Origin of the sequence: Mesorhizobium sp. WSM4884, from assembly GCF_029625675.1 — a bacterium.
Taxonomy (GTDB): domain Bacteria; phylum Pseudomonadota; class Alphaproteobacteria; order Rhizobiales; family Rhizobiaceae; genus Mesorhizobium.
Genome location: NZ_JARTVO010000008.1, coordinates 267,659 through 317,548, shown reverse-complemented (window position 1 = coordinate 317,548; position 49,890 = coordinate 267,659). Strand labels below are relative to the sequence as shown.

At 64.9% G+C, this 49,890-nt stretch carries 47 protein-coding genes (1 of these 47 running past the window's edge); 26 read left to right on the top strand and 21 right to left on the bottom strand.

What is annotated here, in order from left to right:
* Positions 1-452: 452 nt before the first annotated feature.
* Both galE and P9236_RS15940 read left to right on the top strand, forming a co-directional pair.
* A complete protein-coding gene (gene galE, locus P9236_RS15945; RefSeq protein WP_278075582.1) occupies positions 453-1,448 on the top strand; it encodes a UDP-glucose 4-epimerase GalE in 996 nt (331 codons plus the stop codon).
* A gap of 214 nt (positions 1,449-1,662) precedes the next feature.
* Positions 1,663-2,919 carry a D-amino acid dehydrogenase gene (locus P9236_RS15940; protein WP_278075581.1) on the top strand — a complete coding sequence of 419 codons (1,257 nt, stop codon included), beginning with the start codon at positions 1,663-1,665 and terminating at the stop codon, positions 2,917-2,919.
* A gap of 133 nt (positions 2,920-3,052) precedes the next feature.
* On the opposite strand, the gene P9236_RS15935 is transcribed toward P9236_RS15940, so the two are convergent.
* The 7 genes from P9236_RS15935 to P9236_RS15905 all read right to left on the bottom strand — a co-directional run bounded on the left by P9236_RS15935 (position 3,053) and on the right by P9236_RS15905 (position 10,210).
* Positions 3,053-4,423, bottom strand: coding sequence for an FGGY-family carbohydrate kinase (locus tag P9236_RS15935; RefSeq protein ID WP_278075580.1), 1,371 nt, complete (start codon positions 4,421-4,423; stop codon positions 3,053-3,055).
* The gene (gene rhaM / locus P9236_RS15930; protein ID WP_278075596.1) at positions 4,420-4,734 is read right to left on the bottom strand and encodes an L-rhamnose mutarotase; all 315 of its coding nucleotides are present in this window, start codon (positions 4,732-4,734) and stop codon (positions 4,420-4,422) included. Before rhaM ends, P9236_RS15935 begins: the two co-directional genes overlap by 4 nt.
* Positions 4,734-5,735 carry an ABC transporter permease gene (locus tag P9236_RS15925; protein WP_278075579.1) on the bottom strand — a complete coding sequence of 334 codons (1,002 nt, stop codon included), beginning with the start codon at positions 5,733-5,735 and terminating at the stop codon, positions 4,734-4,736. Before P9236_RS15925 ends, rhaM begins: the two co-directional genes overlap by 1 nt.
* A complete protein-coding gene (locus P9236_RS15920; RefSeq protein WP_278075578.1) occupies positions 5,732-6,709 on the bottom strand; it encodes an ABC transporter permease in 978 nt (325 codons plus the stop codon). Before P9236_RS15920 ends, P9236_RS15925 begins: the two co-directional genes overlap by 4 nt.
* Complete coding sequence (locus tag P9236_RS15915) at positions 6,706-8,265, bottom strand: sugar ABC transporter ATP-binding protein (RefSeq protein WP_278075577.1); 1,560 nt, start codon at positions 8,263-8,265, stop codon at positions 6,706-6,708. Before P9236_RS15915 ends, P9236_RS15920 begins: the two co-directional genes overlap by 4 nt.
* A gap of 84 nt (positions 8,266-8,349) precedes the next feature.
* Positions 8,350-9,345 carry a rhamnose ABC transporter substrate-binding protein gene (rhaS, locus tag P9236_RS15910; RefSeq protein WP_278075576.1) on the bottom strand — a complete coding sequence of 332 codons (996 nt, stop codon included), beginning with the start codon at positions 9,343-9,345 and terminating at the stop codon, positions 8,350-8,352.
* 55 nt (positions 9,346-9,400) lie between these two features.
* Complete coding sequence (locus P9236_RS15905; protein WP_278075575.1) at positions 9,401-10,210, bottom strand: DeoR/GlpR family DNA-binding transcription regulator; 810 nt, start codon at positions 10,208-10,210, stop codon at positions 9,401-9,403.
* Positions 10,211-10,397: 187 nt separating this feature from the next.
* On the opposite strand from P9236_RS15905, the gene P9236_RS15900 reads away from it, so the two are divergent.
* The 3 genes from P9236_RS15900 to ggt all read left to right on the top strand — a co-directional run bounded on the left by P9236_RS15900 (position 10,398) and on the right by ggt (position 15,726).
* Positions 10,398-12,500 (top strand): bifunctional rhamnulose-1-phosphate aldolase/short-chain dehydrogenase, encoded by a 2,103-nt coding sequence (locus P9236_RS15900; RefSeq protein WP_278075574.1) that lies wholly within the window; start codon positions 10,398-10,400, stop codon positions 12,498-12,500.
* Positions 12,501-12,596: 96 nt separating this feature from the next.
* Positions 12,597-13,889 carry an L-rhamnose catabolism isomerase gene (gene rhaI / locus P9236_RS15895; protein WP_278075573.1) on the top strand — a complete coding sequence of 431 codons (1,293 nt, stop codon included), beginning with the start codon at positions 12,597-12,599 and terminating at the stop codon, positions 13,887-13,889.
* Positions 13,890-13,986: 97 nt separating this feature from the next.
* A complete protein-coding gene (ggt, locus tag P9236_RS15890; RefSeq protein ID WP_278075572.1) occupies positions 13,987-15,726 on the top strand; it encodes a gamma-glutamyltransferase in 1,740 nt (579 codons plus the stop codon).
* Between the two features lie 56 nt (positions 15,727-15,782).
* On the opposite strand, the gene P9236_RS15885 is transcribed toward ggt, so the two are convergent.
* From P9236_RS15885 to P9236_RS15875, 3 genes are all read right to left on the bottom strand, one after another.
* Complete coding sequence (locus P9236_RS15885; protein WP_278075571.1) at positions 15,783-16,130, bottom strand: hypothetical protein; 348 nt, start codon at positions 16,128-16,130, stop codon at positions 15,783-15,785.
* A 119-nt stretch (positions 16,131-16,249) separates the two neighbouring features.
* Positions 16,250-17,638, bottom strand: coding sequence for a sigma-54 dependent transcriptional regulator (locus tag P9236_RS15880; RefSeq protein WP_278075570.1), 1,389 nt, complete (start codon positions 17,636-17,638; stop codon positions 16,250-16,252).
* Positions 17,635-19,497: an ATP-binding protein gene (locus tag P9236_RS15875; RefSeq protein ID WP_278075569.1), complete on the bottom strand. Its 1,863-nt coding sequence runs from the start codon at positions 19,495-19,497 to the stop codon at positions 17,635-17,637. The genes P9236_RS15880 and P9236_RS15875 overlap by 4 nt, the downstream gene beginning before the upstream one ends.
* A 235-nt stretch (positions 19,498-19,732) precedes the next feature.
* Here P9236_RS15875 and P9236_RS15870 point away from each other — a divergent pair, with 235 nt between their 5' ends.
* On the top strand, positions 19,733-21,067 hold the full coding sequence (locus P9236_RS15870; RefSeq protein WP_278075568.1) for a dicarboxylate/amino acid:cation symporter: 1,335 nt from the start codon (positions 19,733-19,735) through the stop codon (positions 21,065-21,067).
* Between the two features lie 128 nt (positions 21,068-21,195).
* Positions 21,196-21,777 (top strand): histidine phosphatase family protein, encoded by a 582-nt coding sequence (locus tag P9236_RS15865; protein ID WP_278075567.1) that lies wholly within the window; start codon positions 21,196-21,198, stop codon positions 21,775-21,777.
* Between the two features lie 269 nt (positions 21,778-22,046).
* Here the strand turns inward: P9236_RS15865 and P9236_RS15860 are convergent, their stop codons facing one another.
* From P9236_RS15860 to P9236_RS15850, 3 genes are all read right to left on the bottom strand, one after another.
* Positions 22,047-22,838, bottom strand: a complete 792-nt coding sequence (locus tag P9236_RS15860) for a pseudouridine synthase (RefSeq protein ID WP_278075566.1) — start codon at positions 22,836-22,838, stop codon at positions 22,047-22,049.
* Positions 22,835-23,320 (bottom strand): hypothetical protein, encoded by a 486-nt coding sequence (locus tag P9236_RS15855; protein ID WP_278075565.1) that lies wholly within the window; start codon positions 23,318-23,320, stop codon positions 22,835-22,837. The genes P9236_RS15860 and P9236_RS15855 overlap by 4 nt, the downstream gene beginning before the upstream one ends.
* Before the next feature lie 118 nt (positions 23,321-23,438).
* A complete protein-coding gene (locus tag P9236_RS15850; RefSeq protein ID WP_278075564.1) occupies positions 23,439-23,879 on the bottom strand; it encodes a hypothetical protein in 441 nt (146 codons plus the stop codon).
* Between the two features lie 311 nt (positions 23,880-24,190).
* On the opposite strand from P9236_RS15850, the gene P9236_RS15845 reads away from it, so the two are divergent.
* From P9236_RS15845 to P9236_RS15825, 5 genes are all read left to right on the top strand, one after another.
* Positions 24,191-25,444 carry a sarcosine oxidase subunit beta family protein gene (locus tag P9236_RS15845; RefSeq protein ID WP_278075563.1) on the top strand — a complete coding sequence of 418 codons (1,254 nt, stop codon included), beginning with the start codon at positions 24,191-24,193 and terminating at the stop codon, positions 25,442-25,444.
* 12 nt (positions 25,445-25,456) lie between these two features.
* Positions 25,457-25,726: a sarcosine oxidase subunit delta gene (locus P9236_RS15840; RefSeq protein WP_278075562.1), complete on the top strand. Its 270-nt coding sequence runs from the start codon at positions 25,457-25,459 to the stop codon at positions 25,724-25,726.
* Complete coding sequence (locus P9236_RS15835; RefSeq protein ID WP_278075561.1) at positions 25,723-28,605, top strand: sarcosine oxidase subunit alpha family protein; 2,883 nt, start codon at positions 25,723-25,725, stop codon at positions 28,603-28,605. The genes P9236_RS15840 and P9236_RS15835 overlap by 4 nt, the downstream gene beginning before the upstream one ends.
* Positions 28,598-29,122 carry a hypothetical protein gene (locus P9236_RS15830; protein WP_278075560.1) on the top strand — a complete coding sequence of 175 codons (525 nt, stop codon included), beginning with the start codon at positions 28,598-28,600 and terminating at the stop codon, positions 29,120-29,122. The genes P9236_RS15835 and P9236_RS15830 overlap by 8 nt, the downstream gene beginning before the upstream one ends.
* A 79-nt stretch (positions 29,123-29,201) precedes the next feature.
* A complete protein-coding gene (locus P9236_RS15825) occupies positions 29,202-29,837 on the top strand; it encodes a TetR/AcrR family transcriptional regulator (protein WP_278075595.1) in 636 nt (211 codons plus the stop codon).
* 107 nt (positions 29,838-29,944) lie between these two features.
* Here P9236_RS15825 and P9236_RS15820 read toward each other — a convergent pair whose 3' ends face one another.
* The 8 genes from P9236_RS15820 to P9236_RS15785 all read right to left on the bottom strand — a co-directional run bounded on the left by P9236_RS15820 (position 29,945) and on the right by P9236_RS15785 (position 38,705).
* A complete protein-coding gene (locus P9236_RS15820; protein ID WP_278075559.1) occupies positions 29,945-31,012 on the bottom strand; it encodes an ABC transporter ATP-binding protein in 1,068 nt (355 codons plus the stop codon).
* Positions 31,009-31,809, bottom strand: coding sequence for an ABC transporter permease (locus P9236_RS15815; RefSeq protein WP_278075558.1), 801 nt, complete (start codon positions 31,807-31,809; stop codon positions 31,009-31,011). Before P9236_RS15815 ends, P9236_RS15820 begins: the two co-directional genes overlap by 4 nt.
* Position 31,810: 1 nt before the next feature.
* Complete coding sequence (locus tag P9236_RS15810) at positions 31,811-32,671, bottom strand: ABC transporter permease (RefSeq protein WP_278075557.1); 861 nt, start codon at positions 32,669-32,671, stop codon at positions 31,811-31,813.
* A gap of 54 nt (positions 32,672-32,725) precedes the next feature.
* The gene (locus tag P9236_RS15805; protein ID WP_278075556.1) at positions 32,726-33,730 is read right to left on the bottom strand and encodes an ABC transporter substrate-binding protein; all 1,005 of its coding nucleotides are present in this window, start codon (positions 33,728-33,730) and stop codon (positions 32,726-32,728) included.
* A gap of 66 nt (positions 33,731-33,796) precedes the next feature.
* Positions 33,797-35,269 (bottom strand): aldehyde dehydrogenase, encoded by a 1,473-nt coding sequence (locus P9236_RS15800; RefSeq protein WP_278075555.1) that lies wholly within the window; start codon positions 35,267-35,269, stop codon positions 33,797-33,799.
* A 22-nt stretch (positions 35,270-35,291) separates the two neighbouring features.
* On the bottom strand, positions 35,292-36,329 hold the full coding sequence (locus tag P9236_RS15795; RefSeq protein WP_278075554.1) for an LLM class flavin-dependent oxidoreductase: 1,038 nt from the start codon (positions 36,327-36,329) through the stop codon (positions 35,292-35,294).
* Positions 36,326-38,125: an alpha/beta fold hydrolase gene (locus tag P9236_RS15790; RefSeq protein ID WP_278075553.1), complete on the bottom strand. Its 1,800-nt coding sequence runs from the start codon at positions 38,123-38,125 to the stop codon at positions 36,326-36,328. Before P9236_RS15790 ends, P9236_RS15795 begins: the two co-directional genes overlap by 4 nt.
* The gene (locus P9236_RS15785; RefSeq protein WP_278075552.1) at positions 38,118-38,705 is read right to left on the bottom strand and encodes an amino acid synthesis family protein; all 588 of its coding nucleotides are present in this window, start codon (positions 38,703-38,705) and stop codon (positions 38,118-38,120) included. Before P9236_RS15785 ends, P9236_RS15790 begins: the two co-directional genes overlap by 8 nt.
* Before the next feature lie 138 nt (positions 38,706-38,843).
* Here P9236_RS15785 and P9236_RS15780 point away from each other — a divergent pair, with 138 nt between their 5' ends.
* The 14 genes from P9236_RS15780 to hypB all read left to right on the top strand — a co-directional run.
* Positions 38,844-39,521, top strand: coding sequence for a GntR family transcriptional regulator (locus P9236_RS15780; RefSeq protein WP_278075551.1), 678 nt, complete (start codon positions 38,844-38,846; stop codon positions 39,519-39,521).
* Positions 39,522-39,861: 340 nt separating this feature from the next.
* The gene (locus P9236_RS15775) at positions 39,862-40,938 is read left to right on the top strand and encodes a hydrogenase small subunit (RefSeq protein ID WP_278075550.1); all 1,077 of its coding nucleotides are present in this window, start codon (positions 39,862-39,864) and stop codon (positions 40,936-40,938) included.
* Positions 40,938-42,734, top strand: a complete 1,797-nt coding sequence (locus P9236_RS15770) for a nickel-dependent hydrogenase large subunit (RefSeq protein WP_278075549.1) — start codon at positions 40,938-40,940, stop codon at positions 42,732-42,734. The genes P9236_RS15775 and P9236_RS15770 overlap by 1 nt, the downstream gene beginning before the upstream one ends.
* A gap of 12 nt (positions 42,735-42,746) precedes the next feature.
* Positions 42,747-43,325 carry a HupE/UreJ family protein gene (locus tag P9236_RS15765; protein WP_278075548.1) on the top strand — a complete coding sequence of 193 codons (579 nt, stop codon included), beginning with the start codon at positions 42,747-42,749 and terminating at the stop codon, positions 43,323-43,325.
* Between the two features lie 10 nt (positions 43,326-43,335).
* The gene (gene cybH, locus P9236_RS15760; RefSeq protein WP_278075547.1) at positions 43,336-44,040 is read left to right on the top strand and encodes a Ni/Fe-hydrogenase, b-type cytochrome subunit; all 705 of its coding nucleotides are present in this window, start codon (positions 43,336-43,338) and stop codon (positions 44,038-44,040) included.
* Between the two features lie 299 nt (positions 44,041-44,339).
* Entirely contained in the window at positions 44,340-45,029 is a 690-nt protein-coding gene (locus P9236_RS15755; protein WP_278075546.1) for a HyaD/HybD family hydrogenase maturation endopeptidase, read from the top strand.
* On the top strand, positions 45,029-45,355 hold the full coding sequence (locus P9236_RS15750) for a HypC/HybG/HupF family hydrogenase formation chaperone (protein WP_278075545.1): 327 nt from the start codon (positions 45,029-45,031) through the stop codon (positions 45,353-45,355). The genes P9236_RS15755 and P9236_RS15750 overlap by 1 nt, the downstream gene beginning before the upstream one ends.
* A gap of 4 nt (positions 45,356-45,359) precedes the next feature.
* A complete protein-coding gene (locus P9236_RS15745; RefSeq protein WP_278075544.1) occupies positions 45,360-45,803 on the top strand; it encodes a hydrogenase-1 expression HyaE in 444 nt (147 codons plus the stop codon).
* 23 nt (positions 45,804-45,826) lie between these two features.
* On the top strand, positions 45,827-46,672 hold the full coding sequence (locus P9236_RS15740) for a hydrogenase expression/formation protein (protein ID WP_278075543.1): 846 nt from the start codon (positions 45,827-45,829) through the stop codon (positions 46,670-46,672).
* A complete protein-coding gene (locus tag P9236_RS15735) occupies positions 46,669-46,893 on the top strand; it encodes a rubredoxin (RefSeq protein ID WP_278075542.1) in 225 nt (74 codons plus the stop codon). The genes P9236_RS15740 and P9236_RS15735 overlap by 4 nt, the downstream gene beginning before the upstream one ends.
* Position 46,894: 1 nt before the next feature.
* Positions 46,895-47,458 (top strand): [NiFe]-hydrogenase assembly chaperone HybE, encoded by a 564-nt coding sequence (gene hybE / locus P9236_RS15730; protein WP_278075541.1) that lies wholly within the window; start codon positions 46,895-46,897, stop codon positions 47,456-47,458.
* The gene (locus P9236_RS15725; RefSeq protein ID WP_278075540.1) at positions 47,455-48,660 is read left to right on the top strand and encodes a hypothetical protein; all 1,206 of its coding nucleotides are present in this window, start codon (positions 47,455-47,457) and stop codon (positions 48,658-48,660) included. The genes hybE and P9236_RS15725 overlap by 4 nt, the downstream gene beginning before the upstream one ends.
* Positions 48,660-49,001 carry a hydrogenase maturation nickel metallochaperone HypA gene (hypA, locus tag P9236_RS15720; protein WP_278075539.1) on the top strand — a complete coding sequence of 114 codons (342 nt, stop codon included), beginning with the start codon at positions 48,660-48,662 and terminating at the stop codon, positions 48,999-49,001. Before P9236_RS15725 ends, hypA begins: the two co-directional genes overlap by 1 nt.
* Positions 49,001-49,890: the 5' portion of a hydrogenase nickel incorporation protein HypB gene (gene hypB / locus P9236_RS15715; RefSeq protein WP_278075538.1), read on the top strand. The gene runs 19 nt beyond the window's last position; the window shows 890 of its 909 coding nt (coding positions 1-890); it begins with the start codon at positions 49,001-49,003; the stop codon falls past the right edge of the window. Before hypA ends, hypB begins: the two co-directional genes overlap by 1 nt.

Below are 49,890 nucleotides of genomic sequence, written 5' to 3'. Positions count from 1 at the left end.
AGGTCGGCGAAGACGCGGTAGCGCCGCTCCGCATGGAGCTGCTCGATCGCATCTTCGAAGAACCGCTGGTAATTCATGTCGGCTTCCCAATTTTGCGGCGGATCATAGTCACTGCCCCATACCACGTCCACCGGACCCAACCGGTCAAAATGCCACGCCCCGGGCCTGTTCCTAACGATGTGGGATCGTGGCCTATTCCCGACTGTTTGATGCAGTTTTGTTTCAGTACGATGCCTCGGACGGGAGGAACTGTTACGGACTTAACATTCAGGGAGGCTAATGCATATCGCCCAAAAGTGCACAGCGGCCTTGGGGAACGACATGCGTCGAAACAAAACGTAAAGCGCGTCGACTGTATCCATTTCGACGCGCTTTAACGGGCTTGTGGCGGGGTTTCCAGCACGGCGGCTGTTGAGACAGTTTCCGATAAATCTTGATCAGCGAGGTATCAGATGACGGTTTTGGTGACGGGCGGTGCCGGTTATATCGGCAGCCACATGGTTTGGGAGCTTTTGGACGCCGGCGAGAGCGTCGTCGTGCTCGACCGGCTCTCCACCGGCTTCGAATGGGCGGTGGCGCCCGAGGCGAAGTTGGTTGTCGGCGACGTCGCCGATCGCGAACTGGTCGGGCAGATCATCCGCGAAAACAAGGTCGACGCCATCATCCACTTCGCCGGCTCGATCGTGGTGCCGGAATCGGTCGCGGATCCGCTCGGCTATTACGAGAACAACACCTGCAAGACCCGCACCCTGATCGAAACTGCAGTGCGTGAGGGCGTACCGCATTTCATCTTTTCCTCCACCGCTGCCGTCTATGGCGGCGCCGGGCTGGAGCCGGTGCGTGAGGATGCGCGGCTGGCGCCGGAATCGCCCTACGGGCTTTCCAAGCTGATGAGCGAATGGATGCTGCGCGATGCGGCGATCGCGCATGACATCCGCTACACGGCGCTGCGCTATTTCAACGTCGCCGGCGCCGATCCCAAGGGCCGCACTGGACAGTCGACGCCCGGCGCCACGCATCTGATCAAGGTCGCCTGCGAAACCGCGCTAGGCAAGCGGCCCTTCATGCAGGTCTTCGGCAAGGACTACCCGACGCCGGACGGCACCTGCATCCGCGACTACATCCATGTCAGCGATCTGGCGGCGGCGCACCGGCTGGCGCTGCAGCGGCTGCGCGAGGGCGGAGAGAGCCTCGTCGCCAATTGCGGCTACAGCCACGGCTATTCGGTTCTCGAAGTGATCGAAAGCGTGCGCCGCGCCTTCGGCCATGATTTCGATGTCCGCATGGGTGATCGACGCCCGGGTGACGCCGCCGCGGTGGTCGCCAATTCCGACCTTGCCCGCAAGGAATTCGGCTGGACGCCGCAGCGCGACGATCTCGACCAGATCGTCAGGGATGCGCTGGCCTGGGAGCGTATTTTGACCGGCAAGAACTCGGCGCGGAGCTAGAGCAATTCCAGGAAAAGTGCGTAGCGGTTTTCCGTCCGGAATTGCGTCAAAACAAACAGATAGAGCGGTTCGCCGTTTCCGTGAAACGGTGAAATGCTCTAGCCACGGCAAGCTGTTGGGCCAAGGGCTCGCAGAGCGCCTTCATACGCGGTATTGAGGCTCCTTCAGGGCGGTGCGCCGATATGCACCGCTGGCATGATCCTCGAGGGGCGGTATGAAGGTCCTGGTGCTCGGAGCCGGCGTCGTGGGCACGGCGGCTGCCTACTATCTGGCTAAAGACGGTCATGAGGTGACGGTGATCGAGCGCCATGAGGCGGCGGCGCGCGGCACCAGCCAGTCCAATGCCGGCCTGGTTTCGCCGGGCGATGCCACCGCCTGGGCCTCGCCCGCGGCGCTGAAGACCTTCCTGCGCGGGCTCTGGAACCATGATCTCGGCATCAAGGTCAGGCTGCGCCTCGATCCTTATTTCTATGCCTGGAGCCTGCGCTTCCTGCGCGAATGCACGGTTGCGCGGCTGCGCGCCAACACCAACGTCAAGCTCCGGCTCGCGCTCTATTCGCGCCAGTGCATCAATGCCCTCTCGGACGCGACCGGCATCCGTTACGACGAGCGCAAGAAAGGCATCCTCTACTTCTTTCGGTCGCAGAAAAGCCTGGACACCGGCACCGACAACTACCGATACCTCGGCGAGCATGGCCTGCCGATCGAGATTGTCGGCCGCGACCGGCTGGTCGAGCTGGAGCCTGGCCTCGCCAGCGTGAAGGACAAGATCGCCGGCGGGGTCTATTCCCCGATCGACCAGACCGGCGATTCCAAGCAGTTCGTCGACAAGCTCGCCGCCTATGCGGCCGAAGAGCTCGGCGTCAAATTCATGTTCGGCACGACGGTCGAAGGTCTCGATATCGAGGGCGACCGGGTGCGCGCTGTCATGACCTCCGCCGGTCCGGTCACGGGCGACGCCATAATCATCTCCATGGGGCCGGAAAGCGGCCTCATCGGCCGCCGCTACGGTATCGACCTGCCGGTCTATCCGGTGAAAGGCTATACCGCGACCATTCCGCTGGACGACGAGAGCAAAGGGCCGACCATGGGCGGCGCGGACGAGGACCGGCTGATCGGCTATTCGAGGCTGGGCAATCGCTTGCGGATGTCCTCGACGGCGGAATTCACCGGCTTCGACCGTTCGTTCAAGCCGCGCGATTTCAGAACCATCCTGGACACCGGCAAGGACCTGTTCCCGGGCGCCTTCGACGAGAAGAAGGCTTTGTTGTGGGCCGGCTTAAGGCCGATGATGCCGAATTCGGTTCCTATCTTCGGTCAGGCGAAATACCGCAACCTCTATCTCGATACCGGCCACGGCCATCTCGGCTGGACCATGGCCTGCGGCTCGGGAAAATTCCTGTCCGATCTTGTCGCCGGCCGCAAGCCGGAGATCGATCCGCAGGGCCTGCTCTACGGCACCGCGGGCTGAGAAACCTCGGCGACAATTGGCGAAATCGTCGACGACAGCTTCCCTCTTCCCGTCACTATACGGGGAGAGATGCCGGCAGGCAGGTGAGGGGCAGTGCCGCCCTCGCAGGCAATGGCGAGCATCACGGCGCCGATCACATCCTGACGGCCTCCTGCCAGGCATGCACATAGCCGTTCCAGACACGCTCGGCCGGCGGGTCGGTTCGCTGGCCCTTGCTCATCACGATAGCGTCATCCGACGCCAGCAGCGCCGCGCCGATGCTGGTCCCGGTCGATGTTTCCGACGCAACGACCGGCCTGCCTGTCGCCGCCGCCAGCATGCGGATGAAAAGCCGGTTCTGCGCGAACGGTCCCTCGACCGTCGTCGGCCCGTCGCCGCCGATCAGCTCGAGGCAGCTCGCGGTCATCAGCGCCAGATAGAACGAGATGGCGGCGAAGCGCTGGCCGGAGCTCGAATTCTCTCCATTGCGCCACTGCGCGATCCGATGCGGGAACGGTCCGGAACCTTGCTGGGTGGAAGGCAGCAGCAAAACCTGTCGCGTCAGCACGGCGCTGACGTCGTCCTCTGTCCAGTCGACCGGCTGGCCATCGGTGAGCCGCGAGAACTCGCGTCCGCCCATGAAGCGCGCCGACGGCACGGGGTCGCCGAGCGCGTTGACGTTGACCAGCGTGTCGCGCGCCGGGTCGAGCTCGACCTTCCGGCCACCGACCGCCATCGACACCACCCAGGTTCCGGTCGAGACGACGGTGAAGGGCGGCCGATCGGATAACAGATGCGGCAGCAGCGATGCGTTGGAATCATGCACGCCGCAGCACACCGGCGTTTGCGGGTCGAGCCCGGTCCGTTGCGCGATCAGCGGCAGGATCGGTCCCAATCGATCCTTCGCCGCCCGCACCGGCGCCATCAGCCGGCGCCAGTCCATTCTGTCGACCATCGACGAGTAGTCGGCCCGCCACGGGTTCCACAGGTCGGTATGGCAGCCGAGTGAGGTCACTTCATTGGCCGAGACGCCGGTCAGTCGCAGCGCCCAATATTGCGGGTACATTAGGATCGCGGTCACCTTGGCGAATTCGGCCGGAAAGCGCTTCTGCTGAAAGAATAGCTGGGCGCCGATGTTCAGTCCGGCCGGCAGGCGCGGCGTGCCGGTCTCGGCAAACGGCGGCCGGACGGCGTCATAGTCCTGCGTCAGTTCGTCGATGCCGGCAAATTCATAGTCGATCACCGGTAGCGCAAGCCCGCCTTCGGCATCGACCAGCACCGCCGTCGCGCCATGGGTGGTGATCGAGACGGCATCGATGCGCTGCTCGCGGTTGATGTCCGCTAGGCTGTCCAGGATGAAAGTCCAGAGGCGCTCGACATCGTGATGCGGGTAGGGGACGTCCGCGATGACGGCATTGGCCGTGCGGCGAAGCGCCGTCTCGGTCATGCTCTCAAGGTCGACCAGCGCCACCTTGGCGTTGGTCTTGCCGATATCGATGACGGCAATGGTACGAGGCGCGCTCATGCCATATGGAACATTGTTTCCAGCGGCACGGCCACCGGCTCGTTGTCGGCCTTTGTCTCCATGACGTCGGCCATATGCTCCCACCAGCGCTGCATCACAGGATGCTTCGGCAAATCCGCCATACTGTGGTCGTCGCGGCGCCACAGCACCCCGAACAGGATGTTGGTCTCCTCGTCGAGATGGATCGAATAGTCGGAAATGCCGGCCTCTTTCAGCAGCACCACCAGCGACGACCAGATCTCGTCATGGCGGCGCCTGTACTCTGCCTTCATGCCGGGATTGAGCTTCATCTTGAAGGCATATTTTTCTATCAGGCGAAGTGTCCTTCGCGCAGCCGCCGCCAGACGATCGGCAATGCGATGACGATGATCAAAAGCAGGCCGATGAAGATCGACATGACGATGCCCGGCACGTTGAGCAGGCCGAGGCCGAAGGTCACCAGCCCCATGATGAAGGCGGCGAGCACGACGCCGAGGATGCTGCCGGCGCCACCGAGGATCGACACACCCCCAAGCACCACCATGGTGATCGCTTCCAGCTCATAGCCCTGCGCGATCGAGGGCCTTGTCGAGCCGAGCCGCGAGGTGATCAGCACCGCGGCGATGCCCGACATCAGCCCGGTCAGGCAGAACAGGATGAACTTGATGCGGCCGACGCGCACGCCAGAGAACTGGCAGGCGACCGGATTGTTGCCGATGGCGAAGACCTTTCGCCCAAAACTCGTGCGATGCAGCACGAACCAGTAGATCAGCGCCGCCAAAAGGAACAGCGCCAGCTCGAACGAGAAAACCCACCAGACATAGCCCTGGCCGAAGAAGGCAAAGCTTGCAGGATAGCCTTTATAGGCCTGGTCGCCGAGGATGATGAAGGCGATGCCGCGGAACAGGCTCATCGTGCCGATGGTGACGACGATCGAGGGCAGGCCGAGCCTGGTGACGAGCAGCCCGTTGAAGGCGCCGCAACCGAGCCCGACAACGATGCCGATCGCGACCAGCACCGGCGTGCCGGCACCGGCCTGTACGGCCATGCCCATCATCGTCGAGGCGAGCGCCACGATCGCCGCGACCGAAAGGTCGATCTCGCCGGAGATGATCAACAGCGCCATGGCGAGCGCGATCAGGCCCTTTTCGGTAAAGTTGAAGGTTAGGTCCGACAGCGACCACGGGTCGAGGAAATAGGGCGAGGCGAGGCTGTTGACCGCGAAGATGAGAACCGCGATGACGACGAGCAGCGCTTCCCAGGAAAAGATCGCGGAAGAGAGCGGCTTGTCGAGCCGGTCGGGAATATGGCGCGGGTGAGGGGTGTCGGTCATGCCGCTCCCGCCTTTTTCAGGATAATGCGGCCCTGCCGGCGCTCGCCGCGGGCGTTGAGCACCACGGCCAGGATGATGGCGCTGCCCGAGATCGCCATCTGCCAGAAGGGCGAGATGTTGATGACCGGCAGCGCGTTGGAGATGATGCCGAGGAACAGCGCGCCGAGCACCGCGCCGCCGACCGAGCCGATGCCGCCGGCGATGGAGATGCCGCCGATGACGCAGGCGGCGATGATGTTGAGCTCATAGCCGTTGGCGACCTCGACCGAGGCGATTACGTAACGTGAGATCCAGAGATAGCCGGCAAGCCCGCCGATCATGCCGGAAATGCAGAAGACGATGAATTTGGTGCGGCCGACATCGATGCCCGCATAGACCGACGCGGTCGGGTTGACGCCGATGGCATGGATCGAGCGGCCGAGCGCCGTACGCGTCATCACCAGGAAGAACAGAGCAATGACGGCGATCGCGATCCAGGACAGCACCGGCAGGCCGAGGAAGGCGGCGCGCTGGAAATTGATGAAGTCGGGGCTCATCTGGTCGGCATTGACCCAGGCGCCGCCGGAAACGACGAAGGTCGCGCCGCGATAGATGGTGAGCGTGCCGAGCGTGACTACGATCGAGGGGATGTTCAATCGCCACACCAGGAAGCCGTTGATCGCGCCGAGCATCAGCCCGACGGCCAAAGCAATGACGATCAGCACCGGGATCGGGATCGCCGGATGCGCGGCGTTCAGCATCGCCACCACCATGCCGGTGAAGCAGAGGTTGGATGCCATCGACAGATCGATCGAGCGCGTCAGGATCACCACCATCTGGCCGAGCGCCAGGATCATCAGGATCGAGGTATCGTTGAACACCTGGCGCAGATTGGCGGGGTCGGCGAAACCGGGGAAGCGCGTGGAAATCACGCCGATCAGCAGCACGATGCCGGCGAGCAGCCAGATCTCGCGATATTTGAGAAAATTCTTCATGCCGCGATCCCCGCCGCCGTCCGAACCAGCGTCTCGGCGTCGAGCCCCTTATTGTCGTAGGTCGCGGCGATGCGGCCTTCGCGCATCACCACGACACGATCCGACATGCCGAGGATCTCGGGCAGCTCCGACGACACCATGATCACCGATAGTCCCTGCGCGACAAGCTCTGCCATGAAGCCGTGCACGGCGGCCTTCGAGCCGATGTCGATGCCCTTGGTCGGCTCGTCGAGGATGATCACCTTCGGCGTCGTCGCCAACCATTTGGCGATGACCACCTTCTGCTGGTTGCCGCCGGACAGCGTGCCGACATCCTGGCTGAGCGATGAGGCGCGCAGATCCAGTCGCTCGGTGTAGGAGCGGGCAAGGGAGAATTCTTCCGCCAGCCTCAGCACCCCGGATTTCGAAGTGCGCTTGAGCGAAGGCAGCGACACGTTCTGGAAGATCGGCAGGCCGATCACCACGCCCTGCTTGCCCCGCTCTTCCGGCACGTAGACGATGCCGGCTCCGATCGAATCCGCAGCCGATTTCGGCGCGATGGACTGGCCGTCGAGCGAAATGGTACCTCGGCTCGTGCGGGTAATGCCGGCAATCGCCTGCATCACCTCGCTGCGTCCGGCGCCGACCAGGCCGTAGAAGCCGAGGATCTCACCCTTGCGCAATTCGAAGCCGATGTCGTCGAACTCGGTCGGATGCGACAGGCCGGAGACTGCAAGCACCGGCGCGCCGATCTTCGATTCGCGCTGCGGAAAAATGTGGTCGACGTTGCGGCCGACCATCATGCGCACGATCTCGTTCTGGCCGGCATTCTTGAGCAGGCCTTCGCCGACCATCTCGCCGTCGCGGAAGACGGTGTAGCGGTCGGCGATGCGGTAGATCTCGTCGAACTTGTGGCTGATGAAGAGCACCGCCTTGCCGTCGCTCTTCAGGAATTCGATCAAGAGGAAAAGCTCCTCGATCTCCTTCATCGACAGTGCCGCTGTCGGCTCGTCCATGATGACGATGCGCGCGTCGATCGACATCGCGCGAGCAACGGCTACGAGGTGCTTGTTGGCGATGCCGAGATCCTTCAGCCGCGCGTCGGCATCGATGTGGCCGGCGCGCATCGTCTCCAGCACCTCGCGCGCGTTTCTGCGCATGGTGCGCCAGTCGATGGTGCCGAAGCGGGTGCGCGGCGCATGGCCGAGGAAGATGTTCTCGGCGACCGACAGGTCGTCGAACAGCACCGTCTCCTGATGGATGGCGGTGATGCCGTGACCGAAGGCGGCATGCGCGCTGGGCAGCGTCGTCACTTGGCCGTCTATGCTGATTTCGCCGCTATCGGGCTGGTAGATGCCGGTCATGATCTTGACCAGCGTCGACTTGCCGGCGCCGTTCTCGCCGATCAGCGCGGTCACCTGACCCGGATAGAGCGAAAGGCTGACATTGTGCAGGGCGCGAACGCCGGGGAAGCTTTTGGAGATACCCGAAAGAGTCAGACGCGGGCTGGCGCTTGGGGTCGAGCTTGACGGCCCAGGCCGCGCCGTCTCCATTTTGCGTTGGGCTGTCGTGTCCATATCCGTATCAGGCCCTGAGAGAAGGTCCGCTTGATGTTGCGGCGGGACAATTGTCCCGCCGCGTGAGCATTAAGTCGACCAGGATCAATAGATCTTGGAGAACTTCTCGATGTTGGTCTTGTCGAACTGGAAGGGCGGGGCCATCGCAGCCGAGTTGGTGTCGTCGAGCGTCACCTTGCCGACGCGGCCGATCGACAGCGTGGCGCCGGGCTTGGCCTCTTCCTTCTTCACCGCCAGGTCATGAGCGAGATAGATCGCCGAGTAGCCGAGGTCGATCGGGTTCCACAGCGCAACCGCTTGGGATGCGCCGTTGTCGATAAACTTCTTGAACTCCGACGGCAGCGCGAGGCCGGTGACGTTGACCTTGCCGATCAGGCCTTCGTCGGTCACTACCTGCGCAGCCGCAACGACACCCACCGTGGTCGGCGCGATGATCGCCTTGAGGTTCGGATAGGATTTCAACAGGCCCTTGGCCTCGTCGGTGCTCTTGGCCGAATCGTCGTCGCCGTAGACGGTGGCGACCAGCTTGATCTTCGGGAACTTCTCCGGCAGCACCTTCTTGGCCGCTTCGATCCAGGAGTTCTGGTTGGTCGCGGTCGAGGAGGCCGACAGGATGGCGACGTCGCCGCCTTCCGGCAGATAGTCGGCGGCGAGCTTGATGATGGTTTCGCCGATCAGGTTGGTGTCGGACGGGTTGAGGTGAAGCTGGCGGCCTTCCTTGGCCACGCCGGAGTCCCACGAGATCACGGTGATGCCGCGATCCATCGCCTTCTTCAGCACCGGCACCAGCGCGTCGGCATCATTGGCCGAGACGGCGATCGCGTTAACCTTCTGAGCGATCAGCGAGTTGATCACCTCGATCTGCGCTTCCGCCGTCGCCTTGGTCGGGCCGGTATAGATGACGGTGACATCGCCAAGTTCCTTGGCCGCTTCCTCGGCGCCCTTGTTGGCGGCGTCGAAGAAGCCATTGCCGAGCGACTTCACCACCAGCGCGATCTTGACGTTCTCGGCATAGGCGGCATTCACGAACATGGCGGCGGAAAAGGCCGCCGTTACCAGCAGTTTCTTCAAAAAGCTCATCGAATATCCTCCCTTGAGCGTTGCATTCCATCGCCGCTGCGGGCGTGACTTTCCCTCAGGCCTGCAGTGAAGATTCTTCCTTGTCGCTTGATTGTTTGCTGGCGACGATCAGCGCCACGCCTGCTGTCTCCAGCATCTTGGCTTCTCGGTCCTCGATGCCGTCGTCGGTGATCACGGTCGCGATGCGCGACAGCCCGCACAGGATCAGGCTGGAGCGCTTGCGGAACTTCGAGGAGTCGACCAGCACCACCAGCTCGTCGGCCTGGTCGATCAGCTTCTGCTCGGCCTGGATCAGCAGTGGGTCGCCTTCCATCAGCCCGAGCGGTCCGAGCCCCTGCGCGCCCATGAACATGCGGCGCGCGTAGAAATTGCGCGTCACGTCGTTGTCGAAAGGCGACAGGATGATGTTCTGCTCGCGGTAGATCGTGCCGCCCGACAGCATCACCGTGTTCTTCGAGTGCTTGAGCAGATGCTCGGCGATCGGGAAGGAGTTGGTGAAGATCGGCATGCGGCGTCCGGTCAGGAAATGCACCATCTGGAAAGTGGTGGTGCCGCCATTGATGATGATCGGCTCGCCGTCCTTGCACAGGTTCACCGCTTCCCGCGCGATCGCCCGCTTCTGTGCGGCGTTCAGTGTCTCGTTGACCGAGAAGGGTCGGCCGGCCAGGCCGATGAACTGCGGCGGCGAGATCGCCTCGGCGCCGCCGCGCACCCGGCGCAGCCGCTTTTGCACATGCAGGGCCGCGATGTCGCGGCGGATCGTCGCCTCGGAGGAGTCCGTCAGCTCGACCATCTCCTGCACCGTCACCACAGGCTTTTCCTGGACGGCGGACAGAATGATCCTATGGCGCTCTTTTTCGTGCATGGTTCCTCCCTGCCCAGGCATCTAGGCACTCAAAACGAGCAGTGTCAATCATTTCCGATCACATATTTTCATTGTGCAGCGCAATATGATCGATATTGATCGTTTATGATTGACAACTAGCCCGCTTGCGTAGACATTCCCGACGAAAAGAGGAGCGCGCCGTTCGTGCTCCAAAGGGAGGTTACCTATGCTCGACAAGCGCTCCGGCTCGCGCCTCGCCAATCTGTGGGATGATGCAAGAGCCGAAGGGATGAGCGGTCCCGAGCTTCTGGTCTATCGCTCGAACACGCTCGGCTCCGACAAGCGCGTCACCAACTACGGCGGCGGCAACACCTCGTCCAAGGTCTGGCAGAAGGACCCGCTGACCGGCGAGGAGGTCGAGGTTCTGTGGGTCAAGGGCTCTGGCGGCGACAGCGCCTCGATCAAGCTGGACGGTTTCGCCACCCTCTACATGGACAAGCTGCGCACCATTAAGGGGCTCTACCGCGGCGTCGAGCATGAGGACGAGATGGTGGGCTATCTGCCCCACTGCACCTTCAACCTCAATCCGCGCGCGGCCTCGATCGACACGCCGCTGCACGCTTACGTGCCGAAGCCTCATGTCGACCACATGCATCCCGACGCTATCATCGCCATTGCCGCCGCCAAGAATTCGAAGGCGATCACGAAGGAGATCTTCGGCGATGTCATCGGCTGGCTGCCGTGGAAGCGGCCTGGTTTCGAGCTCGGCCTCTGGCTGGAGAAATTCTGTCTCGAAAACCCGGATGCCAAAGGCGTGGTTCTGGAAAGCCACGGACTGTTCACCTGGGGTGACACGCCGAAGGAGTGCTACGAGACGACGATCTCCGTGATCAACCAGGCGATCGACTGGTTCGAGCGCCAGTCGCAAGGCAAGGCGATCTTCGGCGGTGAGTTGGTGAAGTCGCTCGACGCGCCGGCGCGCCGCGCCATCGCCGCGAAGCTGATGCCGAGGATCCGCGGCCTGATCTCGGAAAAGAGCCACAAGCTCGGCCATTTCGACGATCAGCCGGCGGTGCTCGAATTCGTCAATTCTAAGGATCTGCGGCCGCTGGCTGCGCTCGGCACGTCTTGCCCCGACCATTTCCTGCGCACCAAGATCCGCCCGCTGGTGATCGAGTTCGATCCGGCAAAGCCGGATGTCGATGCCGTCATCGCGCGCCTCGCCGACGACATTGCCGCCTATCGCGTCGGCTACCAGGCCTACTATGACAGCTGCAAGCATGCGGACTCGCCCGCCATTCGCGATCCCAATGCCGTCGTCTATCTCATGCCCGGCGTCGGCATGTTCACCTTCGCCGGCGACAAGGCGACGGCGCGTATCTCCGGCGAATTCTACGTCAACGCCATCAACGTCATGCGCGGCGCCTCGACGGTCTCGTCCTATGTCGGCCTGCCGGCGCAAGAAGCGTTCGACATCGAATACTGGCAGCTTGAGGAAGCCAAGCTCCAGCGCCTGCCGAAGCCGAAGGCGCTGGCCGGGCAGATCGCGCTGGTCACCGGCGGCGCCGGCGGCATCGGCCGCGCCACCGCCAACCGGCTGCTGCGCGAAGGCGCCTGCGTGGTGCTGGCCGATATCGATGAGGCCGCGCTCGCCGGCGCCCACGAAGAGCTGTCGAAGGCCTACGGCAAAGACTTCGTCCGTCCGGTGCGCATCGACGTCACGTCCGAGGACCAGGTGAGTGCCGGCTTCGCCGAAACTGCGGTCGAGTTCGGCGGCATCGACATGCTGGTCTCCAATGCGGGCCTGGCGTCCTCGGCGCCCATCGAGGAAACGACACTCGCGCTGTGGAACCGGAACATGGACATCCTGTCGACCGGCTATTTCCTGGTTTCCCGCGAGGCCTTCCGGCTCTTCCGCGCCCAGAAGATCGGCGGCAATGTCGTCTTCGTCGCATCCAAGAACGGCTTGGCTGCGTCGCCCAACGCGGCCGCTTACTGCACCGCCAAGGCGGCCGAGATTCATCTGGCGCGCTGCCTCGCGCTGGAAGGGGCGGAAGCGCAGATCAGGGTCAACGTCGTCAATCCGGACGCCGTGCTGCGCGGCTCCAAGATCTGGAGCGGCGAATGGAAGGAGCAGCGCGCCGCCGCCTACAAGATGTCGACTGACGACCTCGAGGAGCATTACCGCTCGCGCTCCATGCTCAAGCGCTCGGTGTTCCCGGAAGACATTGCCGAAGCGATCTATTTCTTCGCCTCCGACATGTCGGCCAAATCGACCGGCAACATCATCAATGTCGACGCCGGCAACGCGCAGAGCTTTACGCGCTAAATTGGGGCGCTTCCCTTCTCCCCGTTCACGGGGAGAAGGTACCGGCAGGCGGATGAGGGGCAGCGCCGGCCGAACGCATTCTTGGGAGGAATAGCCTTGTCCGAAACCATTATCTCCGCCGACCTTGTCGCCAGGCACAACGCCGCCCGCAAATCCGACCTCGAGCGCGACTACGCTTCGCTAGGCGAGCGTTTCGACCGGCGCGGCATCGCCATCGACGCCATCCGCGATAAGGTCGAGAAATTCGGCGTTGCGATTCCGTCCTGGGGTGTCGGCACCGGCGGCACGCGCTTTGCCCGCTTTCCCGGCGCCGGCGAGCCGCGCGACATCTTCGACAAGATCGAGGACTGCGCCGTCATCCGCCAGCTGACGCAGGCGACGCCCACCGTCTCGCTGCACATTCCGTGGGACAAGGCCGATCCGAACCGGCTGAAGCAGGCCGCCTCCCGCTTCGGCCTCGGCTTCGACGCCATGAACTCCAATACCTTCTCCGACGCCAAGGACCAGAAGCTCTCCTACAAGTTCGGCTCGCTCTCGCATGCCGATGCCGGCACGCGCCGCCAGGCAGTAGAGCACAACCTCGAATGCATCGAGATCGGCAGGACGCTCGGCTCGAAGGCGCTGACGGTGTGGATCGGCGACGGCTCGAATTTCCCTGGTCAGGTCAATTTCGCAAAAGCCTTCGAGCGCTATCTCGACGCCATGCGGGAGATCTATGCCGGTCTGCCGGACGACTGGCGGCTGTTCACCGAGCACAAGATGTACGAGCCGGCCTTCTATTCGACGGTCGTGCAGGACTGGGGCACCAACTACATCATCGCCAAGGAGCTCGGCGACAAGGCCTTCTGCCTGGTCGATCTCGGCCACCACGCGCCTAACGTCAACATCGAGATGATCGTGTCGCGGCTGATCCAGTTCGGCAAGCTCGGCGGCTTCCACTTCAACGATTCCAAATATGGCGACGACGACCTCGACGCCGGCTCGATCGATCCCTATCGGTTGTTCCTGGTCTTCAACGAATTGGTCGATGCCGAGCTCTCCGGCGCGAAAGAATTCAATCCCGCGCATATGCTCGACCAGAGTCACAACGTCACCGATCCGATCGAAAGCCTGATGCTGTCGGCGGTCGAGGTGCAGCGCGCCTATGCGCAGGCGCTGTTGGTCGACCGCAAGGCCCTGGAAGGTTTTCAGGAAGCGAACGACGCGCTGATGGCGACGCAGACGTTGAAGGCGGCCTACCGCACCGATGTCGAGCCGATCCTCGCCATGGCGCGGCTCAGGACCGGCGGCGCCATCGATCCGGTCTCCGCCTACCGCGAGGCCGGCTACCGGGCGAAGGTCGCGGCGGAGCGGCCGGCCGTCGCCAGCGGCGGTGGTGGCATCGTCTGACGCCTGACATTTGATTTGATAGGCGCCACCGCTAATGGCGGTGGACACGTTCTCGTTGAGGGGCTTTCCTAGGCGTCCTCACGCCCTGGAGCCCGCCATGCATCTCACTCGCCGGACGCTGATCGCCGTCAGCCTTTCGCTCACCTTTGCTTTCCTGCCATCGGCGGCGCTCTTCGCCGCGTCGCCTGCCCCGGCCAAGGGCGAGCACGGCATGGTGGTCACCGCCCAGCATCTCGCCACCGAGGTCGGCGTCGAGGTGTTGAAGAGAGGCGGCAACGCGGTCGATGCCGCTGTCGCGGTCGGCTATGCGCTGGCCGTCGTCTATCCCAACGCCGGCAATATCGGCGGCGGCGGCTTCATGACCATCCGGTTGAAGGACGGCCGCTCGACCTTCATCGACTTCCGCGAGCGCGCGCCGCTTGCCGCCACCAGGACCATGTATCTCGACAAGGACGGCAAGCCGATCAAGGGCGCCAGCCTCGATGGCTATCTCGCGGTCGGCGTGCCGGGCTCGGTCGCGGGCTTCGAGATGGCGCGCGGGAAATACGGAACCTTGTCCAGGCAGGATCTGATGGCGCCGGCCATCGCCTACGCCAAGGACGGCTTCGTCCTCAACCAGGGCGACGCTGCTTCCCTTGCCGGCAGCGCCGCGCGCTTGGCCAAGGACCCGGCGGCGGCCGCCATCTTCCTCAAGCCCGACGGCAAGCCCTACGGGATTGGCGAGCGGCTCACGCAGCCGGATCTCGCCGCCTCGCTTTCGGCGATCTCGGAAAAGGGGCCTGACGCCTTCTACAAGGGAGCGATTGCCGATGCGATCGTCAAGGCGAGCGGCGCCAAGGGCGGTATCCTCGCCAAGGGCGATTTCGAGCAATATGCCGTGCGCGAGCTGAAGCCGGCGACCTGTTCCTATCGCGGTTACGAGATCATCTCCTCGCCGCCGCCGAGTTCGGGCGGCGTCATCATCTGCGAGATCCTCAATGTGCTCGAGGGTTATCCGCTGTCCTATCTCGGCGCCGGCTCGGCCGAGACGGTCCATGTCATGGTCGAAGCCATGCGCCACGCCTATGTCGACCGCAATTCGGCGCTCGGCGATCCGGATTTCGTCGACAATCCGGTCTCGAAGCTGCTCGACAAGGGCTATGCCAAGGAAATCCGCGAAAAGATCGACCCGTTCCGCGCCGGCGTGTCGAAGGACCTGATGCCGAAGGGGTTCGGCGAGTCGAAGGAGACCACTCACTATTCGATCATCGACAAGGACGGCAACGCGGTCGCGGTCACCTATACGCTCAACGGCTCCTTCGGCGCCGGCGTGGTCGCCGACGGAACCGGAATCCTGCTCAACAACGAGATGGACGATTTCACCCAGAAGCCCGGCGTGCCCAACCTCTACGGCCTGGTCCAGGGCGAGGCCAACGCCATCCAGCCGAAGAAGACGCCTTTATCCTCGATGAGCCCGACGATCGTGACCAAGGACGGCAAGCCGTTCATGGTCATAGGCAGCCCGGGCGGCTCGCGCATCATCACCATCACGCTGGAGGCGATCGTCAACGTCATCGATCACGGCATGAACATCCAGGAGGCGATCGATGCGCCGCGCATCCACCATCAATGGCTGCCCGACACCGTCTATGTCGAGCCTTTCGGGCTTTCGCCCGACACCGAAAGGCTGCTGGCCGGCATGGGTTACCATCTCGATCTCAGCGACCAGACATGGGGGCAGGCGGCCGGCATATTGGTTGGCGGCAAGAGCTTGGGCGAAATCGAGAAGGGCGGCGGCGCCCGCTACAACGGCGCCATCGACAGCCGCGCCGCTTCCGGCGAGGCGCTGGGCTATTAGAGCATGATCCCAAAAAGTGAGAACCGGTTTTTGGAAAAGATCATGCTCGGATAGGATTACGCGACAAGCGTGATGGTCGAGGCGATCAGCAGCACGGCGGCGATGCCGACGAACAGCGCATAGATGCGCGGCCGGTCGAGCAGCAGCGCATTGCCCGAAATCCAGGCCGAAGTGGCGCCGCCGAGCGCGAACAGGAAGCCGTTGCGGTGGCCGAAGGTCATGGAGGCGGCCATCAGCCCGCCGATGATCAGCGCGCCGAACACGATGATGACGGCAACGGCGTATTTCTCGAAATCGTTGCCGCTGCCCATCGCCGGCCCCATGGCGTTGAGATTCGGCAGATCGTCCGGATCGAAGGGGCTGGCCGAGCCGTATTCGTCTTGACCGAGGGATTCGCGCATCATTCGTTCTCCGCTGAGCGGCAACAAACCATCAACGCTTGCCAATGGCAACCGGCAACGCCATCGGGGTCATGCGTTCGCCGTACGGCTGGTGCCAACGTGCCACGGTTTCCTGGACAGGCTCAACGGTCTGGGGTTCGATCGGGTTCCACAAGCTTGATCTGTCTGGAAAAATCGCTGCGCACGATGCCGTGCCGCTGCAGCTTGTCGTAGAAGGTCTTGCGCGGGATGCCGAGCGCCTCGATCGTGCGCCGGACGTCGCCGTCGTTGCGACCAAGTGTCTCGCGGATGATCTCGGCCTCGTAGCGTTCGAGCCGTTCCGGCAAGGGCATGGCGGCGTCCGAATCGCTCGGCTGAGCGGAAGGGCTGCCCTCGATCTCCTCCAATCCGAGCACGAAGCGCTCGGCGAAATGGGCGAGCTCGCGGACATTGCCCGGCCAATCATGTTCCTTAAGATGATGCTGGACGGCAGCCGGCGCCGCGGGCACCGGGCGGTGAAAGCGGGTCGCGGCGCGCTCCGCGAAATAGCCGAACAAAAGCGGCACGTCGTCCCGGCGCTCACGCAGTGGCGGGATCGAGAGCGTCACGACATTGAGCCGATAGTAGAGGTCCTCGCGGAAAGCGCCGCGCTGGCCTGGATCGCCGAGATCGACCTTGGCCGCGGCAACGACGCGCAAGTCGACCGGCCGGACCTCGTTGGTGCCGAGCGGCGTCACCTCGCGCATTTCCAGCACGCGCAGCATCTGCACCTGCGTCGAAGGCGGCATGCTCTCGATCTCGTCGAGAAACAACGTGCCGCCGCTCGAATGCTCGATGCGGCCGACGCGCTTCTTCTGGGCGCCGGTAAAGGCGCCCGCCTCGTGGCCGAACAATTCGCTTTCGATCACCGTCTCCGGCAGCGTGCCGCAATTGAGTGCGACGAAATTGCCCTTGGCGCGGCGGCTCCAGCGGTGCAGCAGGTTCGCCACCACCTCCTTGCCGGAGCCGGTCTCGCCGGTCACAAGCACGTCGACATCGGTGTCGGCGATCTGCCTCAGCGTGCGGCGCAGCCGCTCCATCGCCGGCGTCTGGCCGATCAGCGGCAATCCCTCCTGCGCCTGCTCGGCCGCCTCGCGCAAGGCGCGGTTTTCCATCACCAGGCGGCGCTTTTCCGCCGCGCGCCACACGCTCTGTGCCAGCCGGTCGGCGGCGAAAGGCTTGGTGATGAAATCATAGGCGCCATCCTTGATCGCCTTGACCGCCATGGCGATGTCGCCATGGCCCGTGACCAGGATGACAGGGATGTCCGGATCGAGGTCGACCACTCTGTCGAAGAGCTGCAGGCCATCCATTTCGGGCATGCGGATGTCGGACACCACGACGCCGGCAAAGCCGGTATCGAGGCCGGCAAGTGCCTCGCTTGCCGAGGAGAAGGCCGAGACGGCAAAACCGGCGAGTTCCAGCGTCTGCTTCGTCGCCTTCAGGAGATCGCGGTCGTCATCGATCAGGATGACCGGATTGCCGTCTGTCATGTCGGGCCAGCCTTCGAGAGATGGATAGTGAAGCGGGTGCCGCTGCCGCTGCTCGCCACCTCGATGCGTCCGCCATAGTCGGCGACGATATCCTTGGAGATGACGAGGCCGAGGCCAATCCCCTTTTCCTTCGAGGTGTTGAAGGGCGTGAACAGCGACTTCAGGATCGTCGTCGGGATGCCCGGCCCGTTGTCCGACACCACCAGCGCCACCTCGCCGGACGTTTCTGAAGCGGACACTTCAACCCGCGCGTCGTCGCGGCCTTCGAGCGCTTCCAGGGCGTTCTGGAACAGGTTGATCAACACCTGCTCCAGCCGCAGCCGATTGCCCATTACTTTCAGCGTCCGCGGTGGCAGCGTGATCGCCAGCGCGTCCAGCCGCCCGGCAAAACGGCTCCTGAGCAGCACGACCGCGCCCTCGATGACGCTGCGCAGTTCGACCGGCTCGGCCGCCGTGCGGCCTTTGCGGGCGAAGGCTTTCAGCTCCTCGGTGATGGTTCCGATGCGCTCGGTCAGCGCGGCGATCGCGCCGAGATTCTCTTCCGCCGGCGCCGTCTGCTTGCGCTCAAGGAAGACACGCGCATTGTCGGCATAGGCGCGGATCGTCGCCACCGGCTGGTTGATCTCATGCGCGACGCCCGCGGCAACCTGGCCAAGGGTCGCAAGCCGGTTGGCCTGCACCAACTCCTGCTGCATGACCTGGAGCTTCGCTTCGGTGCTGCGATGATCGGCGATCTCGGCCTGCAGCCGGTCGCGCGCGAGGCTGAGGTCCTGCGTGCGCTCTATGACGCGGCGCTCGAGCTCGGCGCGTGCCGCCTGTTCCGCGGCGATCCGCATCTGGGCGGATTGCCGGCGCCACAGCAGATAGGCGCCCAAGGCGAGGAGCGGGACGAGGACGCCGAGCGCAAGCAATCGCATTTCGCGCTGGGCCGAGGCGACGGGCGCCTCCGCCGGAACGAGATAGTCGAGCCGCCACGGCGTCGAGGGCACAGCCGTGGACAGCCGCAGATACTCCGCGTCGCTGCCGCCAGGCGTGATGGCGTGGACCAGCGCGACATCGGCGCTGAGCGGTTGCGGCCTCGTGATAGGCAAGGGCACCAGCGGCGCCTCGCCGAACTGTTGGCTGGCGCGGATATCGGCCAGCGCCGGCTGGCCGAGCGGCGCCGTCGTCATGAAGCGCCAGGAGGGCACGCTGGTGATCAGCACCACGCCGTGCTCGTCGCTGACATAGGCGGGGCGGCTTGCCTCGTGCCAGTCGGCCTCGAGCTGGCCGAACTCCATCTTGACCACGACGACGCCGAGCGGCGCAGCGGCGCTTCCGACCCGGCGCGAAATATAGAGACCCGGGCGCTTGCTGGTATTGCCTAGCGCGAAATATTCGGCGGTTCCGGATTGCATCGCGCCAGAGAAATAAGCACGAAAACCGTAGTCGTTGCCGACGAAGCTCACCGGCTCGCGCCAGTTGCTGGAAGCGATCGCCAGCCCGTCCGTGCCGGTGACATAGAGCACCGAGGCCTTGGTGCCGGACACCAGCCCTTCGAGTTTGCGGTTGAGCACATCGATCGAGGCCGGGCTGCGCTCGGTGAGCGCGTCATGCACCTGCTGGTCTTCGGACAGAAGCAGCGGCAAGGCACGCGGATTTTCAAGCACCGCGCGCAGCAGCGCGACCTTGAGATTGGCATCGGTTCGCCCTTGCGCGGCCAAAGTCTCGATCTCGGTCGAGCGTCCGTAGAGGCCCGCGCCATAGAGCGCCGCCAGCGCGATGAGAAGCGCCACCGCCGCAAACAGAAGCCAGGCGCGCCGCGCCCGCCTTGCGAGCAGTTCGGGCGTCGAGGCGACGGCGGCGGGGCGTTGCAGCATGCCGCATTTGTGCATGATTTCGCACAAAGCACAATTCAATCTATGCGGATAGCCGCACGAGGTTCTCGGAATTGAGAGTCGTTCGGTCGAAAAAGGTGAACAGAATCAATATCGGGCGCGTCGAAACGGAATTTGGCACGCCTGTTGCAGCTGTGTCCGCAGCAGCCGTGAGGCTGTGGAGGTCAACTGCCCCAGGGAGGTCGAGCGTTTCGATCGGGGCTGAACGGAGGATACGATGCAGACAGCTATCGCTGCCGCCGAGCCGCGCGGCAAGGTTCCCTTCTACCGGCATCTCTATGTGCAGGTCCTGGCGGCGATCGCCGCCGGCATCCTGCTCGGCCATTTCTATCCCGACATCGGCGCCTCGCTGAAACCGCTCGGCGACGCCTTCATCAAGCTGGTCAAGATGGTGATCGCGCCGGTGATCTTCCTCACGGTCGCGACCGGCATCGCCGGCGTCTCCGACCTGCACAAGGTCGGCCGCGTCGCCGGCAAGGCGATGATCTACTTCCTCGTCTTCTCGACGCTGGCGCTGATCGTCGGCCTGGTCGTTTCAAATGTCGTCCAGCCCGGCGCCGGCATGCATATCAATCCGGCGACGCTCGACGCCTCGAAGGTCTCGACCTTCACCGAGAAGGCGCATGACACGACGATCGTCGGCTTCCTGATGAACATCATCCCCGACACCATCACCGGCGCCTTCGCGCAAGGCGACATCCTGCAGGTGCTGTTCTTCTCGGTGCTGTTCGGCGTGGCGCTGGCCCTCGTCGGCGAACGCGGCCGCCCGGTCGTCGATTTCCTGCAGGCGCTGACCGCGCCGATCTTCCGCCTTGTCGCCATCCTGATGAAGGCGGCGCCCATCGGCGCCTTCGGCGCCATGGCCTTCACCGTCGGCAAATACGGCATCGGCACGATCGCCAATCTCGCCATGCTGATCGGCACCTTCTATCTGACCTCGCTGCTCTTCGTGTTGGTCGTGCTGGGTGCGGTCGCATGGTGGAACGGCTTCTCCATCCTGGCGCTGATCCGCTACATCAAGGAAGAGCTGCTCCTGGTGCTCGGCACCTCGTCGTCGGAGGCGGCGCTGCCCGGCCTGATGGCCAAGATGGAGCGCGCTGGCTGCAACCGCTCGGTGGTCGGTCTTGTCATCCCGACCGGCTATTCCTTCAACCTCGACGGCACCAACATCTACATGACGCTGGCCGCACTCTTCATCGCCCAGGCGACCGACACGCCGCTCACTTTCGGCGATCAGATCCTGCTGCTCTTGGTCGCCATGCTGAGCTCCAAGGGCGCCGCTGGCATCACCGGCGCCGGGTTCATCACCTTGGCCGCCACGCTGTCGGTCGTGCCTTCGGTGCCGGTCGCCGGCATGGCGCTGATCCTCGGCGTCGACCGCTTCATGTCCGAATGCCGCGCGCTCACCAACTTCGTCGGCAACGCGGTAGCGACCATCGTCGTGGCGCGCTGGGAAGGCGAGCTCGACCAGAAGCAGTTCGCCGCCGCCATGGCCGGCCAGCTGCCGGAAGAAGCAGACCTCGCGTTGTCGGGCGGTCTCCAGCCAGCCTGATCGGCCAAGGCATCCTCCCACGCTTGGATGGGCCGTGGCTCTCGCCGCGGCCTGTTCTTTTTGCCATCCGCCGCATAGGGTGGCGCGGGCCGGTGCCGCCGGCATAAGATTGAACCGCGAGGCGGCGGATGAGCAGCGCGTTTCCCGAGATCTACCTTGTCCGCCATGGCGAGACGGAATGGAGCGCGTCTGGCAGGCACACCGGCCGCACCGACATTCCGCTGACCGCGAAGGGCGAAGAGGCCGCACGCGGTGTCGCCCATCGTCTCAAGGACCAGACCTTCCAGGTGGTCTGGTCGAGCCCGTCGCAACGCGCCTTCGACACCTGCCGGCTCGCCGGCTTCGGCGAGCGTGCCGAGAAGAAGGCCGACCTGCAGGAGTGGGATTACGGCGCCTATGAAGGCATGACGACCGAGCAGATCCTTATCGGACGCTCCGGCTGGCAGCTGTTTCGCGACGGCTGCCCAGGCGGCGAGACCGCCGCCGATGTCGGCGCCAGGGCCGACGCGATCATCGCCGAGGCTCGCACCGTTACCGGCAACGTGCTCATCTTCTCCAGCTCACATTTCCTGCGCGTGCTTGCGGCGCGCTGGGTCGGCCTGCTGCCTGAGGGCGGCGCCCATTTCGTGCTTGACACGGCAAGTCTCAGCATTCTCGGCTACGAGCACGATCTGACCGAGCCGGTGATCCGGCGGTGGAACCAGGGTTAGCGCCGGCGAGGAACACAACGGCGCAAGGGTGAGATCTGTCGTGATCCTTCGCGCCCCCCTCTGCCCTGCCGGACATCTCCCCCACAAGGAAGGAGATTGGCAGCTTTGGCGCCCCGCTCGATCCTGCGACGCTGGCGATTGGCGAAGGCTGCGGCGACGTTCGATCTCCCCCCAAGTGGGGAGATGTCCGGCAGGACAGAGGGGGGCGCCGTCGCGCCAGCGTCTCAAGGTTTCTCCGCCGGCAACGCCGATGGTCGCGGGAACCGGCGTTAGGCTGCCAGCATCGCCAACTCTTCGGCCGTCAGGTGCCGCGCCTTGCCTTTCGCGAGATCGCCGAGCTGCAGTCGCCCGATCGCCACCCTGACCAGCCTGAGCACCTCGAAGTCAAAGGCGCCGAGCAGGCGGCGGATCTGGCGGTTGCGGCCTTCGTCGAGCACGATTTCCAGCCACGCCGTGCGCCCGCCGCTGCGCAAGAGCCCGATCGAGCTTGCCGTCAGCAACTCGCCATCGACGACAGCGCCTTGGCGGAACCGCTCGAGCATCGTCTCGTCAGGGGCGGAAGCGACCTGCACGTGATAGGTCTTGGCGACATGCGACGCCGGGTCGAGCAGTGCGTTCGCCCAGCGCGTGTCGTTGGTCATCAAAAGCAGACCTTCGCTCGCTTTGTCGAGACGACCGACCGGCGACACAAAGGGCAGGTCGAGACCGGCAAGGCAGTCATAGACGGTGCCGCGTCCTTCAGGATCGTCGCGCGTGGTGACCAGCCCGCGCTGCTTGTTGAGCATCAGATAGACCTTGCGCTCGGCAATGACCCTTTCACCATCGACGGTGATGCGATCGCGGTCGAGATCGACGCGCAGCGATGGATCTCGCGCGACCTTGCCGGCCACGCGCACGCGCCCTTCTGCCACCAGCAACTCGGCCTGCTTGCGCGAACAGAGTCCCAGCTTCGACAGCGCACGGGCAAGGCTGACTTTCCCTGCGACGGATCGTCCAAAACTGTCGGGTGGGTGTGGCAAGGATTCTGCTTTCGAACTCGACTGCCGACGCTGCGAGGTCATGGTTCCGGCGGTGCGCTCAACCGCCGGTAAGGGATGCCGTCGAAGGTTGCCGTCACGAAGCTCTTGACCGACATCTTGCGCTTGCGCCCGTCGCTGCATGCATAGACCGGCCAGCCGGCCTCGCTGCATTCGCTTGCGGCGCACATGCGCGCGAGGCAGTTGCCCAAGGTCAGCCGGAAACCGCCCTTGCCGGCGAAGCCTTGCAGAAGGCTGCCGTCGGCCGAGCGCCACGTCCGCTGGCGGAATTCCGGCCGCAAAGCCAATGGTTCGAGAGCGGTGGCGAGGTTGGCCGTGCCGGTACGCGCCATGAGCTGAAGACGGTAGCGGGCCATTCCCGTCGCGTAGGCAGTCACAAGGTCGGACTCGGCCAAATAGGCGGACGTCAGACCGGTGTTGTCGATCAGATGAGCCAGTCGCCCGCCTGCGTCCGTCGGCCTCACCAGGGCAACAAGGGCGACAAAGGCCAGGCAAGCGCGCAACATCTCGATTTCCAGCAGCCATGCATTTCCGGCGTGCCAGCGCCCCCGGCTGCCTTCCATACCATCTCGCCAATTGATGCGCGGTGCAAGCGGCTGCGGCTGCAGGAGATAACGGAACGTCTCAGCCGTTAGGAGAGGGCGGCAGCTCGAACAGGGTGGCGCCGTTCTCCCGTCCTTGCTCGACATAGCCGATGACCCGGAACCATCTTGCGACATCCGGCCCGTGCAGCCAACTGCGCGAGTGTACGGGGAGGTTGCCGGCAAGAGCCTGGATATGGCGGATGTGACGCTTGCAGAAGCGAACGGTTGCGGCTCTGAAGAAGTCTTCCTGTGCGGCGAACAGCGTGTCGGCCGCGTCGCCGTGCTCATGCCAGGCGATGATGGCGACGGCCTTGTCGCCTTCGACCAGCGCATGCGCCCGGCCCTCCTTCAGGTTCATCATCAGATTGTCGTAGGCGGCCTTGCTGTCCTTGCCGGCCGCCAGGTACTCGTCCGACATCCGCTTGGAGAGGTCGCGGAAAACATCCTCGAGGTCTCCGACCGTCGCTGCGCGTGCTCTCATTTCTCCTCCTGAAAGCCCGGGAGGCAGTTTGCCCTATCGATAGGGGATCACCAAGCAAATGAAATCCGCCATCGGCCAGATACGCGCAAATGCATTTCGCATCGCCGAATGGACACAGGTGTACATTCAAGCTAAGTTCCCGCCGAGAAGGCGACGGCCTTCGTCGATCCGAGCGGGACGGAATGGATCATGGACCTTCGAGGGCGGGGTGAGGGGATTGCACAGGTTTGGCATTGCACGACCGACGCGGCGGCTCGATGCCACTTCGCGCCGATGCGATGCCAGTCGCGCGATGATGCGGGCTTGAGTGCATGACAAGACACTATTCAGCGCTTTCACTCTTCAAGGAAGGTGTCGCCGGCCAGACCGGCTGGGAAAAGGCCTGGCGCTCGCCTGAGCCCAAACCGCGCTATGACGCCATCATCATCGGTGGCGGTGGCCATGGCCTCGCCACGGCGTACTATCTGGCAAAGAACCACGGCGTCACGAACGTGGCGTTGCTCGAGAAGGGCTGGATAGGCGGCGGCAACACCGGACGCAACACCACCGTGGTGCGCTCCAACTATTTCTATCCCGAAAGCGCGGCGATCTATGGGCTGGCGCACAGCCTCTACAAGACGCTCTCCAAGGATCTGAACTACAATGTGATGTTTTCCGCGCGCGGCATCCTCACGCTGGCGCATAGCGAAGCGGGAATGGAAACCGCGGCGCGCAGCGTCAACGCCATCCAGATCAACGGCATCGACTGCGAATTGTTCTCGGTCGAGGACGTGCGGCGCGTCGTGCCGATCTACAATTTCAGCCCGGATGCCCGCTACCCGGTCTATGGCGGCACCTGGCAGCCGAGCGGCGGCACCGCCCGTCACGATGCCGTCGCCTGGGGCTATGCCCGTGCGGCAAGCCGTCTCGGCATCGACATCATCCAGAACTGCGAGATCACCGACTTCATCATCGAGAACGGGCGTTGCCGCGGCGTCGTCACGTCGCGCGGTGCGATCCGGGCCGAGCGTACGGGTATGGCGGTGGCTGGCCATTCGTCGGTGCTGGCGGCGAAGGCAGGGTTCCGGCTGCCGGTCAACTCCTATGCGCTGCAGGCCTGCGTGTCCGAGCCGGTGAAGCCGATCCTCGACACGGTGGTGATTTCGCCGGACACAGGCGTCTATGTCAGCCAGTCGGACAAGGGCGAACTGGTGATCGGCGGCGCGCTCGATCGCATCCCATCCTACGGCCAGCGCGGCAACCTGCCGGTGCTGGAGGGCGTAATCGCCGGCATGCTCGACATGTTCCCGATCTTCGGCCAGCTGAAGATGATGCGGCAATGGGCAGGCATCGTCGACGTGGTCCCGGATTCCTCGCCCATCATCGGTGAATCGCCGCTGCCCGGCCTGTTCCTCAATTGCGGCTGGGGCACGGGCGGCTTCAAGGCGATCCCGGCCGGCGGCACGCTGCTTGCCCATCTGCTTGCCACCGGCACGCATCACGACATCAGCCGGCCATTCGATCTCAACCGCTTCGCCCGTGGCCGGCTGATCGACGAGGCCGCCGGCTCCGGCATTGCCCATTGAAGGTGTAGAAAGATGCAGCTCTTTCCCTGCCCGTTCTGCGGGCCGCGCGAAGAAAGCGAATTTCACTATGGCGGTGAGGCCGGCAATCTCAGGCCCGATGGCGGCGACGTGACGGCCGAGCGCTGGGCCGGCTATCTCCATATGCGCGACAACCCGAAGGGACCGACCCGCGAGATCTGGATGCACCTGACCTGCGGCGAGTTCTTCGCGATGACCCGTGACAGCGTCAATCATCAGGTGTCGGGTTCCGTCCTGCTCGGCGAAACGGAGCACGGCGCATGAGCGCTTCGCGTCTCGCCAAGGGCGGCAGCGACATCGATCGCACCCGCCCGCTGACCTTCACCTTCGACGGCAGGCGCGTCGAGGGCTTCGCCGGCGATACCATCGCCTCTGCCTTGCTCGCCAGCGGCCAGGCTGTTGTCGGCCGCAGCTTCAAATATCACCGGCCGCGCGGCATCTGGGGCGCCGGTGTGGAGGAGCCCAACGCACTGGTCGATTTGGAGAGCGCCGACGGCCGCGTGCCGAATGCGCGGGCTACGACCGTGCCGGCGACGGACGGCATTGTCGTCAGGAGCGTCAACGCGTCGCCGACGGCCTTGGCCGACCGTAACGCGGTGCTGGACCGCTTTGCCCGTTTCCTGCCCGCAGCCTTCTACTACAAGACCTTCATCTGGCCGGACTGGCACCTGTTCGAGCCGCGCATCCGCGCCATGGCCGGACTTGGTGTCGTCGATCGCGACTGGAAGCCGCGCCAGGTCGCGGACCAGATCAACCATCATTGCGACGTCCTGGTCGTCGGCGCCGGACCAGCCGGCCTCGTCGCGGCGGCCGGCGCGGCGGCGGCCGGGCACTCAGTCGTCCTGGTCGACGACAGGACGCATCCCGGCGGATCGCTGCGCCATCGCGCCGGCGAGGTCGATGGCGTCGAGGGGACGGCGTGGGCCGAGGCAACGGTGGCCAGGCTGAAGAGCGGCGGTCAGATCGTGCTCATGGAAACGACCGCCTTCGGCCTCTACGATCACAATCTGGTCGCGCTCGACCAGCGGCACCGCGACAGCCGGCCGGACACGCTGTGGCGCGTGCGACCGCGCCGCATCGTGCTGGCGACGGGCGCGATCGAACGGCCGGTTCCGTTCGCCGACAATGACCTTCCGGGCATACTCTCCGCCGATGCCGCACTTGCCTATCTGCGCCGGCATGGCGTGCTTGTGGGTCGGCAAATCGTCGTCGCGACCAACAACGACAGCGTCTACGAGCCGGCCTCGGCGTTTGCCGCGGCCGGCGCCTCGGTGACGGTGGTCGATTGCCGGCGCGACGGCGGCGCTCAAGCGAAGACCGGTGTCCGCGTCCTGGCGGGGCGCAGGGTCGCGGCGGCGCGCGGCCACAATGCCGTCCAGGGGGTGCTGCTCGACGACGGCACGGCGCTCGCGGCCGATAGCGTGCTCGTTTCCGGCGGCTGGACACCCACCGTGCATCTGTTCTCGCAGGCCAAAGGCAAGCTCATCTGGAGCGACGACCTCGCGGCTTTCGTCCCCGGAGAGGCCGTCGACGGGATCGGCGTGGCCGGGGCCGTGGCTGGCACGATCTCACTTTCGGAAACCTTGGCCAGCGGCGCTGCGGCCCTCGGTCCGCTCGGTGCAGCGTCGTCGCCAGCGCCCCGCAGCACGGGAGCGGACGCAACGCTGGGTGTTGTCGGCATGTGGCCGAAACCCAAGGCCAAGGGCCGCGTGTGGATCGACTACCAGAGCGACGTCACCGCCAAGGACGTCGAGCTCGCGGCGCGGGAGAACTTCGTCTCCGTCGAGCATCTGAAGCGCTACACAACGCTCGGCATGGCGACCGACCAGGGCAAGACGTCGAACCTGAACGGCCTGGCGCTGCTGGCCGAGGTTACCGGCCGCGCGATCCCCGAGGTTGGCACCACGACCTACCGGCCGCCATTCACGCCTGTGCCGTTCGCCAGCCTGGCCGGAGCGTGCCGGGGCAGCATGCATGCCCCAATCCGCCGCCTGCCGCTGGAGGCGAACCATCGCGCCGCAGGTGGAGTCTTCCAGGAATATGGCGGCTGGCTGAGGCCGGCTCACTACGGAAGCGGAGACGCTGGCGCCGCGATCCAGGAGGAAGCGCGGCGCGCACGGCAATCGGTCGCGCTCTTCGACGGCTCGACGCTCGGCAAGATCGAAGTCATCGGCCCGCGCGCGGCGGAATTCGTCGACTTCATCTACTACAACACCATGTCGACGCTGAAGCCTGGCCATTGCCGCTACGGCTTCATGCTGTCGGAAAACGGCGTCGTCTTTGACGACGGCGTGCTTGTTCGTCTCGACGAGCATCGCTTCATCGTCTCCTGCTCGTCGTCGCATGTCGCCGCCGTCCATGCCCGGCTGGAAGAGTGGCGGCAGGATCGTTTCGGCCGCGATGCTGTCTACATCCACAACGCCACCGCTCAATACGCCACCTTGACCGTTTCGGGTCCGAACGCGCGCGGGTTGGTGGAAGCGCTCGATCTGGATGCGGCGCTGGACGATGCCAGCCTGCCGCACATGGCAGTCGCCGTCGGCCGCTTTGCCGGCGACGAGGTGCGCATAACCCGGGTCTCCTTCACCGGCGACCGAAGCTACGAAATCTCCATCCGCGCCGATTGGGCCGAGGCGCTGTGGGAGCGCATGCGGCAAGAGGGACGCGCGTTCGACGCTGTTCTGCTCGGGCTCGAATCCCTGATGATCCTGCGCGCCGAGAAGGGGTACATCGTCATCGGCAAGGACACCGACGGCAACATCATGCCGCACGATCTGGGTGTGGCCGGGCCGCGCGCCAAACGTACAGGTGAATTCGTCGGCCGGCGCTCGCTTTTCACCGAAGCGGCGAACCGCTCCGATCGCAACCAACTCGTCGGTCTCGCGGTCCGCGATGGCGAGGCGCCGCTGGCGACCGGCGCGCACGGCGTCGAGAAAAGCGGGGGCCGCTTGAGAAGCATAGGCTTCGTCACCTCCAGCTATCAAAGCCCGACCCTGGGGCGGCCGGTCGCCCTGGCGCTCATCGAACGCGGTGCCGCGCGGCATGGCGAAACGATCGACGTTCAACATCTCGGCGTCGTGCGGCAGGCAACCATTGTCACGCCCTGCGCCTTCGATCCGGAAGGGAAGCGGCTTCATGCGTAACCTCGCCGAAAAATGGCCGGCAGCGCCCGACTGGGCCACTGCGGTGCTGAACAAGGACAGCCTCGGCGTGCGAACGCTCAGCGGGCTGAGCCAACTCCTGGTCAGCGGCAACCTTTCGGCCTGGTCGAAGGCTTCGGACCTCGTGGGCGAGGGCGTCGGAGCCGGCGCGGTTGCCGGCGGCGGCAAATACATGGTGCGGATCGCCCGCGATCGCGTCCTCGCCGTCGGCGAAAGGCCATTTCCCATCGCGGCCGGCTGGCATGAGGGCGGCTTCGCGGTTTCGATCATGGATGCCGGACTGCATGTGTTTGAGATCGAAGGACCGGGTCTGGCTGGTCTGGTCGCCAGGGCCACGACACTCGATCCGCAGCAGGCGAGCCGTTCGGCTTCGGTGCTTTTTGCCGGCGTCAATGTCTTGTTCTACCGGTTCGGCCATGCTGACCGGGCCCGGCTCCACGTCGATCGCGGCTTCGCGCCTTACCTGTGGGAATGGCTCGAACAATCATCGGGATTGTAGGGCTTGGGTTTCAGGTCTATCTAGCCGGCGGTTAAATTTTGGTCAGGCCGCGATGCTCTCTGATTCCAGTGCTGAAGCCATGGCGCGGCGGCCCGGTCTGGCCGGCAACACCAAGGTGACGCGCGAGGACTGGATGAAGCTCGCGTTGGAGACGCTGATCTCCGAGGGTGTTGAGGCGGTGCGCGTGCTGGCGCTCGGCCAGAAGCTGAATGTCTCCCGCTCCAGCTTCTACTGGTATTTCAAGAGCCGCCAGGATCTGCTGGATCAGCTTCTCGACCATTGGCGCAACAACAACACCCGCTTCATCGTGGAGCAGGCCGGCCGGCCCGCCGCGTCGATAACGCAGGCCGTGCTCAACGTCTTCGAGTGCTGGCTGGATGAAACGCTGTTCAATCCGCGATTGGATTTCGCCGTGCGCGCCTGGTCGCGCCAATCCGCCGAAGTGCACCGGATCGTGACCGAAGAGGACGATGCGCGCGTCGACGCCATCTGGGCGATGTTTTCGCGGCACGGTTACGCGGACACGGAAGCCTTCGTGCGGGCCCGCGTGCTATACTTCACGCAGATCGGCTATTACTCGCTCGAGATCGTCGAACCGGTTAGCAACCGTCTCTTCCTGACGCCAGCCTACCTGCTGACGCACACCGGCAAGGAACCTCGCGAGGGAGAGGTGGAGGCCTTCGCCGAAAAGATGTTGGCGCGAAGCCGCCATTGAGCAAGGCGCGCTCGGCGCCCACCGCCTTCGACGGTGGTTCGATGTTCCGCTGACCGCGCTCGCCATTGCTCGCCGCCGCAGAAGCTTGCTGGTGCAAGCGACGGCCGTCAGTCCGGAAACAGGAAAGCAGCCGCCGGATCGAAGGAAATCCGAGTGCTCGATAGGGCGCCAGGTGACTCCGCCGCATCAGGTCTCACATCAAGCTCTTGGCCGGATGCCGTGCGCGCCACGACGCGCCGGCGGTCGCCAAAGAAGGCCGCGTCCACGATCTCCACCGCGAGTGACGCGTTTCCCGGTACAGACGTCAGGCGGAAGGCTTCCGGCCGCACCATCAGCCTGGCCTTCTGGCCGCGGTCGAGCTTGTGGGTTGCCTTAACACCCTTGACGATCGAGCCGTCGGCGAGCCGCACCACGGCTGCGCCGTTTTCGGTTTCCAGATGCTCGACGGCCAAGAAATTGGAGTTGCCGATGAAGCCGGCGACGAACTCGTTCGCGGGCCTCAGATAGAGGTCCTCGCCGGTGCCGATCTGCGCGATGCGTCCGCTCCTGAACAGGGCGATCCGGTCGGAAAGATGCAGGGCCTCCTCCTGGTCGTGCGTGACATAGAGGATTGTCACCCCCGTCTCACGGTGAATGCGGCGGATCTCGGCCTGGATTTCCTGGCGCAGCTTCTTGTCCAGCGCCGACAGCGGCTCGTCCATCAGAAGGATCGGCGGATCGTAGGCGAGCGCGCGGGCAAGCGCCACGCGCTGCTGCTGGCCCCCCGACAGCGCCCCCGGATAGCGGTCGGCGAAACTGTCGAGGCGCACCAGCGCCAGCATATCGGCGACCTTGCGCTTCACCTCGCTGTCCGGCCTGCGGCGCACGCGCAGCGGAAATGCCACGTTCTCGGCAACGCTGAGGTGCGGGAACAGCGTGTAGCGCTGGAAGACCATGCCGATGTTGCGCTTGTGGGAAGGCACGGCAAGCAGGGACTTGTCTTCGAGCAGCACGTCGCCCGACGTTGGGTCCTGGAAGCCTGCGATCGCATAGAGCGTCGTCGACTTGCCGGAGCCGGACGGTCCGAGGAACGTCAGGAATTCGCCCTTGGGCACATCGATGGTGACGTCGTGGACGGCGACGAAGCCGCCGAACGTCTTTCTCACCGCGCGAATAGATAGAAATGGCCGGGTCATCTGGACAGTTTTCTGCGAAGGAGTGCGGTCACGATCATCAGGCACAGCGTCAGGCCTACGAGCAGGCTGGAGGCGGCGGCAACCACCGGGCTCAAGTCGGCGCGCAGGCTGCCCCAGATCTTGACCGGCAAAGTCTGCAAGGTCGGGCTCGCCATGAAGATCGCCACCACCACCTCGTCCCAGGAGGCGAGGAAGGAAAAGATCGCGGCAGAGAAGATGCCGATGCGGATCGAGGGCAGCGTGATCCTGAGCCTCGCCTGCAGCGGGCTGGCACCGCAGACGATCGCCGCGTCCTCGATGGATTTGTCGAAGCCCTCGAGCGCGGTGGCGATCGGAATTATGGCGAAGGGCAGCGCCAGTATGGTGTGGGCGATGACAAAGCCGACCGTGGTGCCGGCAAGGCCGAGGCGCAGGAAGAGGGCGTAGGCGGCGATGGCGAAAACGACGACCGGCAGCACCATCGGCGTGAGCAGCAGCCCGCGCAGCAACTGGCGTCCGGGAAACTCGCCCCTGACTAGACTGAAGGATGCAAGCAAGCCGATCAGCACCGAGAGAATGGCGGCCATCGCGGCGATGCGCGCGCTGGTCGAAGCCGCGTCGATCCAGGTCGGATCGGCGAGCAGTTCCTGATACCATTTCAGCGTCCAGCCGGGCGGCGGAAAGGCCAGCCAGCGTGATGAGCCGAACGACAAGAGGACGATGAAGACCACCGGCAGCAGCAGGAAAGCGGCGACCAGCGCCGTGAAGCCGCCAAGTGCTGCGCGCAGCCACCCGAGTCGGTCGTAGTCGAGCAGCATCTCAAAGCCCTCCGGCCAGGCGCCTGGCGCCGACCAGGCGCAGCTGGATTGCGTAGAGCGCCATGGTGACGACAAGCAGCACGAAGGCGGCGGCACTTCCCAGTCCCCAGTTGAGCAGGGACTGCACCGTCTGGGCGATCATTTCGGCCAGCATCATGTTCGACGTGCCGCCGAGCAGCGCCGGCGTCACGAAATAGCCGAGCGACATGACAAAGACCACCAACCCGCCGGCAGCGATGCCGGGCAGCGACAGCGGCAGCAGGATGCGGCGGAACGCCTGGGCCGGGCTTGCGCCGCAAAGGGCTGCGGCGCGCAGCGTCATCGGGTCGATCGCGCGCAGCGTGCCGACCAGCGGCAGGATCATGAACGGCAGCATGATGTAGACCATGCCGATGGTGACGCCCGTCAGGTTGTTGATGAGCGGCAGCGGCTCATGGATGATGCCGAGCCCCATCAGCGCTCGGTTGATGACGCCGGTGCGCTGCAGCAGCACCATCCAGGCATAGGTGCGGGTGAGAAGGTTGGTCCACATCGACAGGATGATGATGCCGAAGACGATCGAGCCGAGCGCCGGCGGCATGATCGCCAGCATCCAGGCAACCGGAAAAGCAACGACGATGGTCACGACGGTGACGACGGCGGCGACCAGGAAAGTGTTGAGGAACACCCGTACATAGGTGCCGCTGCCGAACAGCGCGGCGTAGTTCTGCAGGCCGGGCTCGGGATCGGTGACGCTGCGCAGCAAGAGCGTGACCACCGGCACGATGAAGAACAGGCCGACCAGCGCGAGCGCCGGCACGGCACCGCCGCTGCCGGCCGGCAGGCGGGCAAAGGACTGGCGTCTGAAAGCATTCGCCGTCATGGGACGTCCCCTTTCAAGCGGGGCGCGCTGCCGCGCCCCGCTCCTGTCGTTGGGCTACTTGGTCTGCCAGGCGTACCAGCGCGTCGCGATCTCGTCGCGATGCTCGGCCCAGTAGTTCATGTCGAGATTGATCTGGCCGTCGACATGGGCGTCGGGCAGGCCCTTGACCACGTCCGCGGCCATCTCGGCCTTGGCCTTGGTATTGATCGGCGCGTAGCCGCTGGCCTCGGCGAACTTCGCCTGGCCAGTCGGGCTGGCGGCGGCGGCGAGGAACTTCATGGCGCTGTCCTTGTTCTTGGCGCCCTTCGGCACGACGAGAACGTCGGCGGCGGTGAGGTTCTGGTTCCAGGAGACGCCGACATCGGCGCCGTCCTTTTCCAGGGCGAAGACACGTCCGTTCCAGAGCTGGCCGAAAGCGGCCTCGCCTGAAGCGATCAGCTGTTGCGATTCCGCGCCGCCGCCCCACCAGACGATGTCCGACTTGATGGTGTCGAGCTTCTTGAAGGCGCGATCGAGGTCGAGCGGATAGAGCTTGTCGGCCGGCACGCCGTCGGCGAGCAGCGCGATCTCGATCACGCCGGGCGCCGACCATTTGTAGAAGGTTCGTTTGCCGGGAAACTTCTTGGTGTCGAACATGTCGGCCCAGCTCGTCGGTTCGCCCGAAACCGTGCCCTTGTTCCAGGCGAGCACGAAGGAATAGTAGAAACTGCCGACGGCGTGCTCGTTGCTGAAGCGCGGGTCGAGGTCAGCCTTCGGCACGGCCGCGAAGTCGATCGGTTCGAGCAGTCCGTCCTTGGCCGCCTTGATGGCGAAGTCCATCTCGACGTCGACCACATCCCAGGTGACGTTCTTGGCGTCGACCATCGCCTTAAGCTTGCCGTAGTCGGTCGGGCCATCCTGCAGCACCTTGATGCCGGACGAGGCCGCGAACGGCTCCGCCCAGGACTTGGTCTGCGCTTCCTGCGTGGTGCCGCCCCAACTGGTGAACACGATTTCGTCGGCCTTGGCGGCGGTTGCAGCCAGCAGTCCGGCGAGAACGCCGGCTAGGATCAGTCTCATCTCATTCTCCTCTGATTTTTCTGTTCCGTTTCTTGTTTTTGTCAGTGCACCTTCGCCATGCCGTTTTCAGCGCATGACGAAGGGATCGGGGATCGGGTCGTCCGAGGTCTTGATCCACACGGATTTCGAGCGCGTGTAATCGCGGATCGTGTCCAGCCCACCCTCGCGGCCGAGACCGGACAGGCCGTAGCCGCCGAAGGGCACGAGCGGCGACACGGCGCGGTAGGTGTTGACCCAGACGACGCCGGCATGGATGTCGCGCGCCATGCGGTGCGCCTTGCCGAGATTCGAGGTGAAGACGCCGGAGGCGAGGCCGAAGGGCGTGTCGTTGGCTAAAGCCAGCGCTTCGGCCTCGGTGTCGAAGGCAAGCACGCTGAGCACCGGACCGAACAGTTCCTCGCGCACGCAGGGCAGGCTGACGTTGCCGGCGTCGATGATGGTCGGCGCGTAGTAGAAGCCGTCGCCGATGTCGGGGCGCTTGCCGCCGGTAACCAGCGTCCCGCCGGCAGCGAGGCTTTCGGCCACGACCGTCTCGATCCGGTCGCGCTGGCGCAGCGTGGCTAAAGGCCCCATTTCGGTGGCCGGATCCTGCGGGTCGCCGATGCGGATCGCTTCGGCCTTGCGCTTCAGCCGGCCGAGGAATTCTTGCTTCACCGAACGCTCGATGAGCAGCCGCGATCCGGCGACGCAGCTCTGACCGGTCGCCGCGAAGATGCCGGCGACGACCGCATTGGCGGCGCTGTCGAGATCGGCGTCGGCGAAGACGACCACGGGGCTTTTGCCGCCGAGCTCGAGCGTCGTGTAGGCGAGGTTTTCCGCCGTGTTCCCGACGATGGCGCGCGCCGTCGACGGGCCGCCGGTAAAGGCGACGCGCGAGACCAGCGGATGGCTGGTCAGGCGGCGGCCGCTGTCATGTCCGAAGCCGGTGAGGATGTTGACAGCGCCGGCCGGAAAGCCGGCTTCGCTGACCAACTCGGCGAAGGCGAGCAGCGGGGCGGGGCCGTCCTCGGAGGCCTTCAGCACGACCGTGCAGCCCGCGGCGAGCGCCGGGCCGAGCTTCACGGCCGAGAGGAAGAGCTGGGAGTTCCACGGCACCACCGCGGCAACGACGCCGATCGGCTCGCGGCGGATGGTGACGTCGAGGTCGGCCTTGTCGATCGGCACATGCGCGCCTTCGTGCTTGTCGGCAAGCCCGCCATAGTAGCGGTAGTAGTCGCCGACATAGGCAATCTGGGCGCGCGTCTCGCGGATGATCTTGCCGGTGTCGCGCGTCTCCAACTCGGCAAGGCGCGCTGCGTTGGCGGCGACGAGATCGCCGAGCCTGACCAGCAGCTTTCCACGCGCGGTCGCCGTCATCGACGCCCAAGGCCCCGAGCGCAGCGCGCGGTGCGCGGCCTCGACGGCGCGGTCGACATCGGCTTCGGTCGCCGCCGGCATTTTCGCCCATGGCGCGCCGGTCGACGGGTCGACGCTGTCGAAGGTCGCGGACGGCTCGTCGAAGCGGCCGTCGATGAAGTTCCTGAATGCGGCGTCGGTCATGGCCTTGCCCGTTCGTTCGCGATCAGATGAAGGCCGGCATCACCCGGTCGATGAACAGTTGCAGCGATTTCTTCTTGCGCTCATGCGAAAGGCCGCTGTCGATCCAGATTGAATACTGGTCGTAGCCGAGCGCCTCGTAGGTCTTGAGCCGGGCGATCACCTCGTCCGCCTCGCCGATGACCAGGTTCTTCCGCATCTTGTCCGGCGCGTATTGCGGCATGGCGGCGATCTCGTCCGCGGTGGGCGGCTCCAATATGCCCTGATGCACCGGCTTCTTGTTCTGGAACCAGGCGCCGAACTGGCAATAGAAGCTGGACAGATCCTCACTGAGCCGGTCGGCATCGGCAGCATCGGCGGCGACGAAGGTGTGCATCAGAAGCATGATTTCCGGGCGCGCTATATCCGGATGCGCGGCGCACGCGGCCTCGAAGCGCTGCATCAGGCTTGCGACCTCGTCGTCACCGGAGGCCAGCGGCGTCACCTGCACCTTGCATTTGTCGGCCACGGCAAAGTCGTGCGAGTTCGGGTCGCGCGCCGCCACCCAGATCGGCGGATAGGGTTTCTGCAATGGCTTGGGCGAGGAGGTGGTCGACGGGAACTGCCAGAACTCGCCGGAATGCGCGTAATCGCCGTCCCAGAGGCCGCGAATCGCCGGGATCATCTCACGCATGCGCTGGCCGGCGCCCCAGGCATCGAGCCCGGGAAAGACGCGCTGATATTCGTAGCTGTAGGCGCCGCGTGCGATGCCCACATCCAGCCTGCCGCCGGTGATGATGTCGGTCATCGCCGCCTCGCCGGCAAGCTTGATGGGGTGCCAGAACGGCGCGATGATGGTTCCGGTGCCGAGCCGGATGCGGTCGGTCTTGGCGGCCAGGTAGGCGATGTTGATGAATGGATTGGGCGAGATGGTGAACTCCATCCCGTGGTGCTCGCCGATCCAGGCCGTCTCGAAGTGTGCCTCTTCGGCGAGCAGCACCAGCTCTCCCAGCTCGTCCAGAAGCTCCGAATGCGGCTTGCCGAGATCCGAGCGTTCCATATGCACGAAGAGCGAGAACTTCATCCCTGGTCACCTTCATTGAGCGAAGCGGCATCGGACCGGGCGAGCGGCCGTACCTCGCCTTCGACCTCGTTGCCGACATAGACGCCGAAAGCATCCTCGGTGCATTCGCGCACGTAGCGGGCAAGCATCGAGCGGATGGCCGGATCGGCGATCTTCAACCCGTCGATCGCGTCGATGTCGATCAACCGGATGCCGCGATCGCTCGATGCCGGCGCATCGAACGTGCCGCGATAATAGACATGGGTGCGCGATTGGTCTCCAGCATCGTCCCAGACGGCGTAGAGGAAGCCGAGTTGTGCTTCGATGGCCTTCGCGCCAAGCAGCCCCTTGAGACTTTTGCTGTCGCCTGCCGAGCCCAGTCCGCGCCCTCTCGGCAGCTCGAATGAACCGTCCGCCGTTTCGAGGAACAGGATCCTGCCGCCATTTTCGAGGATGGCGCCGACATCGGTGCCGGGCTGGGCGGCGGCGAGCGCGTCCTGGCTGAGGCCGGGCGTGACATAGGCGCCGCGGCAGTAGCCGAGCGGCTGCGCGGCGTTGTGCTGGAAATCGCGGACGCGGCCGATCAGGATCGAATGGTCGCCCGCCTCGACCAGCCGCTCCATATCGCAGTCGAAGGTTGCGACCGAGCCGTCGATAACCGGACTGCCGGTCTGTCCCGGGCGCCAGTCGACTGAGACGAATTTATCGGCCGCTTTCGAGGCGAAGATGCCGGAAGCCTGCTTCTGGCTCTCGTTCAAGACGTTGATGGCGAAGCTTCTTGAGGTCGCGAAGACCGGATGTCCCAAGGCCTTGTGGGCGATGCAGACGAGCACCAGCGGCGGATCGAGCGACACCGAGGTGAAGGAGTTGGCGGTAAAGCCGCGCGGCTCGCCTTCCGGTCCGATCGTGGTGACGATGGTGACGCCGGTGAGGAAAGAACCCAGCGCGCGGCGGAACTCGCCGCTGTCGAAACCGGCATCCGCCCCGTTGCCTTGCTCGGCGACTTCGCCCTCGGCGAGGAAACCGACGATGTGGCGCGTGGTGAGGTCGGGCGCCGCCACCGCCATCATATGCCTTTCGCCCGCGAGCACGGTGCAGCGGCCATGAAGTGCAAGCCTCGCCATGGCGGCCGACATCGCCGGCGAGGAGTTCTTGTCCTCCGAGCCGGTCATGAACAGGGCGGGCACGGCCAGCGCCGGCAGGTGCTCGGCGTGGTCGCCATCGGCACGGGCGAACAGGCGATAGGTGCGGGCATAGCCTTCGGGGTCGACTTCGCTCAACGCCGCCGCCGTCTTTCCGGCGGCCGCCGCAAGCTCGGCCGGAACCGGATCGCCGAACCAGCGCGCAATCGTTTGTGCGGCACCTACCAGATCGCCGCGGCCGGTAAGCGCCGCCGCGCGTTCGCGAACCGCTTCGGCGAGCTCGGGCGGCCGGCGGAACACGGCGTTGAGCGAAACGATGCGGCTGACGCGTTCCGGCGCGAGCAGAGCGAGTTCCTGGGCGACGAGCGCGCCCATCGAGTGGCCGACGACCGATACGCATTTGAGACCGAGATGATCGAGCAGCCGGATCGCCTGCCTGGCATAGTCGGCCAGCTCCGGCGCCTGCGGCGGCAGCGGCGAGCGGCCATGGCCAAGCATGTCGATGGCGATGACCTCCCAACGATCCGCCATCCGCTCGATCTGCGGCTGCCAGATCGCTGCGTTCATGCCTACGCCGTGAATGAAGAGCACCGGTGCGCCCGATCCGGCTCGGATGAAGCCGGTGCCGTCGGGCGCGGTGGCCCGGGCCCATCCAGGTGTTACGGTGTCAGCCATGCAGGTCCCCGAGCTCCTTGAGGTCCTGATAACGGTCACCGATGCGGTGATGCGGGCGGCCACCGATGGAAGCGCCGAGCGCCACGACCAGCTCGTCCGGCGCGGGCGCGTCGCCGATCTGGAAATGCACGGTCAGATAGTGCGAGCGCCGGCCTTCGTCATTCTTGTCCATCAGCGGGATCATGATCGGCGTATTCGGACCGCCACGCAGATTGGTGAAGGCGAGGTAGGTCTTAGCGCCGACGGCGCGGCGATAGTGGTTGCCGAAATGCAGCGTGTGGATCAGCGCCGAGGCGTGCTCGATCTCGCCCGACGTGCCGCACATGGCGGCCTTGCCGTAGCCTTCGATCGCCTCGGCCGAACCGGCGGCGGCAATGATCTCGCGGGTAAGCATCTCGCCGAGCACCGGCGCAAAGACGCGGATCTCGGGCGAAAGATCCTCGGTGAAGCCGCGACCCGCCCAGGGGTTGGCCAGCACGGCGGCGACGCCGATCAGGCGCAGCGGCCTCGGCGCTGCCTTGCCGCCTTCGATCAGCGTGTTCTCGGTGTAGGTGACGATCTTGCGAACGGCCGGCTGCATGGAAAACCTCTGTCGGGCGGCGCTCGCGAAAACGCGCCATTTCGTGTGCCATCTTATGGTATACCATACTATGGAGCACCAAATACCTTGTCAATCGGCCATGGAATCTGTTTTCGTGGCGAAGCAGGGAGCAGAGACATGCAGGACGACACGCTTCGCATCGATCGCAGCGCCAAGACCTTGAGAACATTGGCGCTTGAGCGCATGCGCGAGGCAATCATGGATTTTCATTTCCAGCCGGGCGAAAGGCTGGTCGAGCGGCCGCTTTGCGACCAGCTCGGCGTCAGCCGTTCGGTTGTGCGCGAGGTCTTGCGGCAATTGGAGGCTGAAGGCCTAGTGCAGATGATCCCCGGACACGGGCCGGCGGTGGCCAAGCCGGATCTCGGCCGCACCGACGAGATCTATGAGCTCAGGGCCCTGCTCGAAGGGATCGCGGCGCGTGCCTGCGCGCAATCGGCGACCGACGCGCAACTGGCAGAGCTGGAGCATGCCCTCAGCGAGCTCTTCGAAGCCTGGGCCTCGGGTAAGCCGCCGGCGGTGATGCGCGCTACGACGAAGTTCTACGAAGCGCTGTTCGAGGCGGCTGACAAGCGTGTCGCCTGGGAGATAGTCAGCGGGCTGAATGTGCGCATCAACCAGCTGCGTTCGATGACGATCGCCTCAGTGAACCGGCGCGAGCCGGCGATCGCCGAAATGAACGCGATCATGAATGCGATCAGGGCGCGCAAGCCGGAGGAAGCGGAGGCGGCGGCGCGCCGGCACGTCGAATCCGCCTGGAAGATCGCCCGCAACAAACTGCGCCTTGACCTTCTCTGAGCATCCGCAGTGGCCAAAAAGGCGGTTGTGCCCTGCCAGCCCAGGTTCGCTTCAGTCATCGAGATCGCAAGCGTTGCGGAGCGCCGGGGTGGTTCAATCGTCCTGCATACGCGCGTGGTGCGGATCATGATCACCAGCCGAGAAGACCAGCACTGACAGCTTTCCTTGCAATTTGTAAGCCGGCCTGCCAGCGGCATGTGGCGACCCATGCCGATGACGGTCGGTCGTGCAGCCACACACAGTTGTATTCATTAAACTTTTCTGCTTTGGCATCGGACTTGCTTCGTTCCTTTCATGGCGGCGGCGCCGGAGAATGTCGCTGCCCGTGGAGGAGCACCCGATGCAAGAGACCTTCTATGAAGTCATGCGGCGGCAGGGGATTACCCGCCGAAGCTTCCTGAAATTCTGCAGTCTGACGGCGGCGTCGCTTGGCCTTGGCCCGGCCTTCGCGCCGAAGATCGCCTATGCGATGGAATCGAAGCCGCGCATTCCGGTGCTCTGGCTGCACGGGCTCGAATGCACCTGCTGCTCGGAAAGCTTCATCCGCTCGGCTCACCCGCTCGCCAAGGATGTCGTGCTCTCGATGCTATCGCTCGACTACGACGATACGATCATGGCGGCGGCCGGCCACCAGGCCGAGGCGATCGTCACCGAGACGGTCGAACAGTACAAGGGCAACTATATTCTCGCCGTCGAAGGCAATCCGCCCCTCAACGAGGACGGCATGTTCTGCATCATCGGCGGCAAGCCCTTCGTCGATCAGCTCAAATATGCCGCCCAGAACGCCAAGGCGATCATATCCTGGGGGTCCTGCGCCTCATGGGGCTGCGTGCAGGCCGCACGGCCGAACCCGACGCGCGCGACGCCCGTCCACAAGGTTCCCGGCCTTCCCGACAAACCGATCATCAAGGTGCCCGGCTGCCCGCCCATCGCCGAGGTGATGACCGCGGTCATCACCTACATCCTCACCTTCGAGCGCTTCCCCGAACTCGACCGGCAGGGCCGGCCGAAAATGTTCTACAGCCAGCGCATCCATGACAAATGCTACCGGCGGCCGCATTTCGACGCCGGCCAGTTCGTCGAGGCCTTCGACGACGAGGGCGCGCGCAAGGGCTACTGCCTCTACAAGATGGGCTGCAAGGGCCCGACCACCTACAATGCCTGCTCCACCGTGCGCTGGAACGGCGGCCTCTCCTTCCCGATCCAGGCCGGCCACCCCTGCATCGGCTGCTCGGAAGACGGCTTCTGGGACAAGGGCGATTTCTACAGTCGCCTAACCAACATCAACGGCTTCGGCGTCGAGGCCAACGCCGACAGGATCGGGGCGACGGCCGCGACGGTGGTCGGCGCCGCGGCGGCCGCGCATGCGGCGGCGAGCGTCGTCAAGCGGATGCGCGAAAAGGGAGGACAAAGCTGATGGGCATCCAGACACCGAACGGGTTCAATCTCGACACCTCGGGGCAGCGCGTCGTCGTCGATCCGGTGACCCGCATCGAAGGCCACATGCGCTGCGAGGTCAACGTCGACCAGAACAACGTCATCCGCAACGCGGTTTCGACCGGAACCATGTGGCGCGGGCTTGAAGTCATCCTCAAGGGGCGGGACCCGCGCGATGCCTGGGCCTTTACCCAGCGCATCTGCGGCGTATGTACCGGAACGCATGCGCTCACCTCGGTGCGCGCGGTCGAGGATGCGCTCGGCATCACGATCCCCGAAAACGCCAACTCGATTCGCAACATCATGCAGCTTTCGCTGCAGGTTCATGATCACCTCGTGCATTTCTATCACCTGCACGCGCTCGACTGGGTGAACCCCGTCAATGCGCTCAAGGCCGATCCCAAGGCGACGTCGGAGCTGCAGCAGACGGTTTCGCCGAGCCATCCGATGTCGTCGCCCGGCTATTTCCGCGACGTCCAGAACCGGCTGAAGAAATTCGTCGAAAGCGGCCAGCTCGGCCCGTTCAAGAACGGTTACTGGACCAACCCCGCCTACCTGCTGCCACCCGAGGCCGACCTGATGGCGGTCACGCACTATCTCGAAGCGCTCGATTTCCAGAAGGAGATCATGACGACGCGGACGATCTTCGGCGGCAAGGACATCCATCCGAACTGGCTGGTCGGCGGCGTGCCATGCGCGATCAACATCGACGGGGAACTCGCCGCCGGCGCGCCGATCAACATGGAGCGGCTGAACTATGTTCGCAGCGTCATCGACCGTTCGATCGAGTTCGTCGAAAATGTCTACATCCCCGACATCATCGCCATCGGCGGCTTCTACAAGGGCTGGTTGTACGGCGGAGGGCTGTCGGGCAAGAGCGTGCTTGCCTATGGCGACATCCCCGAAAAGGCGAACGACTATTCGGCCTCCAATCTCCTGATGCCGCAGGGCGCGATCATCAACGGCAATCTCAAGGAGGTGCTGCCGGTCGACGTGCGCGATCCCGAGCAGGTCCAGGAATTCGTGCCGCATTCCTGGTACAAATATCCGGACGAGGCCAAGGGCCTTCACCCCTGGGACGGCGTCACCGAGGCGCATTACGAACTCGGGCCGAACGCCAAGGGCACGCGCACCAACATCGTCGAGATCGACGAGAGCGCGAAATATTCCTGGATCAAGGCACCGCGCTGGCGAGGCAATGCCATGGAGGTCGGGCCGCTCGCCCGCTACGTCGTCGGCTATGTGCAGGGCCGCGAGGACATCAAGGAGCAGGTCGATTCGACGCTGCGGGCGCTCAACGTCCCCCTCGAGGCGCTGTTCTCGACGCTCGGCCGCACCGCGGCGCGCGCGCTCGAAGCGCAATGGGCCGCGCGCAAGCAGGCCTATTTCCTCGACAAGCTGGTCGCCAACATCAAGGCGGGCGACAGCGCGACGGCGAGCACCGACAAATGGGATCCGAAGACCTGGCCCTCCGAGGTCAAGGGTGTCGGCTTCACCGAGGCGCCCCGCGGGGCGCTCGGCCATTGGGTGCGCATCAAGGACGGCCGCATCGAGAACTACCAGTGCGTCGTGCCGACCACCTGGAACGGCTCGCCGCGCGATCATCAAGGCAACATAGGCGCGTTCGAGGCCTCGCTCATGGATACGAAGGTGGAGCGGCCGGAGGAGCCGGTCGAGATCCTCAGAACGATCCACAGCTTCGACCCCTGCCTGGCCTGCTCGACCCATGTCATGGGTCCGCACGGCCAGGAATTGGCCAACGTCAAGGTGCGCTAGGGAGGAATTGAGATGAGACGCACGGTTCTGACACTTGCTTCCGCCGCCGGTTCGCTCGCGGCTCTCGCCGACCCAGCGTTCGCCCATGTCGGCGCCGCCCATGCCGACGGCTTCGCCGCCGGCTTGGCGCATCCTTTTCTGGGGATCGACCACCTGATGGCCATGGCCGCGGTCGGCGTCTGGTCGGCGACGGCCGCGCCGTGCCGGCCATGGGCGGCGCCGGCGGCTTTCGTCGGCATGATGATCGCCGGCGCGGCACTCTCCTTCGCCGGCATAGGGCTGCCGGCGGTGGAAGGCATGGTCGCGCTCTCGGTGCTCGCGCTTGGACTGATGATCGTGGCCGGCGCAGGATTGCCCGCCGTCGCCGGCGTCGGCCTTGCAGGCCTCTTCGCCGTTTTCCACGGTCACGCCCATGCGAGCGAAGCGACCGGTGCGGCTCTGGCCTTTGTTGCGGGCTTCACACTTTCGACCGCGGCGCTGCACGGGCTCGGCGTAGGCGTAGGACTGAAGCTTGCCCGGTCGCCCCTGGCGCGTGCAGGCCTCGGCATCCTCGTCGCCGGCTCCGGGGCGGCGCTGGTCTTCGGCGGCTAAGGGGGCGGCCATGAGCGTCAGCCACACACCGCGCAGCGAGGAGGCCGTCTATGTCTATGAGGCGCCGCTGCGCCTCTGGCACTGGGTTAACGCCTTCGCGATCTTTACCCTGGCCGGAACCGGCTATCTGATCGGGTCGCCGCCGCCTGCGGTCGGCGGAGAGGCGAGCGCCAGCTTCCTGTTCGGCTGGATCCGCTATCTGCACTTCTCCGCCGGATACATTCTGCTGGCCGGCTTCGCCTTCCGCGTCTACTGGGCGTTCGTCGGCAGCGAGCATGCCCGCCAGATCTTCCTGCCGCCGGTCCTGAGCGGCCGGTTCTGGCGCGAACTCTGGCACGAGGTGCTCTGGTACGCGATGCTCGTCAAGGAGCCGATGAAATATTCTGGGCACAATCCGCTCGCCACGCTCGCCATGCACATTCTGTTCGTCTGGTTCACGATCTTCATGATCGTGACCGGGTTGGCACTCTATGGCGAAGGCGAGGGCATGGGCTCCTGGCAGTACGGCCTGTTCACGAGCTGGGTCATTCCGCTCTTTGGCCAGAGCCAGGACGTCCACACCTGGCATCATCTCGGCATGTGGGTGATCATCTGCTTCATCATCGTCCATATCTACGCCGCGGTGCGTGAGGACATCATGTCGAGGCAGTCGATCATCTCCTCCATGTTCTCGGGCTGGCGGACCTTCCGAGGCAATGGAGTGCCCAAGGACTGACTCCCACTGACGCTCGTGACCGCGAGCATTTGGGCCGGTGCGGCTGCCGCACCGGCTTTTTTCTGCTGGCTGAAAGGCGGCTTTCCAGTGGCGTGAAATGTCTGCTTTCCGCGGCATCGGGCTTGTCGGTCCAGTGGAAGGCTTCTTTCCACTTTGGCCGCAGAACCGGCTGAAGACCTTTCATCGTCACCCCGCCGCCGGCCGTCAGATCCTTGTTTTTGTTGGGTTGGCCGTGACCCGTGAACTTGGCCCGCTTCTTGCTGCGATCTGGAGGAAACAGGAGGCGGGAGGAAACGCCTGTGGAGGATGCACCCTCGGTGCTGGTGCTCGGCATCGGCAATCTGTTGTGGGCGGACGAGGGCTTCGGTGTCCGCGCCGTGGAGGAATTCGACCGTCTCTACGAGACGCCCGAAAACATGCGCGTGATGGACGGCGGCACACAGGGCATCTATCTCGTGCAGCACATCCGCGAGACCGACATTCTGGTCGTCTTCGACGCGGTCGACTATGACCTGCCCGCCGCCACCATCAAGGTCGTCGAGGGCGACGAGGTTCCAGCATTCCTCGGCGTGAAGAAGGTTTCGCTGCACCAGACCGGCTTCCAGGAGGTGCTGGCGATGGCGGCGATGATGGGCGACTACCCTCGGCGTCTGCTCCTGATCGGCGTGCAGCCGGAGGAGTTGGAGGATTATGGCGGCAGTCTGCGCCCCGCCGTCAGAGACCGCATCGTTCCGGCAATCGGCATCGCCGTCGACTGGCTTGCCCGCCAGGGGGTGGCGGTGAAGCGGCGCGCCGAGCCGCTTGCGGAAGACGAGACGCTGGCGTCGCGCGAGATGCGGATCGGCCTCTACGAGAGCGGAAGGCCGCGGCCGGAGGACGCCTGCCGCATCGGCGATGCGCGCATCCTGCAAGGCGGCGGTTTTTGCGCGCCGGAGAATTACGAGAGCGAGATCGACGAGCTTCTCCAGTCGCGTGGAGGACAGGGCTGATGTGCGTCGGCGTTCCTCTCGAAGTGCTCGAATCGCGTGACGGTTCTGCGCTCTGCAGGGGGCGGTCCGGACTGCGCCGGATCGACATGACGCTTACCGGCGACCAGCCGGCCGGCACGTGGATCATCACCTTCCTCGACGCGGCACGCGAGGTGATCGCGCCCGAGGCCGCGCGCCGGATCGCCGACGCGCTCGAAGCCGCCGAGCGGGCGCTCGCCGGCGAGACCGATCTCGACCATCTCTTTGCCGACCTCGCCGGCCGCGAACCGCAATTGCCCGAGCACCTGCGCGCGGCCCTTCCAACACAAAGCACGAAGGACGCCTGAGCCTATGTTTTCGCCGCTTCTCAGCACAATGATCGAACGCCATGGCATGGCCGTCGTCGACGACATGACGGTGGACGGGTTCGCCGAAAACCACGATTTCACGGTGCTTTTCTTCCCCGGCGACTGGCAGCGGCTCGTCGAGAGCAACGACGTGGCGGTGATCCTGCCGGAGTTGGTCGCAGCCTTCCAGGGCGTGTTCAAGGCGGCGGTCGTCGCCAAGGAGAGCGAGCGCAAGCTGCAGAGCCGCTATCGGTTCAACGCGTTTCCCGCGCTCGTTTTCCTGAGAAACGGCGAATATCTCGGCGTCATCAAGCGTGTGCTCGACTGGGAGGACTATCTCGGCGAGATTTCCTCCATCCTGGCGCGCGAGCCTTCCGCGCCGCCGCCGTTCGAACTGCCGGAGGGCTGCGCAACCGGCAATCATCACGATCACGACCATTTCCACTGAGTCGAGCGGGGGAGAGCTAGAACATGGCGATCACGTCTTTTGGCGGTCTGGGGCCGGGCTCGCAGCCTCTCGAGGAGGACGGCGGCGAGTTGCAGTATATGGAGATGCCGAAGGGCATGCTCACCTTCGCTCGGCCGATCCTGCCGGAAAAGGAAGAGGTCGCCGGGCTGCGAGCGGCGCTCGCCGTCCTCTCGGCGGTGGCCGACAGCCTCGCCGCCTTCTCGCCGGAGCGCCCGAATGCGGTCCATGATCTCGCCGGCCTCGACAAGGCCAACCTCGCGCTGATCGACCAGGCGCTCGGCGAAGGCGAGGTGTCGGTCATCTGCGGCGGCGACGTCCAGGCGCAGGAATCGGTGCTTGCCGGCGTCTGGCGCGTGCGCCGCACAGGTGCCAACGGCCAATTCGAGGGCGATACGATCGAGGTAGGGGCCTTCCCGTCCGCCGTGATGGCACGGGCCTTCGCCGAAAGCCGTGACGCGCTCGCCGCCCCGGCGGCCTACCCTGCGGGGGTCTTCAACGCGCCGCCGCTTATCGCCGAGATCAACGAGCACATCCGCCGCACGGGGCCGGGCATCGAACCGCATGTGATCAACCTGTCGCTCCTGCCGCACACGGAAGAGGACTTTGCCCTCCTCGATGGCCTGCTTGGCCAGGGGCCCGTCGTGGTCCTCTCGCGCGGCTACGGCAACTGCCGCGTTACGACGACCGCGACGCGGGACGTGTGGTGGGTGCGTTTTTACAATTCCACCGAAGCGCTGATCCTCAACACGATCGAAGTGACGGCCCTGCCGGAGGTTGTCAGCGCCGCGCCGGAAGACATTGCCGACAGCCATGACCGGCTGCTCGAGATCCTAGAGGTCTATCGATGACTGCGTCCTTCTTCGATGGCTCCTATGGCGGAGACAACGCCAAGATCGGTTCGGCGACGCGGCTCGAATGCAAGATCTGCTGGCATGTCTACGACCCGGCGGAGGGCGACGACTACTGGCAGATACCACCCGGAACCTCCTTCGCCGAATTGCCTCCGCACTGGAGCTGCCCCAATTGCGACGGCTCCCGGAAAGATTTCATGGTGATAAAGGACGATTGACGTGGATCAATCGCTTGCCGTCGCCCGCTGCCTAGAGTCCGCCTTTCAACGGATAGAGCGGACATCCATGGAGGGCATCCCGATCCTCAATCCCACGCTGTCCGTCCGGGCGCTGGGCGTGCGGATGTGGCAGGGCGAGTGGCTTGCGGTCCTGATCACACCCTGGTTCATGAATCTCGTCCTGTTGCCTGCCGCGGGCGTCGAGGCGCGTTCTCGCCTGCGGCCAGGCACGAAGGAGCAGGTCGCATTTCCGGCAGGCAGGTTCGAATTCATTCATGCCTATGAGGAAGAGCTTGGTGCCTACCTCACGTGCTCGCTCTTCTCGCCGGTCCTCGAATTCGCCGATCAGGAGAGCGCCGAAGAGACGGCCCGGCAGGTGCTCGCGGAGCTTTTCAAGGACGAAACGGACGGCGATGAAGACGGCGACATGGTCCGCCTCTGGGAGGGCCGCTTGCCGGACCCCGATGCCGCACCGGATGAAGGCGCCGCCCCGGCTGCGGCAAAGCCTCCGCCGCTGACCCGCCGCGCCTTGTTCGGACTTCAGGACGAGGAGGCACGGCGATGAGCCTCGACGGGCGGGTCTTGATCGACCTTTTTTGTGACGGCGGCGCGGTTTTTCAGGCGCGCGTCCAGCCGGCGCGCGCCGTCGTTCTCGGCCCGATCGTAACGGACAGATCAGCCGCGGAGGCCATCGCGGCGGTTGCATCGCTGTTCAGCGTCTGCGGCATGGCGCAAGCGGCGGCCGGCGTCGAAGCCGTCGAAGCGGCGCTGGGCATTGACACGGATCTGCCGACGGAAACGGCGCGACGGCTGCTCGTGCTTGCCGAAACGCTGCGCGAGCATCTGGTCAGGATCGGCCTCGACGTTCAGCGCCTCACGGATGCCGCGCCGGAGGCTGCGCTTCTGCGCCGCGCCATGACGCTGCCTGTGCGGCTGAGAAAAGCGCTGTTTCCCGATGGCGACCCCTTCGAACCCGGTGCGCGGGCCGGAGTGCCGGGTTCCGACGCCGACCGCATCGCTGCGGAGGCCGCCGAATTGACGTGCGCCATGGTCCATGTGGAAGCAGGGCGCCTTTGCGAGATGAACGCGGCCGCTTTCGCCGCCTGGGCCTCGGATAGGGGTACCGCCGCCGCGCGGCTTGCCTACCCGATCTTGGCAAGGGGCTGGGCCATGATAGGCTGCCCGAAGGCAAAAGGGGAAGGCGTAAAATTGCAGGCGCTCGCGGATACGACTTGCCTCGCCCGGCAGGCCGGCGAGCCGCTAGTGAGAGCCTTCCTCTCGGCGGAGGGCGAGGGCGGACTTGGTGCGCGCCTGGTGGCGCGATTCGTCGAGGCGGCAAAGCTTCCCGGCGAGATTTCCGCCGGCCTTGCGGTGCTGCGGGGGAGCGGAACCCATTCCTGTGGTTTGCGGGGAGAAGGTGCCCCGAAGGACCGGATGGGCGGGAGCGAAAATACGGAAGCCTGGCACAGTTCCTCGCCCGCCAGCCGACGTCTCCTCCCTGCACACGGTGAGCCGAACGCTTTCTCCGGCATCGGCTATGCCGAGGCCGCACGGGGCAGGCTCGAGCACCGTGTCGTGCTTTGCGAAGGACGTGTGGTCGGCTACGCGGTCGATGCTCCGACAAGCAGCCATTTCGGCGAAAACGGCATCGCGGAACGCTCACTCGCGGCGCTCGCCGCGCCGAGCCGCGCGGAACTCGCGCTGCAGGCCGACCTTCTGGTGCGCGCCATCGACCCCTGCGTCGGCTATCAGGTGAGGTTCCACTGATGCACGAGATGGCGATCTGCGAAAGCATCCGCGCCATCCTCGAGGAAGAGGCCGCAAGGCAGGGCTTTGCCAGGGTCGATCGCGTCTGCCTGGAGATCGGACGGCTCGCCGGCGTCGAGGTCGAGGCGTTGAAATTCGGCTTCGACGTGGTCATGCGCGGGTCGCTTGCCGAGAGCGCGAGGCTCGACATCCTGAAGACGGAGGCGCGCGCATGGTGCGTGCCCTGCGGCCGCAGCGTCGCAATCGCCCAGCGCTACGACCCGTGTCCGGTTTGCGGCAGCCATCAGTTGCAGGTGACCGGAGGCGAGGAGATGAGGATCAAGGAACTGGAGGTGAGCTGATGTGCAGCGTATGCGGATGCGGCGAAGGCGAGATGCGGATCGAAGGCAAGGCCGGCCATCACCATCACCACGACGACGGCCATCACGGCCGCGGGCATGACCACGGTCATGCCGGTCATGATCACGGCCATCATCACGACGATCATTTGCACGATTATGGTTCTGGCTCCGCCGGCGCCCATGCGCCCGGCATGAGCCAGGCGCGGCTGGTCCGGCTCGAAAAGGACATTCTGTCCAAGAACAGCCAATATGCCGCCGAAAACCGCAAGCTTTTCGCTGCGCGCGGCGTGCTCGCGCTCAACCTCGTGTCGAGCCCCGGCTCGGGCAAAACGACGCTGCTGTGCCGCACCATCGAAGCGCTGAAGGGCAAGCTTCCGGCCGCCGTCATCGAGGGTGATCAGCAGACCTCGAACGATGCCGAGCGCATCCGCGCCTCGGGCGCTCCGGCGATCCAGATCAACACCGGCAAGGGCTGCCATCTCGACGCGCACATGGTCGGCCATGCCGTCGAGCATCTCGATCTCGCCGAAGGCTCGCTGCTCTTCATCGAGAATGTCGGCAACCTCGTCTGCCCGGCCGGCTTCGATCTCGGCGAGGCGCATAAGGTGGTGATCCTCTCGGTCACCGAAGGCGAGGACAAGCCGCTCAAATATCCCGACATGTTCCACGCGGCAGACCTGATGATTCTCAACAAGACGGATCTTCTGCCGCATCTCGACTTCGATCTCGAAGCCTGCATCGCCAATGCGCGCAAGGTTAATCCGAGGATCAAGGTCCTGCAGCTCTCGGCGCGGACCGGTGAAGGAATGCCCGACTGGACGGCATGGATCGTCGCCGCCCGCGCGATGGCGCTCGCCGGCCATCCGCTCGCCGGCGAACTTCGGACCGA

Coding starts and splice junctions, on each gene's coding strand:
- cybH (WP_278075547.1), top strand. CDS start 43,336: ATGAGCGTCAGCCACACACCGCGCAGCGAGGAGGCCGTCTATGTCTAT.
- P9236_RS15750 (WP_278075545.1), top strand. CDS start 45,029: ATGTGCGTCGGCGTTCCTCTCGAAGTGCTCGAATCGCGTGACGGTTCT.
- P9236_RS15820 (WP_278075559.1), bottom strand. CDS start 31,012: ATGACCCGGCCATTTCTATCTATTCGCGCGGTGAGAAAGACGTTCGGC.
- P9236_RS15925 (WP_278075579.1), bottom strand. CDS start 5,735: ATGACCGACACCCCTCACCCGCGCCATATTCCCGACCGGCTCGACAAG.
- P9236_RS15880 (WP_278075570.1), bottom strand. CDS start 17,638: ATGACAGACGGCAATCCGGTCATCCTGATCGATGACGACCGCGATCTC.
- P9236_RS15835 (WP_278075561.1), top strand. CDS start 25,723: ATGAGCGCTTCGCGTCTCGCCAAGGGCGGCAGCGACATCGATCGCACC.
- P9236_RS15765 (WP_278075548.1), top strand. CDS start 42,747: ATGAGACGCACGGTTCTGACACTTGCTTCCGCCGCCGGTTCGCTCGCG.
- P9236_RS15940 (WP_278075581.1), top strand. CDS start 1,663: ATGAAGGTCCTGGTGCTCGGAGCCGGCGTCGTGGGCACGGCGGCTGCC.
- P9236_RS15780 (WP_278075551.1), top strand. CDS start 38,844: ATGCAGGACGACACGCTTCGCATCGATCGCAGCGCCAAGACCTTGAGA.
- P9236_RS15735 (WP_278075542.1), top strand. CDS start 46,669: ATGACTGCGTCCTTCTTCGATGGCTCCTATGGCGGAGACAACGCCAAG.
- P9236_RS15905 (WP_278075575.1), bottom strand. CDS start 10,210: ATGCACGAAAAAGAGCGCCATAGGATCATTCTGTCCGCCGTCCAGGAA.
- P9236_RS15810 (WP_278075557.1), bottom strand. CDS start 32,671: ATGACGGCGAATGCTTTCAGACGCCAGTCCTTTGCCCGCCTGCCGGCC.
- P9236_RS15920 (WP_278075578.1), bottom strand. CDS start 6,709: ATGAAGAATTTTCTCAAATATCGCGAGATCTGGCTGCTCGCCGGCATC.
- P9236_RS15870 (WP_278075568.1), top strand. CDS start 19,733: ATGCAGACAGCTATCGCTGCCGCCGAGCCGCGCGGCAAGGTTCCCTTC.
- P9236_RS15855 (WP_278075565.1), bottom strand. CDS start 23,320: ATGTTGCGCGCTTGCCTGGCCTTTGTCGCCCTTGTTGCCCTGGTGAGG.
- P9236_RS15770 (WP_278075549.1), top strand. CDS start 40,938: ATGGGCATCCAGACACCGAACGGGTTCAATCTCGACACCTCGGGGCAG.
- P9236_RS15875 (WP_278075569.1), bottom strand. CDS start 19,497: ATGCTGCAACGCCCCGCCGCCGTCGCCTCGACGCCCGAACTGCTCGCA.
- P9236_RS15850 (WP_278075564.1), bottom strand. CDS start 23,879: ATGAGAGCACGCGCAGCGACGGTCGGAGACCTCGAGGATGTTTTCCGC.
- galE (WP_278075582.1), top strand. CDS start 453: ATGACGGTTTTGGTGACGGGCGGTGCCGGTTATATCGGCAGCCACATG.
- P9236_RS15775 (WP_278075550.1), top strand. CDS start 39,862: ATGCAAGAGACCTTCTATGAAGTCATGCGGCGGCAGGGGATTACCCGC.
- P9236_RS15885 (WP_278075571.1), bottom strand. CDS start 16,130: ATGATGCGCGAATCCCTCGGTCAAGACGAATACGGCTCGGCCAGCCCC.
- P9236_RS15745 (WP_278075544.1), top strand. CDS start 45,360: ATGTTTTCGCCGCTTCTCAGCACAATGATCGAACGCCATGGCATGGCC.
- P9236_RS15815 (WP_278075558.1), bottom strand. CDS start 31,809: ATGCTGCTCGACTACGACCGACTCGGGTGGCTGCGCGCAGCACTTGGC.
- rhaS (WP_278075576.1), bottom strand. CDS start 9,345: ATGAGCTTTTTGAAGAAACTGCTGGTAACGGCGGCCTTTTCCGCCGCC.
- P9236_RS15840 (WP_278075562.1), top strand. CDS start 25,457: ATGCAGCTCTTTCCCTGCCCGTTCTGCGGGCCGCGCGAAGAAAGCGAA.
- P9236_RS15805 (WP_278075556.1), bottom strand. CDS start 33,730: ATGAGACTGATCCTAGCCGGCGTTCTCGCCGGACTGCTGGCTGCAACC.
- P9236_RS15725 (WP_278075540.1), top strand. CDS start 47,455: ATGAGCCTCGACGGGCGGGTCTTGATCGACCTTTTTTGTGACGGCGGC.
- P9236_RS15845 (WP_278075563.1), top strand. CDS start 24,191: ATGACAAGACACTATTCAGCGCTTTCACTCTTCAAGGAAGGTGTCGCC.
- P9236_RS15900 (WP_278075574.1), top strand. CDS start 10,398: ATGCTCGACAAGCGCTCCGGCTCGCGCCTCGCCAATCTGTGGGATGAT.
- P9236_RS15740 (WP_278075543.1), top strand. CDS start 45,827: ATGGCGATCACGTCTTTTGGCGGTCTGGGGCCGGGCTCGCAGCCTCTC.
- ggt (WP_278075572.1), top strand. CDS start 13,987: ATGCATCTCACTCGCCGGACGCTGATCGCCGTCAGCCTTTCGCTCACC.
- P9236_RS15860 (WP_278075566.1), bottom strand. CDS start 22,838: ATGACCTCGCAGCGTCGGCAGTCGAGTTCGAAAGCAGAATCCTTGCCA.
- P9236_RS15915 (WP_278075577.1), bottom strand. CDS start 8,265: ATGGACACGACAGCCCAACGCAAAATGGAGACGGCGCGGCCTGGGCCG.
- P9236_RS15795 (WP_278075554.1), bottom strand. CDS start 36,329: ATGAAGTTCTCGCTCTTCGTGCATATGGAACGCTCGGATCTCGGCAAG.
- P9236_RS15865 (WP_278075567.1), top strand. CDS start 21,196: ATGAGCAGCGCGTTTCCCGAGATCTACCTTGTCCGCCATGGCGAGACG.
- P9236_RS15785 (WP_278075552.1), bottom strand. CDS start 38,705: ATGCAGCCGGCCGTTCGCAAGATCGTCACCTACACCGAGAACACGCTG.
- hypA (WP_278075539.1), top strand. CDS start 48,660: ATGCACGAGATGGCGATCTGCGAAAGCATCCGCGCCATCCTCGAGGAA.
- P9236_RS15790 (WP_278075553.1), bottom strand. CDS start 38,125: ATGGCTGACACCGTAACACCTGGATGGGCCCGGGCCACCGCGCCCGAC.
- P9236_RS15825 (WP_278075595.1), top strand. CDS start 29,202: ATGGCGCGGCGGCCCGGTCTGGCCGGCAACACCAAGGTGACGCGCGAG.
- P9236_RS15935 (WP_278075580.1), bottom strand. CDS start 4,423: ATGAGCGCGCCTCGTACCATTGCCGTCATCGATATCGGCAAGACCAAC.
- P9236_RS15800 (WP_278075555.1), bottom strand. CDS start 35,269: ATGACCGACGCCGCATTCAGGAACTTCATCGACGGCCGCTTCGACGAG.
- P9236_RS15830 (WP_278075560.1), top strand. CDS start 28,598: ATGCGTAACCTCGCCGAAAAATGGCCGGCAGCGCCCGACTGGGCCACT.